Here is a 57671-nt window from a genome sequence, read left to right as displayed (position 1 = left end):
GGCTCCCCGATGATCATGTCCTCGTCATCCGTCGAAAAGCCAAGTAGCTCTTCGATGGAGCAGCCCCCAGAAGCGGGCATCCTCCCACCATACGAAGAATCTTCGTCAAGCGTTGCGCCATCAAGCAGCTCCATGGAAATACTCGAACCTCTCGCTGGCGATCCGATTGTCACAGAAAGCAGCTCGAGCGAAAGTACGCCTGGAATACAGTCCAGTAGTAGCGATATCAAAGTCCCTGTCCCACAAATTACACCTGTCATAGACACTCTCAACCCCCGTATCCACCTGTGCGAAGACCCAAACAATCCAGGTTGCCTTATAGAAAGCATGGTGACCACGTTTGAGCAAAGCGATATTCAAGTGTAATCAGAAAATTTCCCGCATGAACCTAGTCCTTTGCCTTACAGAACAATGTAATTTACGTTGTACCTACTGCTATTACAAGGAATCGCAAGCAGACCGCAAAACGGTCATGGACGATGCAACGCTTGAACAGGCGATTAAAATTGCACTCGACCGCACGATTTTCTTTAGGCAGTCGTACATGAACATCACGTTCTTTGGGGGGGAGCCGCTTTTGCGAAGGGACGCCATTTATAAAGGTGTCGAATTCGCAAAGGCGATTGTCGATGACGCGATGAACAAAGGCAAAATTTCAAAAAATTTCAGATTGCAATTTGCGGTCAATACAAACGGCACGCTGTTCGACGATGAATTCTTTGACCTTTGCGAACGCGAAAAATTCCGCATTTATCTTTCGCTCGACGGGCCAGAACACCACCACGATATCGCGCGCCGCACCGTCAACAATACGGGAAGTTTCAAGGCTATCGAAAAGCATATTCCGCGATTCGTGAAACTCGGCGCAGTCGCGTTAAGCACAGTCACGCGAGCGCACATCAGCACGCTTTTCGAAAGCGTCAAGTGGCTGCACGAACAGGGATTCCAAAGCCTCACTACAAGCGTCGATTTCGATGGCAAATGGAGCGGCGAAGATTTTGACAAGCTCGCCTTGCAATATCAGAAAATGGCAGATTACTGGAGAGAAAGCCGCGAAAAAGGCGACAAGTTCTTCCTCGGCACAATCCACGACAAAGTAAAAATAAGACTTATTAATTCGCGATACAGACTTTATTCGTGCCATGTGTACAATGGAGCAATCGGTGTTGCAACAAACGGGAATATGTTCCCTTGCACACGGTTTATTACTTCTAACCCAGACACCCACTATGTGCAGGGGAACGTCTTTACCGGCTTTGATGAAGCGGCATGCGACAAGATTCGTGAATTTTTGGACAACGACAAAAAAGAATGCGAGGGGTGCGACATCCGCTACCGTTGCTGCGCACACGAGTGCGCCTGCACGAGCTATTACACGACGGGGACAATAGAAGGAGTGTCACCCGAAGTGTGCACACACGAAAGAATGCTCGCAGAAATCTGCGATACATTGCTAGAAAAAATGGCGTAAAATAACAGGCTAAAATCCGAGGACAGCTTCGGAGATTTCGTTAGCTTCATCAGAACCGTCATCAGCGCGGTCGGCATTGAACTCGCCCCAACCTTCGCTCGTGCCGCAACCTACTCCAACGTCCATCGTAGACCACTTGAAGACGGCATACACGCGTTCAAAGCGTTCCAGGATTTCGGTCAGGACATCCTCGGGAGGTTCGCCTTCGACTAGGAAAGTTCCATCGATTGCATACAGCTCGGACTCCGGCAATTCCTCGAAGCGGCATTCGTATTCGTCCGTCATGTAGTCTTCGACGGAATACCATTCTCCGGAATCAACGCTCGGCAGTTCGGCCTCCGGGAAATGTTCCATGAATGCGCTCCACAACGCATCAAGATCCTCTTGGACTCCAATGAAACGGACTAAGATTCTGCAATCCATACAACCTCCTTTGCCTAAAATGTATAAAAAAAGTTAGTTACTAGTTAATAGTTACTAGTTAATAGATGGCAACGCAGACTTAAAAAGCGGAATTCAGGCAAGCGTTTATTATAGGAGATTCCCACCTAAAGGTGGTAGCGAGGCGAAGATGGATTTTTCAATTACTCAAGAGCCGAGCGGTTCTTATAAAACAGAAAAAAGAACTCACATAGTGAGTTCTTTTTTTCTGGAGGTGAGGGGAGTCGAACCCCTGTCCAAAATCACGTCCATGTACGTTCCTACAAGTGTTCCCTTCGTATTTAAGATCTCGTCTTATCCACGCCCAAGAAGGTCGGCGCGGAGTTTGACCAGCCTAGTAAATCTCGGGAGATGCCCCCAGGCATGACACTTCCCTATCCCATATTGCGTCCGGACGTACACCCCGATGGGAGCGGGATGAGGCCCGGCGTTGCCGTTAATTAGGCAGCGAGTGCGTAGTTTTCGTCAGCACTTATTTTTTTTCAGACTTTTTAACGAGTAGCCCTCGTCTGAGACCTCGACTTGCAACTAACACTTCGGTAACCCTGTCGAAACCAGAGCACCCCCGGTGCCTGCACCGGGGGTGCTCTGGTTGAGACCCGTCGATTAAACGCGACCCTAAGGAGCGTTTAAGCCTTTGAGAACGCCTTAGCGTTCGAAAGACCCGAAGGGTGAGAATAACGCGAGCAGCGTTATTCGAAGCAAACCAGAGCACATACCAGTGCTTTAGTGCTCTAAATATATAAAGTTCGAAGAAATTTGTAAAGTAACCCGCGAACTTACACATCCCCACCGCTGAAACCGAGGGATTCCTCGAGCCAGGTATCCGTGCGCTGCACAGCGACACGACTTTGGTAAGACTTGTGCCCGGCACGATGTTGCGCCCATTTCACAGCAAGAGCCGCAAGTGGCCCCGCATGGCGGAATAACGACTGCAATGTTCCCGGCAAATTCCGACGAAGTACATCATCTTCAAAACTAGCATAATGGCTTGCGCTACCTGGGTCTCCTTGGCGGGCAGAACGTCCAAATAGCTGGCGGTCTATTCGCGACGACATATTGCATTCTGTTGCAATGACATGCAGCCCACCAAGCTTACGGACTCCCGCAGGAATCTTGATGTCGGTCCCTCGCCCAGCCATATTTGTAGCAACGGTAATAGCTCCCGCCTTCCCAGCCTCAGCAATGATGTTCGCTTCATCATCACTACGCACCGCATTGATAATTTTGCAATGCAGTCCCGCCTTTGCAAGCATAATCCCAAAAGTTTCGCTTTCGTCAATATCCTTTGTGCCAATCAAAATCGGACGACCCAATTTGTGCACTCGAATAACTTCATCAACAATCGCCTTGCGTTTTTTTTCTTTCGTTGAATAAGTCTTGAGCCGATAAATTTTTCGTTTATTTTTACGATGATTTGGAATGCAGACTACAGGCGTTCCATAAACCATCCAAAATTCATTCGAGGCTTCCTTCCCCGTTCCAGTCATTCCCGAAAAATGTTTGTACAACCTAAAGAACCGCTGAAAGCTCATTCTCGCTTCAGTCTCCTTGAGACCACTCAGCTTGAGACCTTCCTTTTGCTCAATCATCTGGTGCAATCCGCCATTCCATGAGCGCATCGGCATTTTACGGCCTGTCGATTCATCGACAATGACGATTTTACCATCTTCAATAACATACTGACGGCCAAGAATAAACAACTCCTGCGCTATCAACGCCTGTCGCACAAGATCCTTTAAGAACGGAGCTCGACAGAATCCACCATCGCCTCCGCTCTTTTCGGCAAGTTCATCTTGAATCTCTTCAAGACGAGCATCCATATCGACCAAAAAACGCACCGTGCGGAGTTTGATATCGACTTTATAATCGACTTCGCGTACCAAACTTTTCGAAAGTTCAAACGCAATTTCGCAACTTCTGTTAAAGCCTTTGTTTTCTTTTTCGCGAGAGATAATCAAAGGCGTCACGGCCTCGTCAATGAGCACGTTATCTGCCTCATCCACAATTGCGGTATAAAGCCCACGTTGTACAAGCTTATCCGAAGTCGCTTGTTGCTGCAATGTAAAACTATCCAAAATTCTCTTTGCAAAATTTTGGCTTTTGCCCATTGCAATGCGGTCACGCAAAAAATCCGCAAGGACCTCTTTTGCCGTAGAATAAGTCACATCGGCTGCATAGCCATAACGCCTCTCGGGAGGTTTCATTGCCCCCGTCACCGCACCGACAGAAACACCACAGAAGTTATAGAGCCCACTCATAATCTGGGCATCACGAGAAGCCAAATAATCGTTAGCCGTAATCACATGGCACGGACGGCCGCTCCAGCCACGGACAACGCCACACATCGCCGCCGTTACGGTTTTACCTTCGCCTGTAGACATCTCTGCAATGTAACCGTTATAAAGTGCAAGCGTACCCGCCATCTGTTCCACATACGGGCGGTACCCTAAAACGCGGAACACAGATTCTTGCACAAGGGCAAATGCGTTTTCTAAAACATCGTCTTTCACGGGGCGCTTAAACTTTTCGCGCACATCTGCAAGTCGCTTTTTCAGTTCAGAAACTTCAAGTGCAGCAAAACTTTTTCCTAGAGCGTCTATGCGCCGAGCTGCATTCAAGAATTTACGGCGAATCGTCGGCCGTTCCTTGATTTTTCCGGACAAGCGAAGAACAAACGCATCTAGCCCTGTCGGGATTTTCTTGATGCGCTTGAGCGATGTCAATCTGTAATTATCCGTCAAGTTCATGATAGCAACTCTAGAGGCCTATAGTCTGTAATACTTTTGCAACGCCTGTCGTGCCTTGCGGATTCCCTGCAAAGCAAGCGGCTTTGTGCCTAGATCAAAACGGATTTTTCCAGAACGGCCATGCATCTTGAGCACATCGCCATCGCACCCTTTAAGACGCGTACGCACCAAATAAACAGGTTCCGCAGTCTGTTCTGAATTACCGTTTACCTTCGTTTCGATATCGCCACCACCATGCCAGCCAAGCGCATTTGACGGAAGCTTATCTTGTGCAGTCGGTATAATTTGCAGGCTATCCGTTGCTAATTCATCAAAGGCATTGCCGTTCAAGCGAACATTCGTCTTATGCGCAGTCCCCGAGAACAAGCGGGATACATCTTCTTGACTAACAACTGCAACAAAGTCAAACGAATTTGTATCTAAAAGAATTCCAATGGAATCGCCCTTCTTTACATGACGCCCTACGTAATTCTGCAAATCTTCGGTACTGAGCACGCCTTCCATACCCGCCACCAACGTCAACTTGCCTTGGCGTTCTTGCAAGTCGTTCAATCCCTGTGTCAGTACGTTCAGGCGAATCTTGATTGGGAGCATGTTTTCTGGAGATTGTTCCAACGCACGATAGTACATCTGCGAAGCTTCCTTGATTTCGGCCTGTTTTTCTTCGATTTTGTAGCTCAGTTCAGGATTTTCCAGAACCATAAGCGTATCACCCACATGAACATAATCATTCGAAACATGGTTCACGCCAACGACTACGCCACTTTCACCGATGGTGCTATTTTCGTAACGGGTCGCCTCGATAACCCCAGGAGCCGTAAACGAATCCGGGACCGGCAAGTAGAACAAAATTCCAATCAACGCCGACACGAAAAGCAATGTTGCGAAGACCGCACGGTTGCGTACTGTTGCTAACGCTGGACTTGCAAAAATATACTTGATGAACTTTCCAAAAGGAATCAATAGCATCGTGAGGCAAAGCAGAGTTCCCATTATAAACGACAAAATCAAATAATGTTCCGAAATTGCAATCACGAGTCCCGCAAACAAGAAGAACCTGTAAATAGCACTCGAAAAGCCGTAGAACGTATAAATAAATCGTTCGCTCCACGTTTCACAAATGCGTTCGGCATCTTGCTTGCGGAAGATGTAACGCTCCAGAAGGTACTTCAGGTGCATCACAGAATGCTGTTGCAAGTTGGGCATATCCAACAGGTCCGTCAAGATGTAGTAACCATCGAATCGCATCAACGGGTTGATATTGAAAAGAACCGTAGATACAGAACAGATGATAAATACATTATAGGCAAGAGCCTTGAGAATACCGCCACCAAGATTTGCCCACAGAATTAGTGCAACCGCAGCGATAAAGAACTCAAAAAGCATACCGCCCGCACCAACAAACATGCGTTGCCATTTTTTGCGAAACGACCAACTCGCCGTTGCATCCATGTACGGGAGCGGAGCCAAAAGCATGAACATAATGCCCACCGTGTGGACCTCACCCCCATACTTTTTCACAACCGCACTATGTCCAAATTCGTGGAGGAGTTTGACCACCACAGTACAGACATAGACCCAGCCGATATTTGACGGCGATAGGAAACCGTGCGTTTGGTCCTTTAGCGTATCGAAATTTTCAATGCCGTATTTTGCAGCAACTACAATTGTCGCAAGCCAAACAAAAAAGAACGGCACGCTCAGCAAAATGTTGATGAGCCACTTTAGCTTACGCAAAAGGAATTCAGGATCGAAAACAGGAACCTTCAAAAAGAAGATGTTCAAAAGCGTGGCTTTCACCTTCTTCTGGACATTCTTCTTGTTACGGTCAAACAACATCGTACCATCGTCCACGCCTTCGTACAAAAGCATGTTCGACTGGTACAGCTGCGAAAGCATTTCGATGACTTCGCCCTGGCTAGGCACGCTCTCGGCACCGCTATTCAAAAGTTCGTTCCAAACCTCGCCCACCGTTTTATGCGAACTCAGTTTAGAAATGAATTCGTACGCCCCTTGAGGCAAACGGTAATACTGATTGGTGAACGGCTCGTAAAGAACGTACCACAGAATGCCACGATAAACCTGTCGGTGAACATGCACGCTTGAACGGAGAGTTATTTTGCTCTCCGCAAGCCGGTACCACGATTCATGAAAAATTTTTCGCTGATGGTCGAGAATCATTACCCTACACCCAAGTAAAGATGCAACATACCCGTCGTCTTAGCCGTCAGATATATTTCATACGTGCCATTGGGGCCATTCGGATGATCCGGAAGATCCACTCTTAAACTATAGCAAGCATCGGTATGGCACCTTACAGCGCCATCCCAAGCCCAGTCGATTTCCGGGATACCGTTTCCATCAGCATTGTTTCCGAAAACAACAATGTTCGGAACCCAATCAGGATTGCCTTGCGGAATATCCGAGCAGACAAACTTGACTGTTTCACCAGCGGCCAACAAGAATACCTGAGAAGTCTGAGAGAATTCCAGAACAATCTCTTCCGAAGAAGTATTCTCGTTATTGTTATTCTGGTTTTGTTCCTCATTATTCGTCTGGTTTTCGTTACCGTTAGTGGTTTCGTTGCCATTAGTAGTTTCGTTACCACTATTGGTTTGATTTTCGTTATTGTTCGTGCTCTGGTTTTGAGTTTCTGTATTTTCCGGCTTTACATAAAGCGGTGCATCACTTGTTTCGCCTTCAAATACAAGGTCCTTACCAGATTCACCATCAATATCATCACGGCGCCCATTTTGTGTATTCTGCAAAGCAATACCGGCGAGGTTACCCTGATAGTACTTCTGTTCCATGGTCTGAACCTGCACACCATCATTATCGAGATATGCTTCGTTCGTTCCCTGGAAATACTGGTTATCCTCAAGAACAATTTCCACATCCGGGCGGAACACGCCAATCGGGTTATTATTTTCGAGCTTGAGCGAAGCATTATCACCCAAGATTACATCATCGCCAGCGCCAGTCCTGATGATATCAGCACCATCACCACCAACGACAACATCGCGGTCTATTCCTGTATGAATTTCATCATCTGTACGGACATTCTTTGCTGCATCAGCGGATACACTCACCGATGTTGCAGAAATCACACGGTTCCTGTAATCCGATAGATTTTCATTACCCGCAAAAGGAATATCGAGATCGAAATCAAGCATGGCATCATCACCAAAGACAAGGTCCTTGTCATGATCGCCACCAACTGCGATATCGCCTGTACGTTTTGCACCAGAAACAACCTGCACACCCGTAAACACCGGGATGTCATTGGGTTGCTGATTGCCGACTCCAGTTTGTACGCAATGAATTTGTACCGTATATTCAGCAGTCTTGATTCCACGGAATACCACGTAGTTGCCAATCATTGAAACACTCGGCGTTACACCAGAAACAAGCATGTCCGGAGTATAGCTCGTGCATGTGATTTCCTTGAAATCGCCTTCAAAGCTATTGCCCGCCCAATCGTTCAAATAGAACTTCTTATTATCGGAGCCGGTGATTTCAAAGACGTAATCATAAGCATCACCATGTTCAAGCTTACCACCCACATAGACATACACATCGCAGGGGCTGCTTTCAGAACCCGGCAAGTTATGCAACGACAGCGACAGCGTTTCAAGCTTTTGGCCCATCACAAGAGTCTTCATCATCTTGTTGTTGCCGGTATCAGCATCCATTGCAGGATCTTCCTGTTCGTTCGGATTGTTGTTACCCCATTGAGCTATGGAAGTGTAGTCGAATGTAATATCATTTTTGTCAGGAGCCGTTTCGTTACCATTGGCTCGGTCACGCATTTCATGATTGCGCAGATACACATTCTTCCAGTGATTATCGACAACAACACCAGCAGATTCGCCCTCTTCGAGGAGCATCGACTGATTCGTAGATTCTCTTACAAAGTTGAACGAAGTAACCGTAACGCCATCAATCGTCGTCTGAGCCTTTTCTTTTGCTCCAGCATTTATATCATCATGACCAATACCGCCAACGACAACATCGTTACCGTCACCAGTATTGATAATATCGTCGTAATTTGCAGTATAGTTCGTTGCAGCAATCGATTCCGCATGCGTCAGCGTCGAAGCCGTAGAATCCTTACTATCACGGTCAGTGAGCAAAATCTTGGCATTATCGCCAAACACGACATCGAAATCGTCAATTCCGTAGTACTCGTCGCCATAAGTCGTAATCTCATCGCTACCAGTACCGCCAACAACAATATCGTCACCGCCACTTGTTTTTATCGTGTCCTTGCTACCATAATCGATATCCGTAGAGGCTGCGACATCTTGCTTGTGGAGTTTACCACAAACTTGGATACCTGCAATACCTGCACGATCCTTACCATTCGTACCATTCAGCGGGTCCGTAATTTCGACATGGAAACGGTCACCACTCAAAGTATGAACAACACCATTAGCATCAGTAAACGACTTGAAGATAACACAGTTAGAAACAATCGCAGTCTCTACAGACTTACCCGTTGCAACAGTCCAAGAACCATTAAACGTATTATTATCTGGATCGTTGACATAGAAGCGGTCAAATTCCTTGCTCACCCAGTTACCATCTTCATCAAAAGTATCGATGAACAACGTAACCATACGAACACTATGTTCGGGCATGGAGTTTTCACGGACCATATCCAAATAGACAATCACATCGTATTCTGTGAAATACTGGTCAAGACCATCAATCTGCGTCAAGAGCGTATTGCGAGCGTTATTGCCGCTGATTTCAAGACCGCTCTTCATCAAGTTTACATCACCCGGATTCGAGCTAGTCACAAACTGAGACTGGTCATAGCCATGCAAGCGGATATTGACTCCATCAGATGTCTTAACGCGGTGAGATTCAGAGGCACCATAAGTCACGCTCACGGCACTTGCACGCGAACCATCGTCAAAGTAGACCAATTCCTTGTCATCATTGCCGTATGTACCAGCTTCTTGGCCAGACGGAGTCTTAATATTATTCCAATTGCCAACACGATGATTTTCACTTTCAGTTAGCACGCCAGCCTGTTCGTTAGCGCCAATACCCCATTGGGCAGGGCCCTGGAAATTGAAGCTAAGCGTAGCAGAATCACGAACTTCAGGAGCATTTTCGAACGTAAACACATCCTTAAGATCAGTGAACTTTTCGTGCAAATCATTTGCCAAGCCAGCATTTCCACGGAATGTCGCATAGCCGTTATCGCCAAACACGACATCTTCACCGTTACCAGACGTAATCTTGTCTTCACCAAGACCACCGAAGATAACGTTATCACCACCAGCTGTTATGATGATATCACCACCAGCAGACTTTGTTTCCTCATTTTCTTCGGCAACATTCTTGCCGGAGTTCGTCACAATGAGCGGGTTATGGTCATTGTCCATGATAACCAAGCCACCGTCACCAACGATAATGTCATTACCGTTTCCAGTAGTGATTTCGTCAACATCTGTACCACCAAGAATCGTATTCTTGCCGTCACCCGTAGTGATGATGTCATGGCCACCAAACGGTTCACTCTTCGTTTCGACCGTCAAGCAATTTTCACGAACCGTATAGACACCGGCATCACCAACGACAACGTTGTCTGCACCATCAATATCAATACGATCTCCATCGACACCACCCATAACGATATTTTTGTCACCATAAATATCGATATCATCGTTCAGGCGCTTACCTTCATCATTCGGCTTATCAGGATCAGCGTATTCAACTACAATTTTATCAGCAGTTGTTTCGACCTTGGTAAGACCAGCATTAACACTGGTATTATCCTTAACAACTTCAGGGTGCTTATCGTAATTAGCTATACCGCCATCACCGAGAACAACGTTATCGTTACCGAAGATATCAATATCATCATTCTTGAAGCCTCCCATAACAGTATTTTTACCGCCATGGATTTCAATGGTATCTGTACCACCAACTTCATTACTGGTAGTGCGGATTTCGAGAGAAACATCCTTCTTGAGATTGTACTTACCACCATCACCAAGAACTACGTTGTTATCGCTCTTCACGCTTTCCGAAGTACCGATAAATATTTCATCGCCTTCAGCACCGCCCATGACAACATTGCTACCACCATAGACATGGATTGTATCAACACCGCCAGTAGCATCGCTCGTCGTCTGGACAGTCGTTTCTGTAGGCTTATCAATATATTGGCCACCATCGCCAAGAATAATGTTATTGGTTCCACTATTCGGCTGACCAGCAATACCGATGTTAATCGTATCACCAACAGCACCACCCATAACAGTATTATAGCCACCATAGATATTAATGGTATCTACACCGCCAATACTATCATGCGTTGTCTCAATCTTCTTCGAATTGGAGCTTTGTCGTTCATACTTACCGCCATCACCAAGGACAACGTTATTGTTGCTGAGTACAATAGACTTGTCTTCTTCACCTTCCTTCTCTAGATTTCCACCAATATTGATTTTATCACCTTCTGCGCCGCCCATGACGGTATTATCACCGCCCCAAACATTGATGTTATCTACACCTCCTTCAGAATCATCCGTTGTCTGCACAGACTTGATAGATTCAGCAACATTCTTGTTATCATCGCGAACAGCAATACCGCCGTCACCAAGAACAATATTGTCAGCACCATAGATGTCAATGTCATCTCCAGCAGCACCACCCATTACGGTATTGTGACCGCCATAGATTTTAATTTCATCCTTGTCACCATAAATGACAACCTGACCATTTTTTTCTTCTCTTGATGTATGAACCGTTACTGTATTGGTTGGTTTATCATATTCATAGACACCACCATCGCCAAGAACAACGTTTGCGTTTCCAGTGGAATTTTCTTCAGAAACAGATTGTTCTGTTGCATCAGGATCCTTTTCATCCTCTGAACCAATGGTTATAGTATCATTGGCGGCACCACCCATGGCAACATTGCTATTACCCGAGATAGTGATTGTATCCTCAGCACCAACATCGTCACTCGTAGTCTTGACATGTTTCAGCTTAACAGAAGGCTTTTCCGAATCATTCCACTTAGCGGTCAAGCTTTCATTTGTAATATAAACAATTTCGCCGTTATCACCAAGGACAACATTGTTATCACCGCCAACAGAAATAGTATCCTCATCAGCACCGCCAATGACAATACTGTTTGTTCCGCCTGCAGTGATTTCGTCATGAGCACCTTCCTCATCCATTACAGATTTAATAGAGGTTGCACCACGGACAATGCCATCAGTCTGCTTTTGAAGTTCCTTTGTTTTTGGATCCTTGGATATTTTGGTACGAATAAGTTTGCCAGTCTTTACGTTATCTTCATCAACTTCTTCATAACCCAAATTCGTAACGACTTCACCCTTAGCATTCTTATACTGGATATTACCCTTATCGCCGAATGCAATCACGCCACGACCAACATTAATAACATCTTCGCCGTCACCACCAATGACAACCATGCCATCCTTATTTATAGCATCCTCGCCCAAATTCAATTCAGGATTCGGAGCATAAACGTGGTCATTTCCTTCTTCGGCATTAACGACAAGCAGACCATCAGTTTCATTCTTATAGCTGTCGACATTAATAGTATCGTCGCCCTTGCCCGTATTCACAACAGTAAAGGTCTGGAAACCGTCATTACGATAATGAGTCTTGTCAATATTGACATTATCTACACCAGAGCCAAGATTGTACTCGCCGAATTCAAAGTGATTGGCAACAATCTCACCCTTAAGTTCACCATGAGTAAACTTAGTAGATTGTTCATCAACAACACCATTTTGAGAGAACGAACTAAGAGCACTATTGGCATTCTTATCAGAATCTTGATTATTCACAAAGATTCGATCCGTATTATCAGCTTCCGAAGTAAAGAGATAATCCTTCGGGCCAGAGAACATCACATAGACTTCATTTCCATCAAAGCCTTCAACAACCTCATTTAACGTCAGGGTAACATTTCCACCCTTACTAGTATCAATTACGCCATCTTTACTTGGATTGATATCTTCAACACGGAGCCACTTAGATTCAAAATCACCCATTACAATCTTAATGGTATCATGTATTTTCAAGCCTCCAGCATTACTTCCATCAAACACAACTGTTTTTCCATCAATCTTTACGACTTTACCCATTCCACTTACATCGTAAGAATTCTTTTCATTGTGTTCGGAAGCGTTTACAATACTTTCGCCATCCTTAAAATGATGATTATACTCAAGAACCTCAGGATTGTCAAAGTCTGCCTTCATGGAAGTTCCTTCACCATAAGCATAGACAGAACCTTCGACATCACTAATAAGATTTGACTTTTCGTCTACAGTAGTCCAACCATATTCTTCCGCAATTTTATCAGATTTTGCAATAATGGTCAAAGTTTGTTTCTTTTGATTTTCGTTATTAAATTCGAGAACAATAGAATCAACAAACTCCTTTCCATTCCATATTCCGAGTTGAGTTGCCTTAGGCTTATCCTTTTCAGAAACAACTTCAGATGCATAAACCTTAACATATACAGTTTTTCCATCTGCAATTGGACCATCATAATTTACAGAATACGTTGTAGAATTCCACGTTGTGTTATCTTCATCAACATCTTTATTGACAGTCTTACCATCAACAACTTCTGTAGTTGTCTTTGTAAACTTTTCAGCCAATACATGAGAATAAGGAGTATTGTTATCAACAGCTTCAAACTTCAGTACACAATCCTGAGTGGATGGATTCTGCGAACCTAAACCAGCATTTTCCGGCAGTTTGGCATATTCTTTATTATCGGCATGTGAAATTTTCACAGTTCCATGTAACGAAATAAGGCGATTATTAGACTTATTAAAGAATACTAAGCCATCTCCATTCAAAGCATAATATATTTCAGCGTTTGGAGCACTAGCGTCCTTTGTATTCACAAGATCATTTTCATATTCAATCTTGATTGTATTTACGTCAAGATTATCATAAATCAAACGCAGTTTTGATCCATCCAATCGCATGGAATCAGAACGATAATTCACAAGCAACGTCTGTTTTTCAAAAGCTGTCAAATTGTTTAATTTAAGAATTCCATCAGCTACAGTATAATCAGCGTTTTCACCTTCAGCAAGAGTTCTACCATCTTCCTTTACAGAAACATAGATTACACCTTCATTCCAATCAAACTTTTCAGCAAATTCTCCAAGATGGATTTCGGCTTCTTGAACAATAAACTCATCCGTTCTTGTAAATAGTTTTTCATATTCATTTGCAGCATGCTTACCATCATCTACAACATTCACAGAAATTGTATTCACTGAACGAGTTAGTTTTTGGTTATTAAAGACACTTTCAACAGCAATAGAAGACATCACAGTTTCTTCAAGAACTTCATCAGAAAGGGCTTTAACACGAATCTTTACAGTTCGGCAATCTTCCTTCAATTTAATGTCTAGCTCTTTTTTATAAACAACGTTTGTCTCATCTTTAGCAATAAGGATACCCCTATCACCACGCTGCACGGCTGTCGACGAAAGCATAGGAACAGTCAAATGAACAGTAATTTCACCACCATTCAAATTACCGGAGTAACCAATATAGAAGACGCCTTCTTTACCTTCATCAATGGTTAAATTATCAAGATTAATGAAATTGTCAGACAAAGTATAGAATACAGTCGGCTCATTACTTGTATCCAGAATGGTGAATTTTTCATTATAAATAACGCCACCACGAACATCTACGTCAATAGCGTCTTTTTGATCCTTCGACAATTCATTAGAATCACTCGTTAATATCTTATAATTCAAATAATTCGTCTGTCCATCATTATCAGCGCTACGGAGCGTTTCAGACTGGTCAAGTCCACCAACAGATACTGTATCATTGCCATGACCTCCGTTAATAAGAGTAGTCTCACCCTCATTATTTCCAATAACATGGAATATATCATCTCCTGCGCCGGCATCAAAATTACTAGTCTCAACGCCAGCAACCTTAACACCAACAGAATTACTAAGCAAGCCTTCCTTAGAAATGATTACAGTATCGTCCCCAGTCGTACCGGCAATATTTAACTTATCATCACCAGCACCACCATCAACAGACATAGCCGCGCTGTAAATAGGTTCACCTTCAGTTTGACCATTTTCGGGCTTTTTAACGTAATTATAGATAGAGAATGTATCATTGCCTCTACCACCAGCCATACTCAAAAGACCGGCATTATGCAACGATGTAAACGAATCGTTTTCAACACCACCTTCAATGTTTAACGACGTACCAGCGGTAACACCATCGCTCAAGAATTTTTCTTTATCGGTCTGAATCGTATTAAATCCATCATCAAGAGCAATACCTTGCGTTCCAGCATCACGCTTGGAATTGTACAACTGGCCAATTTGGAAAGTATCCATTCCCGCACCGCCATCAACATTCGTTACCTTAGCCGTACCATCGATGGTAATTTTATCGTCACCACCATTGGCATTCAAGTTGACAATATCAATGCCATTAGTAAAGTTCACACGCTCAATATTTTCGTTACCAACTTCACCCGGAGTAAGATTATTTTCCGGCAACAGAGCCACAAAACCTAGAGACTCATCCTTGTTCATTCGCATGAGCAAGTTGTCATTATATTCCGTACCCTCGATGGTAAGTGTATCCGTATCAAATTCACCTGTACCAGTATCCGTGATATTAGCGTAGTTCGTTTCGCATTCACCCATCAAGTTGACAATTATTTGGTCACTTCCCCCCTGGCCATCAACAAAGTCCATACCCGGACCCGTCATAATCTTGTCATTGCCACCAGTGCTGAGACTTTCTGCATTTTTATAAATCTTGTCAAGAAGGCCAATATTTTCGCCAAAAGTAATCTGTTCACCGGCAAAAGCGGTACCCAATGTACCATAATCATTTATGCCCTTATCACCATACAAGCTATCATTACCAGCACCACCATCAATAATATCATTGTCTACGCCACCGTAGATAATATCATTATCAATGCCACCGCTAATGGTATCGTCACCACCATTACCATCAATGATATCATTACCAATACCACCTTCAATAACGTCGCCTGCACCAGCATCAGTTGCACTATCACCGAAAATTAGATCATCACCTTCTTCACCATAGATATAGTCTACACCTGTGCCAGTTGCAGAATCAAATTTAATCGAAACATTTTTATCATCATAATTTTTTGCACTGAATTCAAATTCCGACTTAGAAATCAAAGAATCTTTTTCAAATTGAGCGGTTCTAAATTCTTCACTGAAGAACTTCGTATTAAACAAATCACCAATTTCGACATCACTTGTAATCGTGTCACCGAAGATTATATCATGACCGGAACCACCGCGGATTGTATCCTTATCCGAACCGCCGAGAATTATATCATGACCACGTTCACCATAAATGACATCTTGCCCAGAACCGCCATCAATATGATCGTTGCCAGAACCGCCATAAATAACATCGTTATCAGCACCACCAAGAATTACATCGTGACCACCATCTGCACTGATGTCAGTACGGTCGATCTTTGTAATTTTATCATTTTCAAAAACAACTCGTCCACCATCACCAAAGAGATAGTCTTTACCAGCGCCACCATCGATTTTATCATCCCCCACACCACCGAATATAATATCGTTACCAGATCCGCCAACAATGGTATCATTACCGGCAATACCAGATTCTACACGTCCTTCATAATAATAGCCATCGCCAAACTTTATAAGTTTTTCTTTTTCTTCGTCGGTCGGTTTATACCCACCATCACCAAAGATGATATTCATGCCAGTTTTTGCACCAAAGATGGTGTCATTTCCAGCACCACCCCAAATGACAACAACATGATTATTCTTCATATCTAACCCGGACAAGTCAATGACATCGTCGCCATCACCGCCCATGATTTCAATATCAAAGTCAGCATTTCCAGTGAGCTTGATCTTATCGTTACCAGCACCGGCATCAATAATCAGTTTACCATCACCTTCAACAGTCTCGTACTTACTATCAGTCCACTTTACTTTTTTGCCGTCCAAAGTAAGTTCAAGTTTTTCATCGCCATCTGTAAGCGTCGGATTCAAATCATTAGTCGAGATTCTATCACTTGCATTCGGGCCAACGTGAGCAACAACATCGCCCTTTTCTGTTCTCGATGCCATCACAGGGACTGTAGAATGCTTATAGTCGAACTTGAAGAGCGTTATGTCACCCGTAATATTCCACTTCTTGGTATAGAAGAGCAAATCAACGTATGCATACAGCTTTGCAGTAATCTTTCCGTTAACATCGAACAAGCCAAACAAGCCATCTTCCTTGATAATTTGGCCCATTTCGCTAAGGCGAACCTTTCCATCCTGATTCGGGTCATAAAGGTTAAAGCCCACATTAATACCAACACCGCCGCCAACACCGGCAGAAATACCAGCATTTAATTCAGCAGACGCCGTAAGACCGCCGTAGAACGAAAGTTCATTGATATCAACACCCTTCTCGTCCTTATCAGCCACATAGAAGCCATTGAGCAATCTACCATAATCCTTGTAATCACTCTTGACCCACTGGCGAATTCCAAGCGTATCATACCCAAAGCCAAGCTGAATAGATGCACTGAAATTAACCCCTATACGAGCACCCAGCGGGCCCCAAATACGTACAAACGTACTCCAGTCAAAGTTAAAACAGAGTTCAGGCATTCTGTATGTAACAAGATCAATGTCTTCACCCAACAAAAGCTTAAAGATGTCAGATGGTTTATTCCAAATAAACGTCCATGAACCAGAGCCCTCCATATTTAGGCCCTGTTTTTTTAGCTCCTTATTGGCTTTTTCTTCAATATCCCCCCCCTTAAGAGACCCTGCATACGTCTTCATTTTATTTTCATCGAATGCAGAATTCGATGTTTGTCCATCTAAAAATCCCTTCGCAAATTCACGATCTTCCTTTTTCAATAAATCATTATCAACAAGCGCAAAATCCCCCAAATTAATAGACAAGCCCTTACCGTTAATTGCTGAAATTGTCTTAGAAACAGCAATCAAATCCTTAATGGCGTAAATCATCCTATCATCAAACTTGCCCTTACTGTATTTCTTAGCAAGGTCAAGCGGAGTCATCTTGATTCCCAAATCCTTAAGCACCGGGAACGGAGTAGTCAAGAAATCAATGAGCGGTTCAAGCGGTTCAATCACCTTTTGAATCTTGGAGATGATTGGCCCAAGTACACCACCAATAAAGGAGCCCATATCAAGGGAAAGACCATAAAATCCGAGTTTTTTTATAGCAGAATCATCATCATTAGATGAATCCAAACTCCATTCAAATTCAAATCGGCCGCAAATATTCGGGAATTTCGGAGTATCGCGATCCAAATCCTTGGTAATGCCAACTGTAATACCTGCAACAATGTTTACACTAGCGCTATAATCAAAATCAATTTTTGTAAACGCGTTAGAAACAGAAACAGAGCCATATCCTCTGCTAGAAACTATTTTTTTAGAAACAGAGCCTTCATTTCCAACAGAACTATTTAATTCTTGAATTTGCGTATCAGTTAACTTTGTTGGCAATTTTCCATCTTCAGCCTTCAATTTAGGCCCCGAACCAGAATCTGCATTATATACCGTCTTAAATCCACTTAGATTTTTATTTAAATCGACACCAAAATCAAGTTCGATTGCGGCTTGACGATTATCCTCCCCGGTGGTAACTAACTTAAGTCCAAGCCCAGCCAAAGAGCCTTCAATTTCGCCATTCAAAGAGGCGTAGGCTTTAACAGTAAGTTCATCACCATCGCCAAAGATAAAATAGAAGCCTTTTTCTCTAGAAATGCCAAAACCAAATTCAAGCGCCCACGAAAGAGAAAGATCCAAGCCTGCATTAGAAGAAAGTCCAAGTCCAGGCAAGCCTAAATCAAAATCAATCGATTTACCATAATTGTACTTACCGCCCAAATTGAAGAACCATTCTGCAGATTCATCATCACTACGGTACCATGTACCCTTACCACCATTTCCTGACTGAATCCATTTATTATCGTTCTGATTATTCCAATTAAAGTAATAGTCATCTTTATCATCAATATTGACATTAAGCAGATAATCATTCAACAACAAGTTCATCTTCTTGGCAACCATTTCTGCAGTAAGCCCAGTCGATTCATAGACAAACTTCGAGAATGGATCCAAAACCTTATCTCTCAACACGCTTAAGAAGTCTACACCAGAACTCAGCGCAGAACCCAACACAGGAACAGACTTAAGTTTGCTACCCATATTGCTATTCATGCCACTTTCGAGCATTTCGAACAGGTTGTTCAACCCAGCAACAGCAAGCTTAATTTTACTAAACCAATCCAAGTTTGCAAAGTTTGCAAGCTTACTTATTTCTTCATATGCTTTAGAAAAATCAACTATAAGTTTTTTATCTAAATCTTTACGAGCGTCATCGGTTTCCCGACCAGTCCTTATTCCAACGCCAAAAGCATCTTCACTCGACGGTTTCAAATCATACAAAGAATCACCAATTTTGGTATTTTGAGGATCTGCTAAATAGGATGTTAAATAAGCTTCAATAGTATCCTTAACATTATCTCTTGCAGTTATGAAATCATTATATTCATTAAATACAACTTTTTTACCATTTTCTAAATACTTGCCTATAAACACATCACCAAGCGACATGTTACATGCATAAACAGGAAGTTTACCAAAAATGGCTACAGGAAGTGTATAATCAATCTTGAAACCATCATCACCACTAGAAATTTTAACATCACTACCATTGGGCTTTACTGTTCCCAACAAACCAACCTGAGCATAGATAAACGCCGCATTATCCTTTGATCCCACAGAAATCAAGTTACTCAATAAGCTTTGATCCCCAGCATTGATTCCCAAATCAAACCTGAGTTTATCACCCGAAATAGCAACATTGGCGCCAAATGCAATACCATCCTTTAAAGACAGGTCAAAGCCCTTCGAAAAATCAAGCGTTGCAGAAAGGTTAAACCAGAAATCACCAGAAACATCTAAATCAGCATTACCACTAATTCCACTAGTCGAACCTCCAAAATCAAATCGATGGCGCACTTTAAATGCTTTCTGAATATCAAAGCGGAATTCTAATTCCTTAAACTTATTTGACTCATACACAGGAACCAATTCAAATAGTTTACTATTTGTGTTATGTGGAGCAAGACCAAATTTATCATCAGCAAGATACGTATTTAACAAGTCACCAAACTTTTGAATCGATGTAATCTTTTCAGCACGCAGCTTAGCAATCACTTCACGTAAATCACTTGCTACGCTGACCAAATCCTTTACAGATTTGTTGATAACAGGAATTTTGACATTTGTATTGTCGGTAATGCTCTCAATACGCTTGATAACATTTTCAAGAATTACAAAAAGTTTTTCAATTGAAAATTCTTTAAAGCTATTTAGAATATCATTAAAATCAGCTTCAAATTTAAAATCGGCATCAAGTCGATAATAATCTCTTATTTTATTATTCTTATCCGATTCTTGCTGATCTACCGGTAATTTTCCATTATCAGCTTTTTCTCGAGATGACAAATCTTGCGGTTTAACAAGTTCTACAGATGCATTAAAGAGCTTTAGCCCCTCACCAAACACATCTGCATAAGCATTCATAGCAAAGCTACCACTCCCCTCAAGTGTAGCACCCACTTCATATCCAAAAACTTCAGGTTTATCAGAATTCGTCTGACTTTCATCTTTTTTCGTCAATGTAAATGAAGCATCTATTGCAGCATTACCATCAGCAATCACATCTACGCCAAGGAATCCAAGTGTTGCAGAAGCATTTGCCACATATTTTGCAGATTTCCAATCACTGTCTTTAATATTCTGCGAATTATTTGATCCCAACGGAGTTGTAGTAACCTGAATAGACGTCACTTTATTCGTTTTCGAATCAACATTTACTTTAATGATTCTGTAATATTTAGCACCTGGATTTTCACCAATTCTCAAGAAGCCATCGGCATTGTAAGCATTCTTATCATTTTCATTTATGTATAATGTTACACAACCATTTCCATTTTTCACTCTATCAACATTGATTGGTGTTTCCATTGCAAAAGACAATTTTGCTTGCAACTTTATTTCTTCTAATTTAATCGCATTCGTCCAATCAATGCCCACCAAGGAGTTTCCAACAAGTTTATAAGTACCATTTACATCCTTAGCACATTGACCAGAAGTAAAACCAAGCCATTCAAGAGCCTTACTCGTTCCAACAGCTTTAATCGTAAATGCTTCATTTTTTCCGTCTTTTCTATAAATCTCAAAATGGTCACCAACAAGTTCTATTTCAAACTTTTCTTTAACTTCTTTATTATCTTTAGGATCTTTACTCTCATTTATGGCTTTCAAGAGATTGGCAATAGTTGATTCTTGTTGATTTGAGGATGTACCGTCATCTAAATTCAAAGTTTTCACGCACTCTTGGAAATCAATTTCTACATCGCCAATAGTGAAATCACTTCGTTTTTTATCTAAAGAAATAACACTACTTTCATTATTATAAATTTTTATTTCAACACTATCAGTTGCGGTAAAAACAATACATCCATCAACAACAGATACGGAACTGATATTTTTCAAATCATCATAACCAGTATCTTTCTCATAACATTCTAAAGTATTTTTTATCGTATCAGCAAGATTTGCTACCGTCAAACATTTTTCTACATTAAGATAAATTTTATTTCGACCGACATCAATTTGCAAAATTCGGTCACTCATTTCTACAGCATATGTATCATCATTACTCTGTAAAGAAAGAATCCAATATTTCTTCGTTTCAGTTTTATCATCACTTAATATTACTGTTTTCTCAACTTTTTCGACTACGTAAGTAACTTTCCCATTCAAAGAACTAGGTATTGCAGATAAAGAACTATTTTTTGCAGACACTGCAGCAGACTCTGATTCATACAAAACATCTTTATCAAATTTGACAAATTCTGCCTTCAGAGGATCTTTACCTTTTTCGTAGACAAAAGCGCCTTGTAATCCTACCGTATTCATCGATGGTGTGATATTTCCAGAAATACGCATATAAGTACATGCCTTACTATCGTCACACAAAAGGTAATGTAGAATTTTTACTTTACCCTTTTCATCAGCCGAATAGCCCTGAATCAATCTAGGATCACATCCAAATACAATCTCAGTTCCATTTACATCAACAACATACAAACCAAAGGTGTTCATAATGGAACGACCATTTGCAAGTTTTGTACCTAATTCAGCAATATCATTTAATAAATCATTTTTATTATACGTATCTTTTTGCAGGGATAAATATTCATTAATTTGATTTTTCAAATCCGAGCCATTACTTACTATAAATCCAGCTTTGGAAAGTTCATTTAGAACATCTTTCTTTATAGTAATGGACTCATAAGCTTTAGAATTATCAGATGTAATATAATAAATTTCCCATTTACCATCTTTTTCTGAGCATTTATACATAGTTTGCAAATTGGAACCCGTAAGTTTCAATTCTGCAAAGGCATCGCCACCTGATGATTTCGTTATAATATTTTCACACGAACCATCTTCCTTATGCAATTTAAATTTATCATAAACAACACCCTTCTCTATATTAAACTCTTTTTTTGAAGTGATATAAAGTTGCCCATCTGACGTGTAGTAAGCTGACGCAAAATCAGATTTCTTACCATTTCCATTAACAACATTATAAGTTGTTGTTTCAGATAGTTCGTTCCCAGCATTAACTATAATCGTCCCAAGTTTATAATCATCGTCAGAAGCATTTTTATTTGGGTCAACAAGGTTTATATACAAATCGGTATCAAATGTACGAGATGCCCCGACTTCATAGGTTACATAATAGTCATTTTGTTTAACAGTTATTTCATCACGACCGTCTTTCATCTTCGTCGTCAAACCAATCTCAGACAACTCAGAATCTTTATTAATTTTTTTAGGTCTAAAATCAATCAAAAGTTCAAACGATATTTCAGCATCAGCCGTGACCAAAATATTTCCATTAGTAGCAACATTAGCTAAAGCATTGCTTAAAGCCTTTGCAAAATTAAGACCAAAATAATGCTCTAATTTGAAGGGCAAATTAAATGTAAGCTTTGCAATTTTAGCGTCTCCATTTGTCGAAATGCCATTATCATCAAAAACAATTTTTTCAAGTTGACCCTCTGCTGAGCCTTCCTTAAAATATTCTGCAGCACATATTGCAATTTTAGAATTCGTATCCTTGTCTATAAAATCATTATCATCATTAAAGAAATGTTTCCATGAATCATTAAATTTTTCAACAAAACCAACAACATCATCAAAATTCTGTACATACTGGCCATCTACACATTTAGTAAGGCCATATTTTGTATCACCAGATTCATCACCATAGACAACTTGTTCAACCTTTTCAACAATATCGACAACCTTTTCTATCGACCCATCAAGGAAATCAAGTTTCGTCTTGCTTTCAACAAGATTACGCAAAGCCGACTGGAATGTAACCAGTACCGTATGTACTTGAGTAATTAAATTACTTCCAGAGAATGAAGCAAAGCGTTGTATTTCATCAGGTAACGTCCATTCATTAGTTTCGAAATTATAGCTAAAAGAACCTTCATCTAAAGATACGATAGTACATCCACCCGCTTTAAGATTTAATTCATCATAAGACAAACTAATCGTTGGTGACGTAATTAAACTATCGCCACCCGGAGTAATATCTACACTAAAGTCTAAAGACCCGTTCTTAAAATCAGCCTTGAAAAGTCCAAGATTAATTCCATTTTTATCATTTAATCCAGCAGACAATTTCAATTTTATTTTATCAAAATTGCAATCATCAAAAATAATCCAACCATCGTCAGTCACATAAATATCTAACAATACATATACGCTAAAGTCAACTTTAAACTTATCAAACTTAAATAAACCTAAATCAATAGTCTTATCATACTGTAGATTACCCGGTGTAATTTTAAATACAACCTGATTAAAGCCATTTACCAAATATTGTTGAGTAAAGCTGTCAGAATCCAATAATGATGCAAATTTAACTTCATCATACTTGCCTTCATTGGGAGTATCTCCATTATTGACAATTTGCATTCCTACTTTACCTAAAGGAATCTTTTTACAGATATTTTTCAATCCCTTTTGAATACTATTGAGATCAACCTCATATTTGCCATCTTCGAAATCATCAGCAATTGCCCAATCCAAGAAATTTTGAGAAATTTTGCTATACTCATCAACAACATTGAGAATATCTTCTACATTAATGCTTCCAACTCCATTTAAAGAGAATTTAAGCTCTTCAAGGAACGGAATGTCAATATTATCCAAAAAATCCAAATCAAAGCCCATCGGCAAATAAATATCATCAATAAATTCATCAGTTATTACATTTACATCAGTTCCACTTTCTGTTATAGAAATTTTCAAGCAATCTTCAGCAACACGAACAGCCAAATCCTCAGCACCCGTTGCATCTTCAGCCGTTGCAGCAGCTGTTATTCCAGGCAATTCAAAAACAAAAGACTTAAAACTTGTGTCAAAGGAATCACCATTCTTATCAACTTTCACATTTACAGATACTATCGTATTGATTGCCGTATCTTTAAAAGATAATGAATCAAACTCTACATCCTGCGTAGCCTTTTTAAGACAGAACTCAATTTCAAACGAATCACCATCAAGAGCAACCACACTCAAATCGTTGGTATCAGCCTTAAGATCATCCCATTTTTTCATCAAATCATAAGATTTTTGTCCATTCTTAATATTCAAACTAGAAAGGAAACTATTAACAGCAGTCTTTTTCAAAGAATTTAGACTAGAATTCAATGTTTCAAGTTTTTTATTAACTTCTTCTATATTTAACTGAAGAACAGTTCCATTCAAAGACACCTTACCTTGCAAGGCGAGCATCACATTCGTTCTTATTTCATCGACAATTTTGAGAATATCATAAGCACTATAACTAGTCGAACCCAACTTCAGTTTTCCAACATAAGGGATATCGAACTTTTCATCGATATGAAGTTTTTCACTCAATGAGAAAGCATCAAGGCCAACAGAAGAAGCAACATTTTTTAATTCTACTGGTTCAACCCATTTTCCATTGGCTAACTCAAATTTTCCAGATGCAAGAGAATGAACGACTATATTATTTTCATTTAAAACGTCTAAAGAGTCATAAGACAAATCACACTTGATGTTCTGAGACTCATTCGAGGTTATAGAAAGAGTCATATCCAATTTACTGTTTTTAAGAGTGGCAGTATATAAGCCATCTACAACCTTAATAGATTTATCATCAGTATAATTTTTTGCAACATTCAGTTCAAGGCCGCCAAACTTAGCGTTCTTTAAATAAACAATATTATCTTCAACTACTTTTTCAATGCTAACTTTTAGCGAGCCGGTTGTTACATCAACTTGGCCTAAGTCAACACCATCAATTTTTAAATTATCAATGGAGCAACTCTTTAAAGACAATGCAAGGCTATAAACATTACCACTCACAGTAACTGCAAGAGAATCTCCAAAAATCTTTGGGGTAATGTTATTTTCATTTAAAGCCTTCTTATATGCAGCTTCAACTTGTTGTTGCAAATTAGATACAGAACTATTATTTGCAACAACACTATACAAAGTCTCAACCACGCAATTCCAACAATTTTCGACTTCATCAGCAATAAGATTAAGGCTATAATCGTTGCCACCTATTTTAAGTTTCAGTTCACCAATTTCTGAGACCTTAGCCTTTTTAAATGATGAAAGGTCACTTTCAATGGACGCAGAATCACTCAACGAGATTTCAATATCCGAGATATTGTTATTCCATGCTGAGCCATTCCAAACTTCTTTTACATTTTTTTCACTAAAGCTAAAAGGCAAACCTTGTGGAACAGACTTATCCAAATCGATGTCAAAAGCAACAGAATCCAAAGCTACATCATAATCAACAACACCGGCAGCATTCGATATTGTTACTTTTACCGCAATCAAAGTCTCCGCATCTAGATTCTTAATTGACTGAGAATGGATTTGCAATTCATCAACTTTAGATGTTTGATGAGTAAATATAAAGGTATATACATTGCCCGTCATTCTAGAATAGACATTCGAAGAAGCTCCACCCCAAACATCTACACCTTTAAACGTTCCGTTTACAAGATTCGCTTCCCCCTGAACAACCTTAACATTCGAGAACAGCCCATTTACATCACCTTTTTTGCCTACTATAAGATTTTCAAACGTACTTTTCAATAATCTTGTATCAAGCGTATAAGAAGCGGCATCACCAACGCCATCGACAGTAACCGAAGTTGTCAAAGATTTATAAACATCGTCCCAAACTTTTGAAACGTCTTTGATATTTTCACTAAGTTTCGAAGCACTATTTTTTAAAGCGGAAACATTTGCTAAAGCGGATACAGCATTACCAAACTCAGGTGCTTTGGTCTTAAATTTAAATCCGTCTTCACGCCATCCTTCAGATGTAAGCGAGACAACAAATCCCGAAGCATCAATTTCAAACGGCAAACCTTCAACGGAATTTTTCGGTTTAACCGTATTATCAAAAGAAGTCAACGAAAATCCACCAACACTCGCTTTACCCAAATCATCTACATCAACGTAAAAGCCGATGCTAATTTCGGAATCAACAGTCACCGTGGGCAGTGTATAGCCATAAACATCAATACCATTCAAAATTCCCTGTTTCGTTTTAAAAGTCACAGAGAAATTATTTCTTCCTTTATTTATATTAATGACTTTATCTTTACCAGAATCATCATCAAGCGCATTAAATGCAGAGTCTGTTTCCGCCACCAATCCAATTTCAACACTGCTAAACAATTCTTTTACAGATTCCCCTGCATACGCAATAAATGAACTCTTCAAATCATTGATTTTTACATCATAGGCATCGCCAGCAACAACCGGAATATTATCATTAATGGCAAGAGACAAATTCTTTCTTAAGGATTCAACCTTAGACGCAATTTCAGAAACAGACAAAGATTCTTTTCCAAAATCTATCTTTTTATCGGCAATGTAAGGCACCTTGCCTGCTTTACGAACCATAGCGCTTACAGAGGCAGTGTTATCACCAGAAAGAGACAACACCTGTTCAACCTTTTCAGAAAGGAGCCACTTGTTATTGCTATAGGAATATTCAAATTTTCCACTATTTTCTTGCAAAACAACAGATGCGCCTGACTTCAATTCAATTTTAGAATACCCAAGTACAGCTGCACAATTTTTTATTTTCAGCTGATTATTGACATTTTCAACAGAAGCATTTAAACTAAAATTTCCGCCTTGCAAAGCTGCGCTAAGACCACCAATCTGAACAGCATCTACACTCTTAGACGGAACATCTACATCAAATTTTTTCAAAGAAGCTTTTTCAAAAGAAACTTTTCCATTCGTCACATTTAAAACGACATCGATAACAAAGGATGTTTTCATCTCGACATCGTTTAAATCAAAAAGATCCAAGTCAATTGTATCCAGAGTTCCCGACTTGAGATTAATCTTCAAAGCAAGATTATTTTCACCCTCAACAAGATTCAATTCCGAGGCATTGCCATCAACACCAACGCTCTCAAAAATTTTGGCCAGCCCTGTATATTCTTTAGCTATAGCAGAATTAATCAAATTTTTGAAATCAGACAAATTCAACTTAGATTCTTCAATATTGCTTAAAATCGCCCCAGGGATATATTTCCAAAGTACATCCATTTCAGATGCAATTTTAGGAACAGTATATTCGCCAGAACCAACAGGAATTTTCAAACTTTCAAAAATAGGAAGGTTCGCAGCGGCAAGCCCCCTAAGAACATTTTTCATCAAAAATTGATCTTTTATCTTAAATTCAGGGATTTTAGCATTAAACTCATTATTTACAGTTGATAGCTTCAGGAATTCGCCTTCAGCAACAACAAATGGTAAACCTTTTGAATCTTCAAACAGAAACTCCAAGTCAATTTTTGTAGGCTCCGAATCATTATACGACAATTTTAAATCAGGAGAAGTTTCATCTTGCAAATTCTGTTCCACTAGAGTAAGATCCATATACTTAGCCTTAAGGCCGAGATTCTGAATAGTGGCTTCAAGTTTTGCAATTACCGGTGTTTCAACAGAAAAATCTGTATCATCATCAAGATAATACTCATTTTCATTTTTATTCAAATCAATTGTTACTTTTATTTCAGCAGATGATGTAAGCGTTGGCTGACCTTCAATCTTGATTTCGCCCAAAGATTTCAAGTCGAAGCCCATATTATTTACAGTCTTTTCATTGGACAAATCAAGAGTAATAACAAGCTTATCGCCATCAACACCAAAGGAAATACCTTCATACGAACCATTTGCTGGATCATTTAGAAAACAGTCAACATAAGTTGATACAAATTCAGACAACGATATGTTTTCAGAGGCACCGGATGCATTTTGAATAGCGCCCTTAAGAACATCAGCAACCTTGTTAGCAATAGTAGTCTTAAACAAATCTCCAGATTCACTAAATAAAGCAATAGGAGATTCTATGTTATCCAAGACTCCCAAATTGGACACATCAAATTCGGCAACAGAACCGACAGTCGTATAAACGTTGTCTGCTACAGTAGACGCAATCGATTCAAACTGACTTGCGTATTCCTCAATTTTATCGACATCAAACCCCGCAGACGCATCCATCATCAAGCGCGGTTCAAGAGTTTCGATCTTAAAGTTCTTTTTTGAACTTTTTCTCGAACGAACCGCCTTTCTAGAGACATTTTTAGAGTTTTTGACGTTTTTACGGGAGTTGTTGTTCATTTTGGACATAAGGATTGCCTTTGGCATACCAACGTACGCCGATTTTTAATTAAACTTTTGGTAAGGAAATTCCGACACCATGTCGGAATAACGCAAGGAAGGCGGATGTAATCCGCCTTAATATTTTATAAGGAAAACTATTCGAGCTTTACGCAGCGGACAGAGAGTCCTTCTTGTTTTATACTCCAATCACTCTCAGAAATACCATCATCGTTGGTAATCGAAATAAGCCCCACATACGCTTTTTCGCTAGCCTTCTCTGTCGGGAAAAACCAAAATGCATATTCATTCAAATTTTCAAATTTTTTTTCTTCAGACCTATACCCCGCACCAACAAGGGAGAAACCTGTAGTATTGTAGCCGTTAAAGCGGTATCCAGAACGCAGTCCTGCAACACCATGTTCTTCATTACCTTCAGAAAACCTTACGATTCTATAATCATTATACGTAAACAAGCGCCAACCTTCAGGGCATATTCCTTGGTGATTTTTCTGAATTAAATCAGCACAACTTTCGGTATTACAGCGGCTCGGCAGTTGCATCATCTCCGCCCACTGGTAAAGTCCGCCAAATTCATCACATTTTGTAGTATCGTTATTATAGCAGTAGCGTTCTATTTCAGAATCGTCATTCTGCTCGTTTTCACCAAGAACCATCTTACCAATATTTAAATTTTCTGCCATTACGGTTATCGTTGATGTTGTAAGATTGGTATCTCTGCCAGTAATTGTGATATAATAATAGCTACGTCCATTACGAGGATCAACAAAAGTCTTATAACGATTTTCACCAATACGCCAATCCGCAGCAAGTGCATGCGAATGATCAAACGGAACATACTCGCTACTGCTAGACTCTTTTTTACTTGAACTCGATGCAGGAGCGACAGAAGATGACGAGACAATCTTTTGGCTAGAACTAGACTCAACTTTTTTGCTAGAAGAGGATTGCTTACTGCTACTGCTCAGAGCAACGGAAGAAGAAGAAACAGTCTTGACAGAAGATGAGGAAGAAGTAGCCTTCGCCGATGACGAAGAGGAAACCTTCGAGGAACTGCTACTTGTCATGCCGGACTCCGTTCCGGCATCGCCTTTTTTACTGCTACTTGAAGGGCGATTCGCGCTTGAAGCGGGAATGACTGAAGAGGAAGAAGATGTCTTCGTCACACTTGATGAAGACTGCTTCTTGACCGAGGAAGAAGATTCATCCTTTTGAACGCTGCTGGAAGAATCTTTTTCTTCGCTATTGGGTGACGTACCGCTGTCGCCGCCACAAGCGATAAGGGCTATGGACAAGAAAAGAGCTAGCAGAGATTGCTTCGCAATGCTCGCAATGACGCTATTCATTCCAAATTTTCTCATTCTGTACTCCTTTTTCAGCAGCAAGCGCAAAACAAGCACATGCCGCAGACCTCTTCCATATACCCAATAAATATTAGAAATTTATTATTAACCACCTCAAGAGGTCCTAAGACCATAGGCCACAGAACCCGTTTGAGGTGTAAGAATTAACCCTTATTGACTTCAGGGATACCGATTTCGATTTTTCCGTACTTGGTTTCGTATGCCTTGAGGGTTGCACCAAGCATAATCGCAAGGCGTTTTGCTGTAAACGGAGTCATCACCACGCGTTCAGCAAGGTCAACATCGACCTTTTCCTGATTCATTTTCCAAGCGCGGTTTACGCCCAAGAGCACCATAACTTCTTCACGACCGGCAACAACATTAGTCGCATTAACATAAAGGCTATTCATGTTCGAGTCGTTCCATACGACTTCTGGTTCGTTAGAAACAACTTTTTTTTCTTCGGACATTTTAATCTCCAAATTTTAATACATTACAACTCGTTTATGTAAGTCGCTTACAGTCAACAAATTACGTTATTTTAAAACTACAAAATTCCTTCATTTTTGCGAAATTTCGTTTAAAATAAGCAATATTGCCAACTTTTTCACGCTTCACACAAACAATAGAATATAGTATAAATTATCAAAAATCAAGTACAGACAAGACAAATAACTTATTACAATTAACATACATATGCAATTTTCAAACAATTTCTCATTACTTTTTTCTTACCGAACAACATTTTCCTTGACAACAGAATAATCCTATTCTATTTTCGCCTCGTTTTAGGACAAAAGAAATCTTGGAGAATACAATCAAATTATTCACACAAATTCAACATTCACCATACAAAATATTATCTTTCACAACAAGCACTTTATCATGAAAGCACTTCTAACCATTTTATCAATCTTTTTCATTGCAGCCTGTTCCGACGTTGACATAGGCGGTTATACAGAATCAATTCTAAAGCAAGCAGGCCCATCCAACGCCAGCGTATCTCAGGGAAATAAAAATCCGCAATCACTGAAAAAACAAGTTTCCACATTAGGTGAAGACTTTTCCGACTTAAGCGAAGACGAGCTGAGGGACAAGCTAATGAACACCAACCCGTGGACATTGGCTTTAGCAAGAAATGGTGCAGATCCAGAATCTAGCAGTAGCACGAGCGACGGGAGTAGCAGTAGTGGAAGTTTATTAGATGGAGCATTGGATTTGCCTCATAATCCACAAGATGGTGATATAATACCATATGAATGGCAGATGATAGCACCATCATTTACCGAATCGTCAACTCATAAATACGGATTTGATAGAGATCCCGAAGGCAAAGACTCTATTATTTACATATCCGGCGAAATAGGAGAAAGCATTTCTTTCATCCCTCATTTAGCAGATGAACTATACGATGATTATTTTTTGTTAGCAGAGAATGATCGAAAAAATTATGGTTTGCTCAGTGGAAAGGCGGCTGACATAGAAATCACATCAGACAAATCTGGTGGAGAATACACTCTTTATGGATGTATTACAAAAGGTAAAAAACACACTTGCATAAATCAGCATAATAAAAAACCTAATTTATTACGTATTAATGTAAAACCATACAACATGATTACAAAAAATGTTCTTTATGTAGAATATAATGGCGAGAACCTTTCTTGTGCTGACGAAAAAATAAAAATTTTAGAACAAATCCAAGACGAACAACAAAACAACGGCTGCGATTACAACAAATGCAAAAATACATTTACAAGATGTTGCATGGAAAAATACCTAAATAAAGTATTCAACCAAGCAGTTGTTAACATTAACCTTATTTGGGAAAGAGCATGTCGATACAATCAAACAAAAGCCTTAAAAACTTTTATAGATATGAATGATCGTGAAAAATATGCAAATAACAAAGTGAAAAGTCCATATGCTTCGCTACTAGAATCAGCAATAGTTATCCTTGAAAAAGAACTTGCTAAAACAACAAACGAAACTTTAAAAGAAAAATCTGCATATTGGAATGTTATATTCGCAATAAATAAAATTGAAAAACGTTGGAAACTTGAAGCGTGTAACAAAAATAAAAAAAATGAAAACAACCCAGAAAAGCTTTATGATTTGTCCTATTGTTCAGGATTTTACCCACAAACAGAACCCAAAGGAGTGCAATTTTTCTTAGAAGACGAATGTAAAGGAACAGAAGAAGAAATTGCTATCAAAGTAAAGCAGAGCCGAGAGAATGGAGATATCAAGCACCATTATTATATTGACAAAGACAACGGTGTTTTTAATTCGTGCCATGTGTTAAAATTAAAAGATGGTTATACAATAATTCCTCCTGGCGGACCAAGTGAACGAACACTAGCATCAAGTGTCTCGTTCACTCCTATAGGAGAAAGTCCTTTCGCAGGATTTTTACCAAAAGCAAGTATCATCTTCGTTTCTAGAAAAGCTGATTCGTCAAGTTATTTCACTACAGCTCATGAATTAGGACATTCATTGGGTCTAACTGATGTACATGAGTCTAAAATTTTTAAAGTTATACAAAAAGACGATAGTGATAATCCTCAAAAAAGTTTTATAAATTTTGATACAAAAAATGATAATGAACTAGACTTCAAGAAATATCAAAACTACTATGCAAGTTCCGAGACAAATTTAATGTCATGGGTAACTCGAGGCGGAAGCGGAACAAGACTAAGATATAGGCCAGTACCGATAGCCTGTACTGGAGGCACACGATTTTTCGAAGAAAAAGAACTAAATGAAGAAGGCAAATATGATTATAAAGGAATGTTTGGAGGAATAGAACGACTAACTGGAGGGAATGAGCCCAACCAATGGGAATGTATTCGCGGTGAATGTTTTAACGAAAATGCTTTAGATAAATACGCAACAAACGAAAGAAAAGAATACTTCGATTCAGAAGGTTTATTAGGAACTACAGGTAAATGCAGGGAAACAGACACAGGTGAGAATCCCAAAATACAAATTACAGATAAAAATAATTTCAACGAAATGAATAATAAGAGTATTGAAAAAATTACTATTAAAGTATTAGATGGTAAACCATAAAATTAAGGATTTATAATGAAGAAACTTCTTATTCTAACAGCAGCATGCTTTGCTTTATCAAATGCGCAGCAATACAAAATATACGACATGAACGGCAAAAATCTCGGGACTTACAATGGAGAAGTAAGCAAGCAAACTCTAATTCTCTTTGCTAAAAATAATCATGGTTCTGTTTTAGTAAAAAAAAACAATTCAAAAGAAAATAAATTCTATAGTACTAAAACATTAAAAAACCTAACATTAGCCCAAATCAACCAAGCAACGCAAAACATAGAGTTAAGTTACGATTCTCTGAATGAAGAAAAATGGATTGAAGTTGAAAAGAACGAAATCGTCAAAATCTGCCAATCAAATCGGGTTTTCGCCTGGGAAACTTCGTTAAATTCAAGGATTATTAACGATTCATGCCTAGCATTTCAAGCACCAACGCTTAACGGCGTCGAATCTATTAGTGTTTATTTATCAGATTCAAATTCTGCGCAAAAAATTAATCTAGCTGTAGGCATGAAATATTTAAATTTCAAGAATGAAGAAGTCTTGTTAGGATATAATAGTTATGATGAAGAATCCCTAAAATTAAGCAGAAATTGCGTAACAGAAAAGGGAACTATAGATTGCACGCCACAAAATGAAGATCCGGAAAGGATTGTTAAGGTAACCGGAACATATTTAGTCGATAAATACCCCATAACAAATTGTGAATTTATTCAAGCTACATGGGATAACATACCGAATAAATCTCCACATTTAAATCTATCAATAAAAAATCGACATGATGAATGGATATCAAGAAAAAAAAATAGTATACATAACGGAAAATGCGACGTTCATGACACAGCTGCAAGCACAGTCACGCTATATCAAGCAATAAAATACGCAAATGCACGCAGCAACCGTGAAGGACTAAAGCCCTATTATACATTTGCACAAACAAGTACAAACAAAGAAGACATTCAGCCTAACGGTTATGTCATCCTAGGTCTAGATTTTGAATGGCCCAGCATAAGCAACGATGAAGGCTTCATCCAAGTTTCAGAAGACCATTCATCTAACGGTTATAGACTCCCATATTATGATGAATGGATGATGTTGGCTCGCGGAGGAAGTAAAGAGGTTGTATCACCTTGGGGAGACCCATCGAAAGACACGACTTTAACACTAGACGATATGATGAAATATGGCACATTCACAACAACAAAACCACATAGCGAAAAAGAAATTCACCATTCTGAACCAGTAGGACAAAAACAACCCAATGGATATGGTCTATACGACATGTTCGGTTTAGTTGGAGAACACGTCCTTATGAAGTATGAAATTTGGTCTAATTTTTACAACCCTTCATGTAGAAAAGGTGGTGAATATCGAGTCAAATTAGAAGATGACGATTATTCTCTAAGTACCTATTGGAAACATATTAGTTTTGGACATTTTCGAGCTGGCCATTGGGGGGCTTTTGATGGTTTCCGCCTAATCCGCAATATTGGCAACGACGCCAAATGGGAAAACATAGAATCAGGAACAAAGTAAAAACACATTTCTGAACATTATCAAGGGTTTGTTCAATGAATCCATTCCTTTTTCATTTTATAAAATCAAAGACATATAATTCATCATTTCTATTTCTGTTATCTTTGACAGCTAGTGCATCTTTTGCCGTAGATATTCCACATTCGGATTGGAAATATACCCCATTCAACGAATTAGTAGCAAGCACAAACCATTCAGATAATTCAACTTTTCAGAATAATCAAAAAAATTCAGACTATATAGTTATCGCAGATACTATCGACATCTCCGACAAATCTATGATTTTAGGAGATGTTTTCACCACAAGATTCCAATTGGGCGCAGACTCCAAGATTTACGGCAATGTTGACGTGTCAAACGGATGCTCATTACGAGCAAAATCTCACATTACTGGCGATTTACGCTACGGCGTCCCCTGCAATTCAGAAACCGGCGCGACAGCGGCATCGACAAAACAAGTCGCCCTGAAAAAACCGTCCGTAGCCTCCCCCGCCATCGTATTCGGCGATTCAGCAAAGGCCGTAAGCATCAGCAAATCCGAAACGCTCCCGCCAGGCGAATACGGCACACTTAACGCCAAAAAACGAGCCAAGATAAAATTCTCTTCCGGTTCATATAAATTCCAAAGTATCCACACGGATCCTAACGTCCAGTTATCCTTCGATCTGACAGCCGGCCCCATTACAATCGATGTCGCGAGCGATGTTCATTTCGGCAACAAATGCCAATTCGCTATAAACGGAGGGAATCCGAGCGAAATCACATGGAACATCGCCGGAAAATCCATCAAAATGGGCACCGACGGGCTTTATTTCGGCACAATCGTTGCCCCGAATGCGTCCGTCAGCATAGAATTGCGTTCTCACTTGGTCGGTAGCGTTTACGCAAACAAGCTTACTGTTGCTCCAAAATCGACCATTTCACGAGAACCCCGTGCAGAAGAAATCTCGCACAACGAAGAACATTTCGGTCCATTCTTCGAGCCCAATACATACCGTTACCGCTCCGTGCTACCGACAACAGCAAAATCTGTTGAAATGTACGTTTATGCCAAGGATGCCAAGGTAAAAATCAACGGAAAAGAATCGGCAAAGATTGATCTCGGCGCATCTTCGGTGACAGTAAACATCGAAATTTCCCGCGATAAGATTACGGGATTCCCTAACGAAGCGTTCCGCAGCAATTACACAATCAACTTCGAGAAAAACGATAATTACCGCATTTATTGGGACCCGCAATCGCCATGTTCGCAAGGCTGCGACGGAGCAACGGCAGCAACGGCAACCGGCGATTTCGCCACAGTTCTCGAAATGGCACAAAAGACAGGCCGCGAAATCAACATCGTTCGCGGAACATGGAACGTAGCTGACAATTATAGCGACGGAGTTGTTCCTTGGAAAGTAGGTTTTGAGTTAGTCGGCTATACAGGCGATATTTGGCAATTAAAATCCGAAAACGACATGCCGCTCATTGAACTTGGCAAATCCGCCCACATCGAAATCGAAGGCCGTTCGCCACGCAGCTTAACAGGCTTGCGAATCGCAAACGGATTCAACAAAACAAATGGCGGTGCAATTTTCGCCCAAAGCCAAAAACTTACGATAAAGAACGCCATCATTTCCGATGCTAAATCAAACGCCGAGGGAGGCGCGATTTACACAAGCGACTCATTGTATCTTGAAAACATCCGATTCTCAGGGAACTCAGCCCTTGGCGATGGCGGTGCCGTTGCAAGCAATGGCGAAGTAAAAATGCAAAACATCGTTTACACGGGCAATAAATCAGCAAAAAACGGCGGCGCAGTAAAACTCGCCGGTAGCGGAGCATACATAGGCAATGCAATTTTCCACGATAACCGAACTGTTATAAAAGGCGGTGCAATAATCAACGAAGCCAACAGGCTCGACATATGGAACTCCACGTTTTTCGCCAACATCGCAAAAGCAGTGAATCCAGCCATTGGCGGTAAAGCAAACGGCACCATCGGCAACAGCATTTTCTGGAAAAACTTCACCCCAAGTTGCGAACCCGGCAAATGCGCCAACGAAGTTATCGAAGGATTCACAGCCACTCACTCATCATTTTCAAGACCATATGGCGGCAACCACAATTATACAGGCGACCCGAAATTCATGGACGAGAAGAATCCCGCAGGAAGCAACAAATTCATGGGTTATGACGCTGGCATAAACCTTTCCTTCGATTCACCTTTACGTAAAGCAGGCAAAAAAGATGACAAAATGCCCAAAGCAGATGTCATGGGTAGTGAACGCGATGAAACAGAACTTGCTTTGGGAGCATACGGGATACTGAACTTGGCAGCAACGGACTTTTTCATTGGCGAACTTGATGAAAATAACAAAGTAGTTCCTGCAAGCCCGATGATACCACTGATGGATACAATACCAACAGCATGGTTCAGATCATACCTTGCATATAGCAAATTAGCAAGAGTCATCAAGGTCAAGGTTATGAAGCACCCAATGACCAAGGTGGATTCAGCCAAAGTGCAATTCACACTCATGAAAAAAGACAAGACATCTTACGGATTTAAACCTGTAGATATCATGTTCTACAGAAACGGCGAAGAAGACGGCAAGTATGTATTCCAAACAATGATTGATTCTTTAGGTAAAGCCATTCTATTTTCGAAAACAGAAGAAGACATCGGAAATTACGAAGACGCCGTTATACTTTGCATAAAAGACGGATCAGATCGATTTAACTACAAGATATTAGAACATTAAAGGTGCAACATGAAAAAGCTACTTGTTATTTTATCCATCATATTTATCGAAGCTTGTTCCGATGGCGATATCGGGGGGTATACGGAATCTATTATAAAAGGAGCAAAAGCTTCAGAAGCTTATTCCGCACATGCACAAGATAAGCCAGCCACACTAAACAAGTACGTATCGCCACTAGACGAAGATCTTTCTGGCTTAGACGAAGAGGAACTGAGAGAAAAGCTGATGAATAGCTATCCGAGACCAAAGGCAGAAGGAAATCCTGAACCGGAATCAAGTAGTAGCGACCGCATATTGGTTAACGAATATGACATGCCGCTTAATCCATACGATGGCGAAGTAAAACCTTTTAAATGGAAAGAGTCAACGCCTTATTTTACGGAAGCTCCCAATTATAAATATGGATTTGATCAAGATCCCACAGGAAAAGACCCTTATGTCTATATTTCCGTAAAAGAAGACGATAACGTTTCAATTCAACTTCATTTTACGAAGGACGCATATGATGGTTTTTGTTTAGTCCATCAAAATGAGGACAAATCCTATGATTATGCAAAAATTCTGACAAATAGCAAAACGCATATAATTTATTCCGAAGAATTAAAAAAAATGAAAGAATTCAAGTTAATTGGAGCTAAAGGACATCATGCAATGTTATGTCCAAAATTGAAAGAACCCATTAAAACAGTAAGCATTTTACCTTACAAGATGATTACAAAACATATAAAATATATAGAATTTAATGGTGAGAAATGTACAACATCTTCAACCACACCAGAACAATCAACCATATGTGAGAATCACGATAATGAAACTTATTATCAAACAAATTGCAAAGACAAATTTACAAAATGTTGCACCGAACATTATTTCAATAAAATTTTTGGTCAAGCCGTAGTCAATGTTGATATTCAAAACACTTCTGAATGCAAATACATCAAGCATCTATCTCAGAAATCTACATCCTACATATCGGAAAATGGTTTATTAAATCTTTATATGACAACACCATCTAAAATAAGTCTCCTTTATAAGGAATTAATATATGTAGCCAAATTAGAAAACGAACAAACTGGGATAAAAACAATTACGGAAGAGGGACCAAATAAAGGAAAAAAAGAAATTTCTTTTGATGAACCAAGTTGGCATACAGTATTCGCAATAAATAAAGTTCGAAAAAAATGGGAATTGTGGAAATGCGCACATTATGCACAAAAGCACAAATCTACAGATTTTTTAAATTACTGTCCTGGATTAAACCCTGAAAAAGATCCTCCAAATACAAAATATTTTTTCCAATTAGGTTCACAAAAGGCTGTTTCTGCAGAAATAGTACTTGCAAAATACTGGGAAAATGGCCAATATACATATGGTTACAAGCTCTATGTAGATAAAGATGAAAAGCTAATCAATTTCGACGATATTAAAGACAAGAATAAAGAGGCGTATTTATATACAGAAGATGCCAATCCATCTATTTTTTTGAGCAATGCAGTTCAAATTGAAGATAATCCGAAATTATGGTTTACAACAGAAGCCTTAAGTCATCCACTTTATGGAGAAAAAAACGAAATGTATGAACAATATTTGCCTTATGGAAGTATTATTTTCTCACCAAGAAGAAATGGGATAGAAACCTACTATTTGCTAATGCATGAATTAGGGCACTCATTTGGGCTCACTGATGTAGTTCTAACCGACATTTATGAAATCAAAGAGGAACCTTTATCAAGTTCTTCATCAACAACATCTAGCAATTCGTCAACAAGAACATATCCTAACAGATACGGTAGTTATGAAACAAACCTAATGGCATGGCTAGATCCATCAGGGAAAAAATTAAGATATAGGCCGATTCCTGTCGTATGTACAGCAGGGCAGCACGTTTATACACAAAAAAGAACCGAAAATGAAAAAAATTATGTTGACGGAAATATGTATGGATATATAGAATTACCTATTAAGTATAGTGACGATGCTAAAAAATATGACAAAGACAAAGAACACCTTGGATATGAAAAAAATCAGTGGGAATGTATTCGAAATTGTTTTATAGACAATGAGTTTTCGACTCCTGAACGAAGAATTTATTGGTATGAAGAAGGAACTACACCAAGACCAAATCCAACTACATTTACTGATATAGACTATTGCAATGGAAACATCAAAGAACTTAGAAGTTATGGTGGCAAAAATATATACATGAGTGAAAACGAATTCAAAACTGACACATCTGAATACTGGAATAGGGTTATTTTAAATAGATCGTCAAGTAGTTCTACAAGTAATTAAAGGATTTTAAAAATGAAAAAAATATTATTTTTATTAATCACATGTTTCTCGATGTCTAATGCTTATCAATATATTGTATATGATATGAATGGTAAAAACAGAGGAACATTCAATGGAGTCGTAAACAAGCAAACTCTAGTCAAATTAGCCAGAGAGAACCATGGTTCCGTATTAGTTAAAAAAAATATTTCGAAAAATAACGACCTAATAAAAAATCGGAATAAAAAAAATTTTGACTTAGCCTTAATAAAACAAAGTCCAAGGAACTTTGTTTTGAACATAGACTCATTAAATTCAGAAACTTGGCTTGAAATCGAAAAAAACGAAATCGTCAAAATCTGCATTGACAATCCAGTTCTCGCATGGGAAACTTCATTAAATTCAAGTATTTTTAATGATTCTTGCCTTGCATTCCAAGCACCAATACTTGTAGGCGTTGAAAAAATAAAAGTATTCTTCCCTGAGCCCAATGTTTCCCATAATATCAATTTAGCCGTCGGGATGAAGTTTCTCAATTTAAAAAATGAAGAAGTTGTATTAGGATATAACGAAGAAAGCGAAAATTTTTATAGGAAAGTAGGCTTTCCAAGATATTATGATATGGAAAGATTTGCAACTGTTAAAGGAACATTTTTGGTTGATAAATATCCTGTAACAAACTGTGATTATCTGCAAATGATGTGGGACAGCATACCAAGAGAAGCAACACTTGATGCTCCATTTATACAAGAAGTTCATAAAGACTGGATTTCGAGAAAAAAAAACATCATACACAATGAAGAATGTGAAGTTCACGACACTGCAGCCCCCCAAATTTCGCTCTATCAAGCAATGAAATACGCAAACGCACGCAGTATCCGCGATGGATTAAAACCATATTATTACTTTTCGAAAGCCGAAGCAAAATTTGAAAGTATTATACCGAATGGCTACATCATCGTTTATTGGGATTTCAAAGATATAAATAGCAGACATTTAAAAGTCTCTATTGACAAAACATCAGATGGCTACAGGCTTCCATATTTAGATGAATGGATGATGTTCGCTCGTGGAGGAGATAAAAAAAACAAAGCTCCTTGGGGAGATCCTGCAACAGTCTCATTAGAAGAAGCATCGAAATATGCCATATTTACAACAGACTTAAAATCCGATAACGAAACTGAACCTGTAGGGCAATTGCGTCCTAATGGATATGGACTTTATGACATATTCGGATTGGTTGAAGAACGCGTTTTACTGAAAGGAATACTTTTTGGCAATTTTGGATTTCCAAGTTGTCTAAAAGGAGGTGTATATACAATAAAGGATACAGTTGGAGAATTCAGTTCAGCTCGCCCATATTGGAGAGAACTCAATTATGGATATTTTGGAACAGGAACATCCGGTCTTTCAGGTTTTCGATTAATTAGAAACATTGGCAATAACGCTTCAGTAGAAAACATCAAATATAAGGTTGAAGACTACTGGTTTGATTAGAAACATCGGCAACAACGCCAAGTGGACCGAAGTCAAATCCAATTCAAACGAATAACCCTTTTATACTACTATCACCGCACAAAATGAGGCCCATAGGCCTCATTTTTTTGCATCATCCGAGATCTTTCGATTTCGCCCTTGCGGGCTACACTCAAGATGACATTATTGCGTACAATCAGCAAAAATGACAAATAACAGATTTCACCAAACCCCGCATTACTTTACTTTTTTCTTACCGCACAAAATATCCTTGACAAGTGATTAATCCAATTCTATTTTGGCTCCGTTTTGGGATAAAATAGCCGTGGAGGTACATGATGAGCATATCTCGTTCATTCATCAACAACCATTTATTCTTATTCTTCTCGTCCTGCGTTATTTTAGGATGTTCTGTAACCGATTCTACAGATAGCGCTTATTCTAAATGGGATTTTTCGGGCTCTGTCGTTGATGCTACAGACAACAAGGGTCTCAACAAGGCTACTATAACATACCAAGACGCATCCGGCAATATCACCGAAACGGAGACCGATAAGAACGGCTATTTTTATATTGAAGAGCTCCCCTACGGCACTCGTTCATTCACATTCAGCTACAAAAAAATATCCGGAAAAGACACGCTTTACTATTCTCCCAAATCGGTAAGCATAACCTCTACAAGCGAATCCTCGCACATGGAAGGGGTTGTCGCCGGCAATTCGTCTATCGTGCGCCTGTCGCCGATAAATGCCTCGTTCAAGGGTGAATTGTACATCTACGACGAAGATGCAGACAAAAAAATACCGGTTTCTGGCGCCAAATTGAACATAATTCACCAGAATGCTGATTTTATCAACATTTTCCCCGAAAGTTTCTCTTCAAAAACCGATTCCACCGGAAAATTTACGTTTAAAAAGATTCCTGCCGATACCGGTTTTATTCTACAAGTAAGCCCTTATACCCATAATAACTTACGCTACACCGCAAACGATATTGTTCTACCCAAACTTAAATCTAATTTTGAAATTGACTTAGGCCGATACATTCTCAATCAAGACACAATAATCAAGCCAAAGACCCCGATTAAGGCATCCAACGTCATGGACATCAACATGAACGGCTATAACGGGATTTCTACATTGGCAACGCCTTACTATGTTTTCAGCGAAAGCATTACCGATAAAAATTTATCCGTATCTGTAAAGGCGGACACAGCAACATTCTATGTAAAGCCAACTCTTTCTGGCGACACGCTGTTTTTAAAGCACGACCTCGCCTTCCCTGCCGAGACAAAGATTCTCGTCAACATAACGGCTTACAAGAAAAAGTCCGGAAACCGCATAGCTCTTGAACTTGCTGGCGATTCCGCATTCACAACCGATCGTGGATTGTACGCGGTTACAAGCAACGCATGGCCGAGCAACAAAAATTTCAAGTCTACGTTCGGGACAAAAGATACCATCTGGGTAAAGTTCAGCGAAAAACTCGACGAAAATACAGAACGTATCCAATGGAGTTATGTCAACGGAATGGCCCGTTCCATTTACGCAAACGGCTACTATGCCAACGCAAAATCCTGGATTAAGCAAGATACGTTGTTCGTCCAGATGTTAGAAAAGATTCTCGATTCCCGAGTCCAGGGCGACTCTGTAGGCATGAACGTGACCGTTTACGCCAAGAACGAGATGTACCTTAAAGGCTTTACGCTCCGCACAGAACTCAAGGTACCGCCAACATCATCGTCTAGCGCAGCATCTTCTTCAAGCACCGCAGTTTCCAGTTCTTCTGCCAAATAACATATAGCGCAAAATGATCCGTAAATTTTCAACAATCATTTCGTTAGCAATTGCAGTTCACGCAGCAACATTCGATGGCGTAACAGAGCCCATCGCCCAGGCAAAAATCGGATTCACCGTATCCGGTAAAGTCGACAGTATTTGGGTAAAAGAAGGCGCAATTGTCCACAAGGGCGACACGTTGATGAACCTCGTAAAAACCGAAGAGGAATTACGCGTAAGCATCACGAAAATTGCGGCAGAAGACAATTCCAACGTAGCGTCCGCCAAAGCAAAGATGGACACCTACGAAAAGGATATGCAGGTCACCAAAAAGCTTTTTGAGACATCTACTTCTATCAGCGCCGAACAGGTCTGGGAAAAAGAGATGAACTACAAGGTCACAAAAGCCGAATGGGAAGCCGCAAGGATTGCCAAAGCGAAGGATTCTCTCGAATACAGCATGGCACGCGCACAGTTGCAAAAGCAATACCTTATAGCGCCCTTTGATGGCGAAATTGTAGCCATTTCTAAGAATCCAAGCGAAAGTGTCGAAGCGCTGGAGCCTATCATCGAGATAGCCGATGTGCGCACCTGCCGCATGACAGCCTACATCATTGTAAGCAAGGCCAGTTCGCTCAAGGTCGGGCAAGATGTAAGTCTGCAGCTCAACAGCGGCAAGATTCGCAACAAGAAAGGCAAAATCGAATTTATCTCCCCCGTTGTTGATAAAGCAAGCCTTTTGCGAACCATCAAGGTTGTTTTTGACAATTCTGACAAGTCCGTAGAACCGGGCGTTACAGGAAAGATTTTTGTCAAATGATTAGGCAAAATATAATAGCCTTGTTTTTTTTAGCGGTTCTTTCGTATGCACAAGATTCGCTTTTTATCGATTTTTACAAGGCTATCGATATCATCATCGAGAACAACATTGATATTCAAGAAGCCAAATACAATTGGATTGCACAAAGCGAAGCTGCAAGCGGCACCTATGGCGAATTCGAGCCACACTTGACCGCACGTGCGTTCAAAGAACGAGGCGACGCCCCCAACACGCTATTTTCCGAAACCCGCAACGAATACAAGGTTGGCGTTCAAGGCAAAGCCCCAACCGGAACCGAATACAACATCGGTTTTAACCAGACGAGTTACACGCACAGCGAATACACTTCGGAACTTTATTTTGGCGGAGAACTCCGCCAGCATTTGCTTAAAGAGGGACCGTTATTTTTTGCATCCATGAGTAACCAGCGCACGGCAAAGCTTCAAAGGGAACAGGCCTACCAAAAGTATCGCGAAGCGCTTAGCGAAGTACTCGAAAACTACTGTGAAGCTTACTGGAACTACTACTATTCGCAACAAACTCTTATTTTCGCTGAAAAATCGGCTTCGGTCGCAAGTAAAATTGTCGAAGACGCCCGCAAACGTCATGAACTCGGAATGCTTTCGCAGCTCGATTACCAAAAAGCTGTCGCCGAATTTTCGGACCGCGAAGCAGCCCGTTTAGAGGCGATGGACAATCTCCGCAATGCGCGTCTCACGCTCTTGCTCATTCTCTCTTCGCAAGAACTCGTCCGTGACGCCCGCCCAATTGCAATCAAGCCCAACACGGAACTCGATTCTATAGCCATCCTCGATTCCCTTACGTTCTTGGATTCCATCAGCATTTTACATCCCGCTTACTTGGCGCAAAGCACCGAAGTCGAGCTCCGCAACGTGAGTTTGAGCAAAAGCAAGAATAAGTTTTTGCCGTCTGTCGATGTTATCGGGAACTATGGTATACGAGGCCGCGACAAAAATGCCGACCACGCCCTGAAAAAATTCAAGAGCAAGTCACAACGGCAAAGCGTTCTTGGCTACGGCATTGAAATAGATATTCCTTTATTTGCAAACCTAGAAGAGCGTCACCAGATTGCAGCCGAAAAGGCAAGTATCCGTTCGGCACGCACAAGGCTCGCATTGATCCAGGGCAAGCTTTACGAAGAATACCGCATTTTACAGCAAAGGGCCAAGGAGCTCCGCAATCAATGGATGCTGAGCAAAACGGCTGTAGCCTATCACGAAAATGAGCTCCAAGAAGAGTTCAAGAAAATGGAACTTGGCAAGAGCAATTACCACCTGATTTTCGACATGGAAGACGATTTACGTCAAGCACAACAGCGCCATTTGGAATGTATGAAGCAGCTCAGGATTATCGACATTCGCCTAGTACGCGCCACCGGTAAACTGCTACTGCAAAACGGCCTAGAATCTTGGGAAGACGGAAAGATTATACTCCGCAAGGATTTGCTCTGTGACTAGCGCTCAAATTAAATTGGACCCAAACGATATGGTGAAGGCGTTGCAGAGCGCCTTGAAAAAGACCAATGCAAAAATTGGCCAATTGACAACTGTTTTCGACATCGTCCAAAAAGTTCTCGAAAAAGAAAAATTCAAACAAGCAGCCCTCACTCTCGTAAGCGAAATTGCAGACCGTCATCACGCCGAACGCGTAAGCTTTGGATGGCTCAAGCACGACTACATCCAGCTCAAGGCCATAAGCCACACGGACCATTTCGAAAAAAAGATGCAAATTGTACGAGATCTCGAAGGCGCCATGGAAGAGGCATACGAACAAGACGCATCGATTCTCTACCCGCCACCCGAAAACAACCTGCTTGCAACGCGCATGCACGAAGCATACAGCCAAACATACAACGCACGCTATATGCTTTCTGTACCGGTTCGTCACGGCGACGACATCATCGGGATTATCACCTGTGAACGCAAAGGATTAGCCTTTAGCGACGAAGAAGCAACACAAATCCACCTGGCCTCGAACCTCTGCAGCGCACGACTTTTAGAGCTATACCAAAAAAGTAGCTGGTTTGGCGCAAGGATAGCCCGTAGCATACGCAAAGGGCTAGGCAAGCTTTTAGGTTACGAACACACCTGGGCCAAGTTCTTTACGATAGTAGGGATTGCGTTTGTCCTTTTCGCAACTTTGTACCCGCTAGAATATAAGGTAAGCTCCCCCGCCATTTTAAAGACCGACAAGATTATTTATTTAACGGCCCCGTTCGATGGTTATATCGACAGTGTCTATGTAAAGCCAGGCGATGTCGTGTACAAAGGGCAAGAGATTCTCCGCCTTGATCAAGAAGAGCTGAAGCTCGAAGAAGCGGATTTGCTAGCCCAAGAACAGGACAATCGCCGAGAGATTCAAAAAGCGCAGGCCAGCCGAGAACTCGCCGAGATGCGAATCCAGCAGGCAAAACTCGCTCAGACGCTTGCAAAGCTAAAAATTGTACGTTACAAGCTCTCCAAGGCCGTAATTCGCGCCACCGCCGATAGCGCCATCATTGTCGAAGGTGACTTGCAAAAGAAAATCGGGGCTCCGGTCAATCAAGGTGCAGAACTTTTCCAAATGGCATCCATCGAGAACATTTACGTCGAAGTGGATGTCAGTGAACTCGAAATTGGGAACATTCCACAAGACGGTGAAGGACTGCTCGCCATCAAGAGCCGTCCCGATTACGTTTACCGATTCAAGACGGAACGCATAAGCCCAACCGCCACAGTCAAGGACCAAGAAAACACCTTCCCCGTTCGCGGAGAATTTGTATACAAAGTTCCAGGTTGGTTCCGTCCTGGCATGACTGGCATTGCAAAAATTTTCGCAGGACAAAAGACGCTCTGGTGGATTCTCTCGCACCAGGCCATCGATTACCTGAGACTCAAACTTTGGTGGTAACCTTTAAAACTTGACTTTATAGATTTGCGGCCAGAGTTTGCCGGTAATCCAGAAGTTCTTGCCATCGTAGGCGATGCCATTCAAAACATCGACACCGGGGAATCGGTCGCGAATCTCCCCCGCTTTTTTTGCAAAGTCGATATAGCGCAGCACCTTCCCGCTAGGGAGTTCAATTTCGGCAATCAAATCCGTCTGCCAGATATTTGCGTATAAAACATTTCCGACAACTTCTAGTTCGTTCAGTAGTTTTATGGAATAGCGACCATCAGTCACTTTAATGATTCCCGACACCGCAAAGCCGCCCGGCGCAATTTGCAAAAGTTCATCGGAGCCATTACTCATCAAGAGTTGGTCACGCCAAAGCGTAAGCCCCCAACCTTCGGTCGGGATGCGGAACTCACCCTTCTTTTTAAACGGCTTGCGCGAGTAGATAAAGGCCTTATGCGATTTCCAAGTGAGGTAATAAACTTCATCGCCAAGCACTACGGAACCTTCGCCAAAATAGCGTTCCTCGATGCGGGCAGAATCCAAAATTTTTCCGTCGAGCGTGCGGCGGTACAGTCCAGATTTTCCGTACAGCCCTGTCGTTTCAATCATGTCCTTGCCGTCAAACGAGAGTCCCTGCGTAAAATGCGACTGTTCGTGCGGAACAGAATCGAGAATCGTAGGCTCAACGCGAGGAGCTTCGGCGTAAGCAGACGAGAGAACAAAAGCGAAAAGCAAGAGAGCGGAAAATTTCATATTTCAAAAAATACAAAAATCAAGTCACACAGCTTTTACTAAATTTGGGCGCATGGGTGAAATCAGAACTCCTGCCAAAGTGAAAATCATCGTCGGCATTCTTGCCAAAGATGCCAAGTCCGTAGAGGCGGTCCGCGGAGTGCTCAAGTCGCGTTTCGGCGAAGAAGACCTGAACCTGAAACCGTTCCCGTTCACGTTCACCAACTACTACAAAGAAGAAATTGGCGAAGCACCGGTACGCGCGTTCTTTAGCTACGAGAATCTCGTGGACCGCGAAACGATTGTCGACATCAAGCTTTGGACAAACGATATTGAACTCGAAATTGCAAAGGAAAACGGGACTCCGGGGCTGCGCCCTGTAAATCTCGATCCGGGCTACATGACGCTTGGGCAGTTCTTTTTGGCAACGACCAAGGACCAGCGCCAGCGCGTTTATATGCAGCGCGGGATTTTCGTGGAGCCAACGTTATACTTCCAGGATGGGCATTTCCACGCTTTTGACTGGACGTATCGCGACTACCAGAGTGAAAATTACATCAAGTATCTCGAAGAGGTGCGCAAGCGCCTCGCCTACCAAATGACGACGGGAAAACCGTATAGTCAAAGAATAAACAAAAAGCGAGATTAATTCCGGCGACCGAGCCTAAAACCTATTACCTAACCCCTATAACCTAAAAATGAAAGCTGGTATTTTTACAATTCTTCTTCTCTGCTGTTCCAATATCTTTATGACGTTCGCTTGGTACGGCAACCTCAAGCTCAAAGAAATGCACATCAGCACCGACTGGCCGCTGATTCTCGTGATTCTCGCCTCGTGGGGCATCGCGCTCCTAGAGTACAGTTTCATGATTCCCGCGAACAACATCGGGAGCCGCATCAACGGCGGGCCCTTCAGCCTGATGCAGCTGAAAATCATCCAGGAAGCGATTTCGCTTACGGTGTTCACAACGATTGCGGTCACGGTATTCCATACAGAAACGCTCCAGTGGAATCACATCGTCGCGTTTTTGCTCATTATCGCGGCTGTTTTCTTTGCGTTTTTAAAATAACTTATTCGGAGATGCCCTCTCGGAACGGAGTCCGGGATGACAGCTTAGCATGTATGACAAGAAAAAAGTCCGCGCATCTCGAAGATGGCGGACATTTTTTGTGTTCTTTGTAGAGTTCCTTATTCAGCGGAGCTGGAAGAAGATTCGTCCTTGTAGACGTACGGGCAGAGCTTTTCAGCATCGGTAAGCCCATTGCTGTACACCGTAAGTGAGCCCACAGGATCAGACCATTCCGACACATCCGTGTTTTTGTTCAAGTCTTTCCAAATAGTACGCACCTGACCAAACGAACTACAAAGTTTTTCCTTGTCTGTAAACTTCATTGTCACTGAAGTCTTATCCACGGTAATCGTATCCATTTTCTCTGGAGCAGAGCCTCCCCAACGGAATTCATACTTCAGGGATTCCGTATAGCTAGAAGAGACCATCGCCTCATTCGGGAAGTTCTTATCCACCACAAGCATCATTTCGAAGCCACCTGCAACCTTGTAAACAGACGCCTTTAACGTCGGTGTTACAAAATTGTATTCCGTACTATACTTCGTCTCGGTGGTCACTTCAACAGGGTCGGTCCATTCTGACTTTTTGTCCCCGTTTTTAGCGGAAACTCGGAACGACATTCCACGGAATTTGGCACCATCCAAATTAAACAACTTAACATCCACCGCGGATTCTCCGAGGTCCTTCCAGCCTACCGGATTTTTCATATCCAGAGACTGCACCATAAATCCCGATTCATTACAGGTACTAGTCCTCTTGTAATCCCACGAAAGTCGCCACACGCTCGGAGCAATTCGCATAGCCTTAAGATTCGTCGGAGCGGCCGGCACGCAACTGCTCTTGCCCCCACCCGAAGGCGTTCCTGTAGAAGCCGTTTTCACAACGGCATCCGGCATCTTGATTTTTTCGGAATACGTAGAGACCTTGCCTTCGTAAACGGCGGCCACGCGAATGTACTTGCCCGCAGCTGCAGTATCAATAACCGTTTCGAGGGCAGTCCTATCGTCGATTGTCAAGAATTTTTCCCAGGCATTCTTGGTTTCGATAAAGCGCTGCAACACATAGCTATCCTTATCGCCAGAATAGTTCCAGGAGACAAGCCATAGGTTTTGGCCAAGCGTATCGGTTATCTCAAAATTGGTCGGGACGCCGAGGTTTGCATCGGTCGCAGTAGACACGGACGTCGAACCATTCTCGTTGATCTGCAAGCGGTTGCTGCCGTCGGACCTACCGCAATCATCAATTGCAATCACGCGATAATACTTGCCAACCTTGCTCTTGCCATGAAGCTTATACAAAGTCACTTCAGCATTCGTAGTACCCTCGCTCTTCCAATCCGTATTCGTAGCATCCAGATCCAGATATTCAATTCTAAAGCCCGTTTCAGGACGCTCAGAATTTCGGGAATATTCCCACGAAAACGTCCAAGACGTATCGCTATCGTTAGCGACATTAAACTTTGTCGGAGTCGCAAGCGATTCCTTCACCGTTTTGCAAACACTAACATCCACGGACGAAGACGAACTGGACTCTTTCGATGAACTTGTGAATTCAAAATAATCATCTTCCGGCGAAGACGAGTTTGTACATGCGCTCATAGAAGCGACGAACGCCATCGATGCAGTCAATTTGAAAAGTCTCAAATTTTTCATAAAATACTCCATCTAGAAAATTTCTTTTTACATATAAATATATCTATTTTCTGACAAAAAACATACAAAAACCGCATTTTTATATAAAATGCGGCTTAGAATGTGCGAAAAGACACGAAAAAGCGAGATTTTCAGCGAAAAACGACTACCTTAGAGTCCAAATTTAAAACATCACCCTGTACGGAATTAGCTTGTCGAAACGGCGGCCCTTAAGGTCGTGATAACCATTTTGGGGCATTTCACCACTGCGAAGAATGCGATTTGCGCCGGAATTCGGTCGGAAATTACCAGGAATCGACACCTTCAACGTGTCCGCAGCCTTGCCGAACCTAATGTTCCCGACGAGAGTTTCGCCACCGAGACCTTCCGCCGTAAGGTAAAAGTCCTGTACGCCTTTGAGCTTCGGCAAATTCGAACATTGCACGTCAGTCCACTTGGAATCGCCAGCCGTGGGCAATTCGCACTTGGAAATCACATCGCCTTTTTTGCTTTCGGTGCGGAGCGAGAGAGTACCGCCAGCGCTATTTTTCACCTGAATGCTGACGCCTACACCAACGATGGAGTCGGTAACCACGTTCTCGAAAATCGCGTAGCCGCCGTCCTTAATTGCAAGCTCATCATCTTCGGTCAAACGCACGCGGATACCGTTATCAAAGCCATTGCCGGGAATGGTATCGCGGATGATGCGTAAAAAGTCAAGGCGGTCAAGTTCAGCGTAATGCTTGCCCTTCGTAATCTCGATGAAGTTCGAGCCGCGCTTGAGCTTTGTCGGGATGTACACCACAGATTTTTCAGGGAATTCACTCCAAGCACCAGTCAACGGCAACTGCACTTCTTGCGTCTTGCCATTGATGTCCACGAAATGCGAACTGCCGTTTGCACCGTCCTCAGTCCAGTTGTTGTCGTAACGGTAACGGATAAGGTAATCGCCCGCCTGCGGGATAATCATCGGCAAGCGAATCTTGCTGTCATCGTAGTTGATGTAAGCGACAAATTCGCCGTTCGAAGCCTTGGAGCTACTCGAGATATCCACATGCGTGAGGATGCCGTGTTCCGCTTCGGCGCTCAGGTAACGGCCCATAAACGGCTGCCCCAGTTCTGGCCAGTTGTCTTCGGTCCACACGATATCACGCACTTGTATGTAAGAATTACCGCCATCATTTTTATCGTAATAGTGATTCACAAAGCGTTGACGGTTCACGTCTTCGAATGCTTCACCGCCCGCGGGCCCGTAGTAGCGCCCATAACGGCTGAGGAGAATCGTACCGCCGCCATTCAAGAGAGCCTTGCCGCTGCGGTCCACATAACCGCCATCAATGCGGTTGGAACGCCCGACAGTCGTCTTGTAAGAGTTGTTTTCGAGATCAGCGCCTTTTTTGCAGCAGTTGTCCCAAGCGGTAAAGAGGAAATATTTTCCGTTGTGTTCAATAAGGCTTGCACCTTCGACGCCTGCGCCACCGCGGTTCGCGATGTTCTGCATTTTTGCGCCGTCTTTCACCTTGCCCGTTTTTTCGTCCAGTTCGAGAATGTGGATACCCGTCCCCCACGAACCAAACGCCATCCAGACTTTTCCGTCAAGATCTTTGAGCACCGCCGCGTCAATCGCGTTGTACGAATCACTCTTGACCGTGTGAATAACCTCGCCCTGGTCCGTCCAGCCGTAGCCTGGCTTTGTCGGGTCAATTTCCTTACTTGACATAAAGCCCATACCCGACGAGCGGATGCCCATTTCGGAACCGCAATAGTACATGCGGTATTCGCCACCGACATAGTGAATATCCGGCGCCCAGATGTCAATCATGTTCGGAGCGTATTTATAAAGCCACTTCGAAAATTCAGGCATGGCGGGGTCGCCATTTTTCCAGTTCAACGCGTCTTCGGAAAACTGCATAAGCATGTGGTTGTCCGTTGTCGCAAGCGCATAGCCGTCTTCGTAACGGATGATGTCCGGATCATGGCCCGCCCAACGGGTTTCCTTGGCGTACCAATCGGCCGCAAAAACCTGCCCCGCCATCAGTGCAGAAAGTGCAAAAAACACGTTGACTTTTCTCATAACGCCTCACTTTTCCACACAGCCTAAGTAAATATAATTTTTTTTGTTCAAAGGGGGATGCCCCACTCTCCTGCCATCAAGCGATATTGACAAACACTTTTTAATTATATATATTAAATTTCGTTAATTGAGGTGCAAGATGCTTTTGAAATTCCTGAAATCAAAATTTGGGCCGGGGAAACCGATATTCACTGAGGACGCCGAATCACTCGGACTTTCGGCTGGCAATCTGCGTCAACAATTCAAAAAACTGGTAGACGCAGGTGAACTTTCGCGATTTGAGCCAGGAGTCTATTTTTTACCGGATCCCAACCACGAATATTATCCCATATCATCTAACATGGTCGCGGAATACAAGTACATCACCAATGGCGACGAGATTTATGGATATTATTCGGGTTACACCTTCGCAAATCAGCTTGGGCTTTGTCTGCAGGTGCCGTATAAAGAAGAAATCGTAACGAACAACACCACCGCCATCGCACGCGAAGTAAAAGTCGGAGAAATTCCATTTTATATTCGCCGAGCCAAGGTTGAGGTCACCAAGGACAACCGCAACGTTCTTCAACTTTTGGATTTACTGAAGGATGTCGAAGAATATACCGACTACTGTTGCGAGGAAGAAGCTCCCGACATAATCCGCAAGCATATCTTGCGCAACAAGATTCTCCGTGCCGACGTAGATAAGTACATCGAGAACTTCCCTCTAAAAACATACAAGTATATCTACGATTTGAGGCTTTACGATGTATTTGCATGAAAATAGAGAAAGGTTCTTAAATGTTTTGGAAACAGTAAGCAGGATATCCGGAATCCAAGCAGATCTAGTTGAAAAAGACTACTATGTTTCCCTTATCCTTAAAGAAATTGCAACTTCGTCAGATAAGGCCGTTTTCAAGGGAGGCACTTCGCTTTCCAAGGCGCTTAAGGTCATCAACCGTTTCTCAGAAGATATCGACATTTCCTTTTCGGAACATATCGGGACATCGCGTCGAAAGAAACTCAAATACAACATAATCGCCCCTATCGCTAAGAAATTGGGCCTTGTCATCACGAATCTTGACAAGACGCAAAGCGATCGCGACATAAACAACTACATATTCGAATACAAGCCGCTCTGCAAATCCAACGCACATATCGTCCCTGCGGTTAAGGTTGAAACAAGCCTAGTTACGGCGGTCTTTCCATTCGAAGCGATGCCAATAGGGAATTACATCGCCGACTATGCAAAAGATATATCTTTGAGCGATTACGGACTTGAACCGTTCATGATGAATGTTCAGGCTCTAGAGCGAACTTTAATTGATAAGGTGTTCGCCATTTGTGACTACTATCTTACTGGGAAGCCTCGTCGTCTATCGCGACACATTTACGACATTCACAAGATACTTTCATTGATTAAATTTGACGAACAATTCAAAGAACTTCTTCAAAAGGTTCGCGAAATACGTTGCTCTTTAGACATCTGCCCTTCGGCAAAACCTGGGATAAGCATCAATTTACTCTTAAAAGAAATCTGCGATAAGAACTTTTTTAAGCAGGATTACGAAGGGGTGACTCAGTTCTTTATTTTTGACAATATAAAATACAAGGAGGCAAAAACCTCCTTGCAAAAAATAATTGAATCTGGTGTTTTTGCAGAACGGTTCTAGAACATCACACGATACGGGATTTGCTTGTCGAAACTGCGGCCCTTGAGGTCATGGAAGCCTTTGCGAGCTGGAGCCATGTTGCCCGAGCGAGCGGCACGCGAAGCAATTCCGGTCGTTCCTTCCGAACTACTGGAGCTTTCGGGCAATGCTTCGCTAGAGCTTGATTCCGGCAAGGGGGCACTCTTGAAGAGAATATTTCCGACAATGGCTTCGCCCGAAACACCAGACGCAGTCAAGTAAAAGTCCTTGATGCCCGTTTTGCTTTTGAGCGTTCCGCAGTTTACTTCAGACCAGCCATTGGCTGCAGCCTTAGCCGTTGAAAGGTCGCACTCAGCAAGGACGGTTCCGTTCTTTGCGCCATCGCGAATGGCGAGCTTGCCTGCGGTTGCATTTCTCACTTGGATGGAAACTTCGTCACTCTTGATGGAATCCGTCACGACATTTTCGAAAATCGCGTAGCCGCCGTCCTTGATTGCAAATTCATCTTTGTCCGTAAGGCGCACGCGAATGCCGTTGTCAAAGCCGTTCGCCGGAATCGTATCGCGAATCACGCGCAAGAAGTCGATACGGTCAAGTTCCGAGAAGAATCCGTTCGGTTGCGGTTCAATTTCGATGAAGTTGCCACCGCGTTTGAGCGTTGCAGGAATCATCACAATAGACTTCTCCGGGAACGTGCCCCAAGAACCTGTCGGCGGGAGCGTCACGGTTTGCGACTTGCCATTGACGGTGACTTTGTGCGTAGCATCGCCTTCACCACCGTTAGCATAGCGGTAACGTAACAGATACTCGCCCGCCTGCATGATGTTCATCGGCAAACGAATCTTGGAGCCCGCCGTATTGATGTAAGCGAGATATTCGCCGTTCGAAGCCGTATTGCTGCGCGTAATTGCGAGGTCACCCGAGACTGCACGCGTCAAAGCGCCGTGTTCGACTTCGGCGCTCAAATAACGTCCGAGGAAGGGCTGTCCCATCTCAGCCCAGTTATCGTCCGTGAAGACAACATCGCGGATGTGAATGTGATTGTACTTATCGCCATTCAAATCGTAATAGTGATGCACAAAGCGCACGCGGTTCAAGTCTTGGAAAGCTTCGCCGCCGCCCGGACCGACGTAGCGTCCGTAGCGTTCCATAAGGATTGTGCCACCGCCATTCGCCATATCGTAGCCAGCGCGATCTTTGTACGGACCGGTTACTTTATCAGCACGACCATAAGCGGTCTTATACGTTGTCTGTTCAATGGTCGGACCTTGCTGACAGCACTTGTCCCAAGCCGTAAAGAGGAAATACTTGCCCCCGTGTTCAATGAGACTCGGTCCTTCTTCGGCACCACCGCTTGCCTTGCTTGTACGGCGAGCAATGTTATAGACAGTCTTGTCATCGCTCGCCTGATAGCCCGTCTTTGCATTCAACTTAATCAACTGGATTCCAAGACCGAACGAACCAAATGCCATCCAGTAATTGCCATCGGTATCGCGAACAACGTCTGCGTCAATGGCATTAAACTTGTCGGTTCCATCTTTGGTATGGAAAACATGGCCATGGTCCTTCCAGCCATAGCCCGTTGTGCCCGGCACAATAGATGTGGTCGCCTGATAACCGATAGCCGAGTTGCGCTTACCGAATTCCGACACGCAATAGTAAACGCGGTATTCGCCGTTCATGTAAAAGATATCCGGAGCCCAAATTCCCTCGGTTTTTGGAGCGTACGTATAGGCCCACTTCGGAACACCACCCACTGTTGCCCTGTGATCGCGCCAAGTGTAGGCATCTTCGGATGTCCACAGTTGCAAGTTGTTGTTCGTGCTCATGAGGGCGTAACCGTCCTCAAAGCGAATCATGCTCGGGTCATGACCCGGCTGCAAGTTGTCCTTGGCGTACCAATCGGCAGCCGACACAGCGGAGACGCCAAAGGCGCCAATTGTCGCGAGAGTCGCAAGTTTCGCGCCGCTCACAAGATTTGCAAAATTCAAAACCTTCATTTCCATACTCCTTAAAAATTCACTGGATCCTTCGACTCCACTACGTTTCGCTCAGGATGACACAGTAGCATTACCTTACCATAACCATTGCGGTGGTACGGCCGTTGCGGACAAAGTACATTCCTGAGCAGACGGAACGCACACTGATTTCACGACCATAACCACGACGCACAACAACACCATTTACATCAAGCAAAGCCCAAGACGCATCGGCACCCAAATGAATCACGCGAGCAGAGGCATCGTAGTAAATCTGTTGCAAAGTCAGTGTTTTCAACGCATCCATTGAACCTCGCGAGCCATGCGCAATTCCCGTCGTCCCGCCATTGCCGGAATCCGGCGGCGTTTCAACATTTGACGAATCCTTCGGAGGTTCAACCTTCGGCAGTTCCGCTTTTGCGAATTGCACTTTCTGGTTATCCGTTCCTGTGCGAACCCACGTGATGACCGGCATCCCGACTTCCTTCGAGATGTTCAGCACATCGCCCAAGTAATCGCTGTCGTAATCGGTAAACAAGAAATAGCCTTTTTTCGCAGAGGCGTTCTCGATGCGGATTTCACAAGATGTTTCAGAAGTCTTGACCGTATCCAACAAAGTCTTGGGCGGGCAATAGTAGCGGCCCGTCGCAAAATTTTTGAGCGTGTAATAACGCGCCGAATCGCCATGTGCAAGCACCCAAAGCTGTGTTTTGTTCTTTTCGTCCGCAGTCTGCTGCACCACAACGCCATCGTTATCTTCGAGAGCCAAATTGCTATGCGAGACCGTCAAGCGGTAACCGCCCTCTTCGAGAAGCGCATTGTTGACCGGATCCACGCCATCCGTATGTTTGATTTTCTGGATTAAGCCATTGCGGTCGTAATAGAGATAGTCGATGTTCACGGAACGGCGGTACGTCCAGCCGCCCGGAGAATTCGCACCGTGATACATGAAATACCAGTGTCCGAGATACTTGAAAATCGCCTGGTGGTTCGTCTCGGAATTTTCCATTTTGTCGTTGATAACGCCTTTTGGCGTCCACGGTCCGTTCAGGCTCGGCGCCATGGAATAATTCGTCGTCGAGGGATAACCCGATGCGTAACTGAAGTAATAATTGCCACGGAAATAATGCATCCACGGCGCTTCAAAGAAGTCCTTGATTTTGATATCTTCGGGCGTGCCCGCAAGTTCAATCATGTTTTCCTTGAGCTTCACGCGGCGGCCTGCATTCCACGAGCCCCAATACATCCAGATATCGTCGCCATTGTAAAAAATCGCGGGGTCGATGTTCAATTTCACGTCATTCGGCGTATTGTCGGTAATTAGTGCCTGCCCAATGGCGTCTTTCCACGGTCCCGACGGATGATCCGCGACGGCAACGCCAATCGCAAATCCTTCACTTCCATTTTCCTTGATGGTCCCGTGATGGACGGCCACGTACCAGTAAAACTTGCCATTTCGGTATTCGCAGTGGCCTGCAAAAGCGCTCGCATTCGCCCATTTGAACGTTTTGACACTCAAAACAGCGCCGTAATCATGATAATGTTCCATATCATCGGTCACGAGCACGTGCCAGTCGTTCATGATGAAGGCTTTATTGTTATTGCCCTGCGGCCCCTGTTCATCGTGGCCCGCAAAAATAAAGAGCGAGTCGTTATGCACGAGGGCTGCGGCATCCGCAGAATAAAAGTCCGTCGTCAATGGATTTGCGGCAAAAGCCGATTGCGCGCCAAATACGCCAAAAAGGCCAAAAACGGCCCATCCCAACGTCGCAAAAAGACCAGAACATTTCGTTCTCATAAACATCTCCAAATCCACACCAAGCAACGTTCTAAATATATACTAAAAATTATTAAAAGTCCACATATTTATTTATGACATCAAGTATTTTTAGAAAATAATCCACAAATAACCTACATTTTCATGAATTAAATGTCTACAGTTTAAATTAAACGCGGACAAAATGGTCATGCCAGACAAAGCTAGTCCTGAACATAGCCGAAAGAATTAGGCACAACCTTCTCGTTTATGATAAAAAGGAGATTCCCACCTAAAGGTGGCCATGCGCACTAAGGAACAAAGTTCCAAGTGCTGTCCG

General features: G+C 42.0%; 26 protein-coding genes and 1 other RNA gene (1 of these 27 running past the window's edge). 15 read left to right on the top strand and 12 right to left on the bottom strand.

Translation table 11 applies throughout. The annotated features are described in order from the left end of the window. Together B3A20_RS02730 and B3A20_RS02725 are read left to right on the top strand one after the other, a co-directional pair. A protein-coding gene (locus B3A20_RS02730) for a hypothetical protein (RefSeq protein ID WP_290761566.1) crosses the window boundary here: on the top strand, positions 1–366 show its 3' portion. 318 nt of this gene lie to the left of the window's left edge; the window shows 366 of its 684 coding nt (coding positions 319–684); its start codon lies off the left edge, out of view; it ends in the stop codon at positions 364–366. Between the two features lie 16 nt (positions 367–382). Then, entirely contained in the window at positions 383–1471 is a 1089-nt protein-coding gene (locus B3A20_RS02725) for a radical SAM protein (protein WP_290761564.1), read from the top strand. A gap of 9 nt (positions 1472–1480) precedes the next feature. Here B3A20_RS02725 and B3A20_RS02720 read toward each other — a convergent pair whose 3' ends face one another. The 7 genes from B3A20_RS02720 to B3A20_RS02690 form a co-directional block, all read right to left on the bottom strand. Further along, a complete protein-coding gene (locus tag B3A20_RS02720) occupies positions 1481–1894 on the bottom strand; it encodes a hypothetical protein (RefSeq protein WP_173563665.1) in 414 nt (137 codons plus the stop codon). A 224-nt stretch (positions 1895–2118) separates the two neighbouring features. Then, positions 2119–2479, bottom strand: a transfer-messenger RNA (tmRNA) gene (gene ssrA, locus B3A20_RS02715). A gap of 212 nt (positions 2480–2691) precedes the next feature. Then, positions 2692–4662: a hypothetical protein gene (locus B3A20_RS02710; protein ID WP_290761559.1), complete on the bottom strand. Its 1971-nt coding sequence runs from the start codon at positions 4660–4662 to the stop codon at positions 2692–2694. A gap of 18 nt (positions 4663–4680) precedes the next feature. Next, positions 4681–6843, bottom strand: coding sequence for a biotin/lipoyl-binding protein (locus B3A20_RS02705; RefSeq protein WP_290761558.1), 2163 nt, complete (start codon positions 6841–6843; stop codon positions 4681–4683). Then, positions 6843–28532 (bottom strand): calcium-binding protein, encoded by a 21690-nt coding sequence (locus B3A20_RS02700; protein WP_290761556.1) that lies wholly within the window; start codon positions 28530–28532, stop codon positions 6843–6845. The genes B3A20_RS02705 and B3A20_RS02700 overlap by 1 nt, the downstream gene beginning before the upstream one ends. Positions 28533–28660: 128 nt before the next feature. After that, positions 28661–29884 carry an FISUMP domain-containing protein gene (locus B3A20_RS02695; RefSeq protein ID WP_290761554.1) on the bottom strand — a complete coding sequence of 408 codons (1224 nt, stop codon included), beginning with the start codon at positions 29882–29884 and terminating at the stop codon, positions 28661–28663. Positions 29885–30030: 146 nt separating this feature from the next. Further along, positions 30031–30336, bottom strand: coding sequence for a DUF3467 domain-containing protein (locus B3A20_RS02690; RefSeq protein ID WP_290761552.1), 306 nt, complete (start codon positions 30334–30336; stop codon positions 30031–30033). A 415-nt stretch (positions 30337–30751) separates the two neighbouring features. Between B3A20_RS02690 and B3A20_RS02685 the strand changes: the two genes are divergently transcribed. The 9 genes from B3A20_RS02685 (at position 30752) to B3A20_RS02645 (ending at position 46470) form a co-directional block, all read left to right on the top strand. Continuing rightward, on the top strand, positions 30752–32938 hold the full coding sequence (locus B3A20_RS02685) for a hypothetical protein (protein ID WP_290761550.1): 2187 nt from the start codon (positions 30752–30754) through the stop codon (positions 32936–32938). A 15-nt stretch (positions 32939–32953) separates the two neighbouring features. Continuing rightward, on the top strand, positions 32954–34468 hold the full coding sequence (locus B3A20_RS02680) for a formylglycine-generating enzyme family protein (RefSeq protein WP_290761548.1): 1515 nt from the start codon (positions 32954–32956) through the stop codon (positions 34466–34468). A gap of 278 nt (positions 34469–34746) precedes the next feature. Continuing rightward, positions 34747–37215: a hypothetical protein gene (locus tag B3A20_RS02675; RefSeq protein WP_290761546.1), complete on the top strand. Its 2469-nt coding sequence runs from the start codon at positions 34747–34749 to the stop codon at positions 37213–37215. Positions 37216–37224: 9 nt separating this feature from the next. Continuing rightward, a complete protein-coding gene (locus tag B3A20_RS02670; protein ID WP_290761544.1) occupies positions 37225–39507 on the top strand; it encodes a hypothetical protein in 2283 nt (760 codons plus the stop codon). Between the two features lie 12 nt (positions 39508–39519). After that, the gene (locus B3A20_RS02665) at positions 39520–40983 is read left to right on the top strand and encodes an SUMF1/EgtB/PvdO family nonheme iron enzyme (protein ID WP_290761542.1); all 1464 of its coding nucleotides are present in this window, start codon (positions 39520–39522) and stop codon (positions 40981–40983) included. A gap of 314 nt (positions 40984–41297) precedes the next feature. Further along, positions 41298–42758 carry an MSCRAMM family protein gene (locus tag B3A20_RS02660; protein WP_290761539.1) on the top strand — a complete coding sequence of 487 codons (1461 nt, stop codon included), beginning with the start codon at positions 41298–41300 and terminating at the stop codon, positions 42756–42758. A 13-nt stretch (positions 42759–42771) separates the two neighbouring features. After that, the gene (locus B3A20_RS02655; RefSeq protein ID WP_290761537.1) at positions 42772–43560 is read left to right on the top strand and encodes an efflux RND transporter periplasmic adaptor subunit; all 789 of its coding nucleotides are present in this window, start codon (positions 42772–42774) and stop codon (positions 43558–43560) included. Next, on the top strand, positions 43557–45038 hold the full coding sequence (locus tag B3A20_RS02650) for a TolC family protein (protein WP_290761535.1): 1482 nt from the start codon (positions 43557–43559) through the stop codon (positions 45036–45038). Before B3A20_RS02655 ends, B3A20_RS02650 begins: the two co-directional genes overlap by 4 nt. A 28-nt stretch (positions 45039–45066) precedes the next feature. Further along, a complete protein-coding gene (locus tag B3A20_RS02645; protein ID WP_290761533.1) occupies positions 45067–46470 on the top strand; it encodes an efflux RND transporter periplasmic adaptor subunit in 1404 nt (467 codons plus the stop codon). A 3-nt stretch (positions 46471–46473) separates the two neighbouring features. Here the strand turns inward: B3A20_RS02645 and B3A20_RS02640 are convergent, their stop codons facing one another. Next, positions 46474–47211, bottom strand: a complete 738-nt coding sequence (locus tag B3A20_RS02640) for a glutaminyl-peptide cyclotransferase (RefSeq protein ID WP_290761531.1) — start codon at positions 47209–47211, stop codon at positions 46474–46476. 52 nt (positions 47212–47263) lie between these two features. Here B3A20_RS02640 and B3A20_RS02635 point away from each other — a divergent pair, with 52 nt between their 5' ends. Together B3A20_RS02635 and B3A20_RS02630 are read left to right on the top strand one after the other, a co-directional pair. Then, positions 47264–47839 (top strand): DUF4416 family protein, encoded by a 576-nt coding sequence (locus tag B3A20_RS02635; RefSeq protein WP_290761529.1) that lies wholly within the window; start codon positions 47264–47266, stop codon positions 47837–47839. A 49-nt stretch (positions 47840–47888) separates the two neighbouring features. Continuing rightward, on the top strand, positions 47889–48260 hold the full coding sequence (locus B3A20_RS02630; RefSeq protein ID WP_088659384.1) for a DMT family protein: 372 nt from the start codon (positions 47889–47891) through the stop codon (positions 48258–48260). 119 nt (positions 48261–48379) lie between these two features. Here B3A20_RS02630 and B3A20_RS02625 read toward each other — a convergent pair whose 3' ends face one another. After that, entirely contained in the window at positions 48380–49912 is a 1533-nt protein-coding gene (locus B3A20_RS02625) for a fibronectin type III domain-containing protein (protein ID WP_290761521.1), read from the bottom strand. 163 nt (positions 49913–50075) lie between these two features. Continuing rightward, entirely contained in the window at positions 50076–51965 is a 1890-nt protein-coding gene (locus B3A20_RS02620) for a family 43 glycosylhydrolase (RefSeq protein WP_290761520.1), read from the bottom strand. 139 nt (positions 51966–52104) lie between these two features. Here B3A20_RS02620 and B3A20_RS02615 point away from each other — a divergent pair, with 139 nt between their 5' ends. Both B3A20_RS02615 and B3A20_RS02610 read left to right on the top strand, forming a co-directional pair. Further along, positions 52105–52725 (top strand): DUF6088 family protein, encoded by a 621-nt coding sequence (locus B3A20_RS02615; RefSeq protein ID WP_290761517.1) that lies wholly within the window; start codon positions 52105–52107, stop codon positions 52723–52725. Continuing rightward, positions 52712–53617: a nucleotidyl transferase AbiEii/AbiGii toxin family protein gene (locus B3A20_RS02610; protein ID WP_290761516.1), complete on the top strand. Its 906-nt coding sequence runs from the start codon at positions 52712–52714 to the stop codon at positions 53615–53617. Before B3A20_RS02615 ends, B3A20_RS02610 begins: the two co-directional genes overlap by 14 nt. Here B3A20_RS02610 and B3A20_RS02605 read toward each other — a convergent pair. After that, a complete protein-coding gene (locus B3A20_RS02605; protein ID WP_290761515.1) occupies positions 53614–55602 on the bottom strand; it encodes a family 43 glycosylhydrolase in 1989 nt (662 codons plus the stop codon). The genes B3A20_RS02610 and B3A20_RS02605 overlap by 4 nt on opposite strands. Positions 55603–55666: 64 nt before the next feature. Further along, on the bottom strand, positions 55667–57373 hold the full coding sequence (locus B3A20_RS02600; RefSeq protein WP_290761513.1) for a family 43 glycosylhydrolase: 1707 nt from the start codon (positions 57371–57373) through the stop codon (positions 55667–55669). Positions 57374–57671 lie beyond the last annotated feature (298 nt).

The organism is Fibrobacter sp. UBA4297 (assembly GCF_002394865.1).
Taxonomy (GTDB): Bacteria; Fibrobacterota; Fibrobacteria; order Fibrobacterales; family Fibrobacteraceae; genus Fibrobacter.
This window is presented reverse-complemented; position numbering and strand designations above follow the sequence as displayed.

Coding starts and splice junctions, on each gene's coding strand:
- B3A20_RS02725 (WP_290761564.1), top strand. CDS start 383: ATGAACCTAGTCCTTTGCCTTACAGAACAATGTAATTTACGTTGTACC.
- B3A20_RS02720 (WP_173563665.1), bottom strand. CDS start 1,894: ATGGATTGCAGAATCTTAGTCCGTTTCATTGGAGTCCAAGAGGATCTT.
- B3A20_RS02710 (WP_290761559.1), bottom strand. CDS start 4,662: ATGAACTTGACGGATAATTACAGATTGACATCGCTCAAGCGCATCAAG.
- B3A20_RS02705 (WP_290761558.1), bottom strand. CDS start 6,843: ATGATTCTCGACCATCAGCGAAAAATTTTTCATGAATCGTGGTACCGG.
- B3A20_RS02700 (WP_290761556.1), bottom strand. CDS start 28,532: ATGTCCAAAATGAACAACAACTCCCGTAAAAACGTCAAAAACTCTAAA.
- B3A20_RS02695 (WP_290761554.1), bottom strand. CDS start 29,884: ATGAGAAAATTTGGAATGAATAGCGTCATTGCGAGCATTGCGAAGCAA.
- B3A20_RS02690 (WP_290761552.1), bottom strand. CDS start 30,336: ATGTCCGAAGAAAAAAAAGTTGTTTCTAACGAACCAGAAGTCGTATGG.
- B3A20_RS02685 (WP_290761550.1), top strand. CDS start 30,752: ATGAAAGCACTTCTAACCATTTTATCAATCTTTTTCATTGCAGCCTGT.
- B3A20_RS02680 (WP_290761548.1), top strand. CDS start 32,954: ATGAAGAAACTTCTTATTCTAACAGCAGCATGCTTTGCTTTATCAAAT.
- B3A20_RS02675 (WP_290761546.1), top strand. CDS start 34,747: ATGATTTTAGGAGATGTTTTCACCACAAGATTCCAATTGGGCGCAGAC.
- B3A20_RS02670 (WP_290761544.1), top strand. CDS start 37,225: ATGAAAAAGCTACTTGTTATTTTATCCATCATATTTATCGAAGCTTGT.
- B3A20_RS02665 (WP_290761542.1), top strand. CDS start 39,520: ATGAAAAAAATATTATTTTTATTAATCACATGTTTCTCGATGTCTAAT.
- B3A20_RS02660 (WP_290761539.1), top strand. CDS start 41,298: ATGATGAGCATATCTCGTTCATTCATCAACAACCATTTATTCTTATTC.
- B3A20_RS02655 (WP_290761537.1), top strand. CDS start 42,772: ATGATCCGTAAATTTTCAACAATCATTTCGTTAGCAATTGCAGTTCAC.
- B3A20_RS02650 (WP_290761535.1), top strand. CDS start 43,557: ATGATTAGGCAAAATATAATAGCCTTGTTTTTTTTAGCGGTTCTTTCG.
- B3A20_RS02645 (WP_290761533.1), top strand. CDS start 45,067: ATGGTGAAGGCGTTGCAGAGCGCCTTGAAAAAGACCAATGCAAAAATT.
- B3A20_RS02640 (WP_290761531.1), bottom strand. CDS start 47,211: ATGAAATTTTCCGCTCTCTTGCTTTTCGCTTTTGTTCTCTCGTCTGCT.
- B3A20_RS02635 (WP_290761529.1), top strand. CDS start 47,264: ATGGGTGAAATCAGAACTCCTGCCAAAGTGAAAATCATCGTCGGCATT.
- B3A20_RS02630 (WP_088659384.1), top strand. CDS start 47,889: ATGAAAGCTGGTATTTTTACAATTCTTCTTCTCTGCTGTTCCAATATC.
- B3A20_RS02625 (WP_290761521.1), bottom strand. CDS start 49,912: ATGAAAAATTTGAGACTTTTCAAATTGACTGCATCGATGGCGTTCGTC.
- B3A20_RS02620 (WP_290761520.1), bottom strand. CDS start 51,965: ATGAGAAAAGTCAACGTGTTTTTTGCACTTTCTGCACTGATGGCGGGG.
- B3A20_RS02615 (WP_290761517.1), top strand. CDS start 52,105: ATGCTTTTGAAATTCCTGAAATCAAAATTTGGGCCGGGGAAACCGATA.
- B3A20_RS02610 (WP_290761516.1), top strand. CDS start 52,712: ATGTATTTGCATGAAAATAGAGAAAGGTTCTTAAATGTTTTGGAAACA.
- B3A20_RS02605 (WP_290761515.1), bottom strand. CDS start 55,602: ATGGAAATGAAGGTTTTGAATTTTGCAAATCTTGTGAGCGGCGCGAAA.
- B3A20_RS02600 (WP_290761513.1), bottom strand. CDS start 57,373: ATGAGAACGAAATGTTCTGGTCTTTTTGCGACGTTGGGATGGGCCGTT.